We start from the raw sequence: 57,671 nt of genomic DNA, 5'->3' as shown, positions 1-57,671 counted from the left end.
CCAATCGCTTTAGCTGCTGCCATGACTTCCTCGTCAGTCGCTTGCGGCTTACCGAAACGTATATTATCCATAATGGTGCCAGCAAATATGAACGTATCTTGCAAGACATAACTAACATTCGTTCTTAATTCATCAAGCTTCAAATCTCGTAAATCAACGCCATCTAACGTGATCGAGCCTTTTGTTGGATCATAAAATCTGCTCATTAAATTGACAATGGTTGATTTACCTGACCCTGTGTGACCAACCAACGCAATGGTTTGGCCGGCTTTAAATGTTAAGTTGATTTCATTTAAAGCACGTCGTTTCTCATCATAGGCAAATTCCACTTGATCAAAAACAATTTCACCCTTTACACCCTTAAGGGTCTTTGGATGTTTGGCCTCAGGTACAGACGGCTTTTCATCTAGGAATTCAAAGATCCTCTCCGATGAGGCCATCCCTACTAACAGCTGGTTATACACTTGGCCGAGTCTTGAGATCGGCTCCCAGAACATGCCTAAGTAAAAAGCAAAGGAAACAAATACCCCGATGGTAACGGCACCCGTTTGATAAAGGTGGGCACCATACCAAATAAGAATAACAGCACCTACCAAGCTTGCCATTTCAACAAAAGGACGAAATAGTGCATTCATACGCGTAGCCGTCTTCCAGCTTTCATAATTATCCGTATTCACTTGATCAAAAAATTCCATATTCTGTTTTTCTTGAGAATAGGCTTGAGTTACGCGAATCCCTTGAATGCTCTCATTTAGATGAGAATTTAATTTTGATTGACGCACCCTCACAACCTGCCAAGACCTGCGGATTTTTCTACGCAATTTAGTTGAAATGATGAACATAATCGGCAACACAATGAGAATCAAAACCGCAAGCTCGGGACTAAGTGTAAATAAGATAATCACAATTCCAACGAGCATAATAATGTCCATCAATAAGTTAACAACACCATTCGTAAATAGATCCTGCATCGAGTTCACGTCATTGACCACTCGAACTAGAATAGATCCTCCTGAACGCTGGTCAAAAAAACGGTGAGACAAACGTTGAATATGTTTAAATAATGCCTGTCTAATATCATAAATAATATGCTGCCCTAGTTCATTCATCCATCTAATTCGAAAGACATTCGCTGCATAAGCAGTGATGTACAGAGCGAGAACAATTCCTGCGTACGTATAAACGAGAGTGAGATCGTTCGTTGCAATGGCTCGGTCTAAGGCATATACCCCAATAAAGATAGGAACGGCTAATCTCACTGCCGTTGCTAGTAGCATGACAAATATCGTTTTTGGTAAAAGGGTCCAAGCATAAGGCTTCATATACCCTAAAAGCCTTGCCATTTGTGACCAGTTGAATGGTTTTTCAATCACTTGTTCTGTTGAATAATGAAATCGGGCTTTCTTCTCTGTATGCTGCATAATTGCTACACCTCCTTATGCTTGTTGCAACACATATTCTTGGTCTTGGTTTTGGATATCGTAAATTCTTCGGTATAATCCCTCTTTGTGTTGAAGTAATTGTTTATGAGTGCCGCGCTCTACGATTTCACCTCGATCTAGCACCAAGATCTCATCTGCCTGTTTTACAGAAGAGATTCGGTGAGCGATGATAAACGTGGTACGCCCCTTCATCAGCTCGCGAAATGCTTGCTGAATTTTCACTTCTGTCTGCATATCAACCGCACTTGTTGCGTCATCTAAAATAAGAATGCTTGGATTCATAATAATCGCGCGAGCAATCGCAATACGCTGCTTTTGACCTCCAGATAATCCAAGACCACGTTCACCGAGCACGGTATCATATCCATCAGGCAGTTCCGTTATAAATTCGTGAGCATCAGCCCGGATACTTGCAGCAATAATTTCTTCCATTGAAGCATCAGGACGACCGTATGCTAAGTTATCACGAATGGTCGAGGAGAAAAGAAACGTTTCCTGCATCACAGTTCCAATATGATGTCTCAAGTGGCTTAGTGAATAATTTTCTATCGGTTTGCCATCTATCGTAATCTCACCTGAGCTTTTTTCATAAAACCTTGTAATCAATTGAGCGATACTAGATTTACCTGAACCGGTCGCACCGACTAAGCCAATCGTTTTCCCTTCTCCGGCATGAAAAGTCAAGCTGCTTAAAGCCGGACGATCACTCTCTCCGTAATGCAAGCTGACATCCTTAAAAGAGACTTCCCCTACTAAGCGTGGATTGCCGCTCTCTTTTTTTCTATCTGCAGCATCCAGCCTCTCCTCTTCATCAAGAATCTCTAACAAGCGCTCACCTGAAGCTTTAGATTGTGAAAACATATTAATAATAAAACCTAAGTTCATAATCGGCCCGATAATATACCAAACTAAACTAAAGAAAGCGACTAACTCACCTGGCTGGAGGCTTCCTTGAATGACCAGATATCCTCCAAAAGCAAGCAGAAAAACAGCCGATAGATTTCCAATGAACTCCATCAACGGAAAGTAATTTCCCCATATTTTAGAAATATCTAAGTGCTTTTGTTTATAATCATCATTGGTCTGATCAAACCTTGAAATTTCTTCATCTTCCTGTGAAAGAGCTTTAACCGTATGAACCCCGCTTACATTCTCTTGCACTTTTGTGTTAAGCCTTGCGAGAGATTTACGAATTCCCCGAAATCCAGGATGGACCCGCTTATCAAACTTCCAAACGACTACAGCTAGGAAGGGCAGCATCACCATCGTCACAAGTGTCAGTGGAACAGAGTAGTAAAACATAACCCCCATACTAAAGCCGACAAGGAGAACAAAGTTTACAAGCTGCGCACAACCGAATGATAAGAAGAAACGAAACGTCTCCACATCTCCTGTTAGACGTGACATTAAATCGCCTGTTTTAGCATTGTCATAATAACGGAATGGTAAGAATTGAAGTTTCTCATATAACGAATTCCGTAAACGATGAACCGCTGTAATACCAAACAAATCCCCCAAATATTGATGGATATAGACAGCAACCCCTTTAACAGCCATGACAGCGATCAAGCCTAAAACGAGATAAGGGATGACCTCATACTGACCGCCAAGTACAGCATGATCAATTGTATATTGCAAAATAATTGGATACATAACGGTCATTCCTGTTACACCTATTAAGGCAACAAGCGACCAAATAAAGTAATTTTTATAAGGCCAATAAAAGCTCTTTAAGCGCTTAAACGTATCCATATGTACACCCGCCTTTTATTATCCAGATTTCCCCTTATTCATTCGTAACTCGAATGATTTTTGGAGCAAATTTAATCATACTTCGAAGACAAGCACCTAGTCAACAGTCTATTTTAAATTTTCTGTCAGTTATAACCTATAAAAAACACACCACCGAAGTGATGTGTCTGTTTGTATTTATTGATTGCCTTGCGCTTTGTATTCCTTTTCTGTTCCATCTGCAAAATCAACTTCTAGTTCAAATTCAGTGTAAGATGGATCTAAATTAAAGACGGACATCACTTGGTCAATGACCTCTTCATCTGCTGCAGCTGAATCAAAATCTAACTGAGTGAAGTAGGCCTCAAGCTCCTGCATCGCTTCATCGCCTTCAAGGTCAATTCCTTCAAAGTCGTTGCGATACTTTGCTTCCATTCCGTCTTGTTCGCTTTCATAATCAACATCGACCTCTTGGTTATCTTGATACTCCACATCTAAATCGAAAGAAGTGAATGCATAACTGCCCTCTTCTCCATTTGTATCACCAGTTTCATCCGGTGCAGAAGCGTCATCGTTATCATCAAACATTGTATCGTCTTCTTCTACAGGCGCATCTGCTGGAGGCTCATCTACATTATTATTCCCTCCACAAGCAGCTAGAATCGTGATTAACCCAATGCTCATTAAAAACATTTTTAACATCTTCATTTATAAATTCCTCCAATTCAATTTTTAAAACTTATACCCGGTAATATGTACCATTAACCATGATACAAAGGTTAGTTTAAACAAAGAGCAGAGGAAATATACGTCTTCGCATGAGATTAGGCTTGTACAAAACGAAACACTAGATTAGCGCTATGTACATTGTACATTGGGTTAATGCTAATTGATGAACAGTACAAATTCTTCAGTGAGGAAAATGAAAACAATGTCTCCCCTTACATTAGTTGTTGATTTCCTCTGCAGGCACACGCTTTCCGCGGGCGGTCCGCAAGCCTCCTCGTCGCTACGCTCCTGTGGGGTCTTCCCTGGTCACGCACTTCCCGCAGGAGTCGGCGCCTTCCGCTCCTATCAACGGAGCTAATAGGTTGTTAAGTATCATCCTCCTTGAACGATTCAGTGACTTATCTTTATAGTGAAGCTAATATAAAAGCGAAGCATCTTTCAGGAGCGGCAACCTTAAACTAACCAGAATGTTTGACAGCTTTTCAACTCCTTCAAAAGCCATCCCCGAATTCGATTGCCTTTCGCCCTAATCAACGGAGTGAATACACAAATAATTAAGTTCAAAATCAAAAAACGCAAAAAGACGACCTTTTTTATTAGAGTCGCCTTTTATACACACCAGACTTCAGAATTTATAGACCTTACTTCAATCCCAACCTCTTACAAGCTTATAAATACTTACGGTGTACCTTCTTGCCATCATAGATAAATGTAATTTGTTTCTCATTGATAATTGATTCGATATGAACGGTTCTTCCCCATAGTTGATATAAATATGGAAGAACTTTTTCTAGGTAACTGACATCAAGCTCTGTTCCTTCAAATGCATGAGTAATGTAGAGTTCACCGTTCTTTAAATAGTCTCCATCGGTTACCGATAAATAAGGAAACCCTCCATTTACTCTTGAGGAGGCAAGCTGGTCTCTGACATGTTCCCACTCTTTATCTACTACCTTATATTCCGCACCTTGTTTTTGGAATAGATACATATCTTCACGCATCACAAGATCTTTGGTTAAATAGTTTCTTATAAAAGAAATATCCGATTCGATTTCTCTTACTTCATACATTTTTTCACGTCCGCTGCCAGGTTTTACACCTTGCCGCTCCTGCATTTCTTTTGTTGGATTATTATACCGCTCTTCAATATCCTCAAAGATTTTAAGCCCTAAATAATAAGGGTTAATTGACGTTTTTGAAGGCTGAACAACGCCTGCATTTAATTTTGCATATTCAATGGTCTCCTCACTTGTAAGGTCCGTTTCTCGTAAGATTCTAGCATGCCAAAATGATGCCCAGCCTTCATTCATGATTTTCGTTTCTAACTGCGGCCAGAAATAGAGCATTTCCTCTCGCATCATGGTTAATATATCACGCTGCCACGGTTCAAGTTCACGGCTGTATTCTTCAATAAACAGGAGAATATCTTTTTCCGGGCTAGGAGGAAACTTTCGTTTTTTTGGTTTTATCTCTTCTGTTTTTGCTTTCTGATCAAGAGACCAAAGATCATCATAATCGCCTCGTTTTTTTACGATCGTACTATCTTCATCGTCATCCTTGCTCCATGCCAGCTTCGGACGAACGAGGCTTGGGTCAATATGTTCTTGAATCGCAAGTACCGCATCTAAAAAATTCTCCACTTCTTCTTTTCCATACACATGCTCATAGTGCGCAATTCGGTCTGCGGTTGCACTCATACTCTCTACCATATCTCTTCTTGTATTTGAAAACCTTACATTATTTTTAAAGAAGTCACAATGTGCCAGGACGTGAGCAACAATTAATTTATTTTGAATTAACGAATTGCTGTCTAGTAAAAACGCATAACAAGGGTCTGAGTTAATAACGAGCTCATAGATTTTACTGAGGCCGAGGTCATATTGCAGCTTCATTTTATGAAATTGTTTTCCAAAGCTCCAATGTGAATAACGTGTCGGCATTCCATAGGCACCAAATGTATAGATAATTTCCGCAGGGCAAATCTCATATCTCATTTCATAAAAATCTAGTCCAAAGCCTTCAGCAATTTCTGTGATTTCAGCAATTGCATATTCGAGCTCCTTCCAGTTCTCATTCATTTTAAAATCCCCCTCCTAAATGCTGCTTCCTTCATTTTATGAGAGGGTAAGACAATTCATGAGAACAATTAATAGGAGAGTACTAAGATCATGCTCAAATAAAAGATTGTTCAACCATGCCACTGCCACGGTCCACTAACACTTTAGCATAAGCACCATTTATCAATGTGAGCTGCGGCGGCATATGACCGCAATCAATGTCATACACGACGGGAATTCCAAGCTCTGTTTGTAATTCGCTGTACACATCATGCACTGTATAATCTTGCACAGGCTGATTTGCACCGCTTCTGCCAAACATAATGCCAGTACACTGATCGAACCATCCAGCTAATTTCATATGCACAAGCGTTCTTTTTAAATCCGTTGTCGTTAATTCACAGTTTTCCAAATACCAAATAATCGGCTTTCCTTCACCAAACTGACTATAAAACTTCCTTACATCTCCATAAGGTGTTCCAATTAAATGTCTGATGACATCAATACAGCCGCCAAGTAATCTTCCCTCTAGAACAACTTTCTCATCATTGACTGCCCTCCAAGTTGTCGGTTCCGTTAAATGAAAGATGTGCGGACTAGGTTCTTCGAAATTCCACTCTTTTTGATAGAAATCAGATGATTGCTGAACAATACCCTCCCCTTTCTTTGTACATAAAACATGTTCCCACATGGCTGTTATTTCATCTGACTCTTCTCCCCGCAGGTCGACTAAATTCGTTCCATGAGCAGTAGCTATGCCTGTTTTCAGTGTGATTGCTAACAGCAATAGACTCACATCAGAATATCCAAGCACCCATTTAGGCTGTATCGCTTTAAAATCTACACCATCCAGCATTTCAATTAACAATTCTCCGCCCCATGGTGGAATGATCGCATCAATATCCGGATCAGCCATTATACTGTTAAACTCTTCTGCTCGTTTTTCAGCAGAAGCGGATCTTGCTTTTTGTTGAGTCCAGGCTGTTGTCCCTCTCCTAATTTGATACCCTTTTGCTTCAAGTCGTGTACAAGCTTGCTTTAAAAGAGGATGAAGATTGTCTGGGACCCCTGATGAAGGGGCAGTCACTCCAATTGTCGCGCTTTGTTTTAAGTAGGGATAGGTAATCATGGGATCTCTCCTCTGTAGTTTTACGCTATTTTAACAGGAAAACATTGGATCATACAGCTTTTAGTAAACTAAAAAAGCTACAAACCCTTATAAAGGATCTATAGCTTTCTTAAAGATTAACTTAAGGCATGTACACGGTTCATAACAGCTAGCTCTAACTCTTGTAAACTTAGCCGGCTTTCTTCTAATGAATTCTTTTGGACCCCAAAATAGAATTTCACTTTTGGCTCTGTACCGGATGGTCTTATGCAGAACCAAGAGCCATCCTCTAACTTGTATTTTAAAACATTTGATTTTGGAAGCTGAATCATACTTGGTTCAGCTATTGCGACATTCATTGATTGGCTCGATTGATAGTCTTCAATATAGGCCACTCGGTTACCAGCAATTTCAACTGGCGGCTCTGTTCTAAAGGAAGAAATAATCGACTGTATTTTCTCGATACCTGCTTTTCCTTTTAGCGTAAGTGACTGCAATGACTCTTGGTAGTATCCGTATTTCTCATACAACTCAAGTAATCCTTCATACACCGTCATTTGACGAGACTTGTAGTAAGCAGCTAATTCAGCCGCAGCTAAGCAGGCTTGAACTGCATCTTTATCGCGTACGAAATCACCAATTAAATAGCCATAGCTTTCTTCGTACCCAAATAAGAAGGTATGCTCACCTGTTTGTTCAAATTGAGCAATTTTCTCTCCTATAAATTTAAAGCCGGTTAGTGTATCCATTGCCGTCATACCGTAGTGTTCTGCAATGGCTCGGCCTAATTCTGAAGTAACGATTGTTTTCATTACAATTCCGTTAGCAGGGAGGGTCCCTTGCTTCTCTTTTTGACTCAAAATATAATCAAGCAAAAGGGCACCTGTTTGGTTACCTGTCAATACGACATATTCCCCGTCATTATTTTTCACTGCAAGACCAACGCGATCAGCATCAGGGTCGGTTGCAAGCAGCAGGTCTGCGCCCTCTTTTTCACCATACTGAATTGCCAGTTCAAAAGCAGCATGCTCCTCTGGATTAGGCGATTTCACCGTAGAAAATTGCGGATCTGGCAGCTCTTGCTCAGCTACGACAGTGACATCGGTAAAGCCTGTCTCCTCTAGTACACGTCTCACTGATACATTTGCTGTACCATGGAGCGGAGTAAAGATAATTTTCACATTTCCTCCAACTTCTTTAAGGAGATCAGGATTCACAACAATTGTTTTAAGCTCTTCGTTGTAGGCATTGTCTACATTTTCAGCAACGATTTGTAATAAGCGCTCTGCCTTAAGTTCTAATTCATCCGCCACTTCAATCGTCAGCTCATCTTCAATTCCATTTACATAACGGACAAGCTCATCTGCAGGACCCGGCGGAAGCTGACCGCCATCTGGGCCGTACACTTTAAATCCGTTGTACTCTGGAGGATTATGACTAGCTGTCACAACAATTCCGCCATATGCGTTTAACTTACGAACCGCATAGGACAGTTCTGGCGTCGGTCTAAGGTCAAGGAATAAATACGTCTTCACACCGTGTTTTCCAAGAGTCAGCGCCGCTTCCTTTGCAAATTCAGGTGATTTGTGTCTTGAATCATAAGCAATGACTACGCCTCTATTCTTTGCCTCCTCACCTTGTGCCTCAATGAAAAGAGCAAGGCCTTTAGCTGCTCTGCGTATTGTATATGTATTCATTCGGTTAGGACCTGGGCCAATTTCACCACGCATGCCGCCCGTGCCGAATTCTAGATCTTTATAAAAACAATCTTCTAAGGCTTCTTCATTACTTTCAATCTTAGTTAAAGTTTCTTTTAGTTCCTTTTCTAGCGCATGGAAGTTGATCCATCTCGCGTAGCGAGCTCTCCAATTCATATCATTTCCCCTCTCTACTCGATCATTTCTAAGTCGAACCTCTCCTAGTTCGAATCTCTCCTAGACATTATATACTATTCCACACCACACCGGAGAAACCTCTTAGCAATTAAATATCTATGTCTTACAAATTACTCTAAGGGCAAAAAAAAAAGATAAGACGTACTTCTTGTACGCCTTATACTGGCTTATTCTCGTCAGCTACCGGTGTTCGAGCATAGTAAATCTCTCTATTTAACTCTTCTTCATGCATCGCCGCTTCTTCTTCGCTCCACTCAAACACTGATTTCATATAGCGGAGAACAGCTTCTTTATGTTTAATCACCCAATGGATGTTAAAGAATAAAGCTCCCGTTCTGCGGTTAAAGAAATCAAGCGGCGTTGCGACCATTTCCTCTTCTATTCCATACCTTAATTGAGCTAGTAATTCTTTTGGTAAATGGAATGCTTCGGCATGTCTTTTGGTCTGTCTAAAACAGGCATATACTTTCGTCACATTCGAGCCATATAATTTTGAGAGGGAATAAGCTGTACTTTCTGAAAGCCCAAGACGGACTCCTTCTCTTGTTTGCTGCTCTAAAAATGCTTGAAATTGGTCAATCCCGCCTACATGGCCGCCAGACAAAGTAATCGAATCCGTTTGGCAGACTGCTTTTATACTAAGCTTTTTACAAACGTCATCCACGACACGCTCAGCCATTTTTCGGTATCCTGTCAACTTCCCGCCTGCAATAGACAAAAGGCCGGAATCAGAGGTAAATACTTCATCCTTACGTGACACTTCTGAAGCACTTTTTCCTTCTTCATAAATCAAAGGTCTGAGCCCAGTCCAGCTCGACTCAACATCTTCTGGAGTTAAATGCAGGGAAGGGAACATAAAATTCGCGGCCTCTAATATGTAATCGCGGTCAGCTATCGTCATTCTTGGGTGAGCGATGTCAGCCTCATAGTACGTATCGGTTGTTCCAACGTACGTTTTCCCGTCACGAGGAATAGCAAATATCATTCGGCCATCTTTTTCAGTATCAAAATAAACCGCTTGACTTAAAGGAAAACGAGCATGATCAATGACCAGATGAACCCCTTTAGATAGCTTAAGCTGCTTACCCGATTTGGACCTGTCCTGCTCACGCAGCGTATCTACCCAAGGTCCGGCTGCGTTGACAATCACTTTCGCAAACACTTTATGCGCCTCACCTGTAAATTGATCAACCATCACAACACCGACTGCCTTACCGTTTTCATAGAGAAAAGACTCGACTTTCATATAATTAACCGCAACAGTCCCTCGTCTCACTGCTTCTTTTAGAATTTCAAGTGTGAGACGTGCGTCATCTGTACGGTATTCTACATACAGTCCGCCGCCTTTCAATTTATCTTTTCTAAGCAGAGGCTCACGCTGTAACGTCGTTTTTTTGTTCAACATATGACGTCTTTCATCTTTTCTAACATCAGCCAGCCGGTCATATACATTTAAACCAAAGGAAGTCGAGAATTTGCCGAATGTGCCATTTTTAAAAATGGGTAGAAGCATCCATTCAGGTGAAGTTACATGGGGGGCATTTTCATATACAATGGCCCGTTCTTTTCCCACTTCCGCTACTAGCTTAACTTCAAGCTGCTTAAGATAACGCAGACCTCCGTGTACAAGCTTAGTGGAACGGCTTGAGGTCCCTGCCGCAAAATCCTGCATCTCAATTAAACCAATTTTCAACCCTCTTGATGCTCCATCGAGTGCGATCCCGGCACCAGTAATCCCTCCACCAATGACCAAAAGATCCAATTCTTTTGTTTTCAACTCATTAACATAAGCAGAACGCTTTTCACTTGAGAATGTATGGGCCATCTTCTTCACTCCTTTTTACTCTAAAAAAGACCACAACCATCTACAGAGCTGCCTTCACTCCGCATCATGTTGTGGTCCCTTTGTCTCCGACCTTTTATCATAGAGTCATTATAACGCTATTGGTATTATTTGAAAAGTCTAAGGATGCGATGCCGGAATCGCTTCCATTTCTTTTTGTAAATATGCAGGCAAGGGCTGATCTAGAGTGAATACATCTTCAGGGTCACGATTAGACTCTGCAATTATTCCGCCCTCTACCCGAAGCAAAAATTGATTGCGGTACACATCCTTCCCTCTAACTGCCTCTACCATTCCAATCCAAGTACCGGGCAAAGAGAAGATGGCTTCTGTCTCATATAAGCCCCCCTCGACCTTATGCATCACCTTATTCATATGATGCACCGTCTCAGGCCTGTCTAGGAGAACTGATACATTGGCATCTTCAATCGGGTGTCCTTCTGCGTCCTCTAAAAATAAATGAATATCGACCGCTTCTCCTGTCTGATAAAACTCATCAAGCCCTGCTACATTCATCGACCAATCGGTTACGACTTGATCTTTTGAGACCGCAGCTAAGAAAAGAACAGCTCCTGAACCTAAAATAAAGAGTACAATAATGGCTGGTATAACCCACTCTGGCCGTAATACCTTTTCAAGCTTCATAATTCATTCCTCCTATTTAATGTCTACAGCTTATCCATTTAGGGAGGATGATAAACGTTTTTGCCAGCCACAGGGGCGGATATGTGCTTGAGTATACTCGCCGTTCCTTAAATGTACTCGGCTTTTCATGGGAAAATAGTGACTTAACTTCAAATGCTTTAAACATGGGTTATAGCGGATTCGCCGCTACTGAACCATACTTCGCTTTTCACGGGGAGCTAGTGAGCTTCCTCGGGCTTTGCCCTGTGGGATCTCACTCCTGCTCTAGGCCCCGTAGAAGTCTCCGTATAGTTCATCCGCTAGGTTATCGCTTTTTCCAGAACTGTAGTGTAATGATGTAGCAAATGAGTTCAGTTCTGATTAAAATTGCTTTAATCTGCCGCACCGTCTTTTAGGTTTAGAAGCTACTTATAATGAGGGAGCACCATATTACCTCTTCGCTCCGTTGATCGCAGCGGAAATCAGCCACTACTGCAGGGGGGACTTTAATCAGCCCAACTAAATACTACCTCTTTCGTTTTATTCATACCAAAAAAGCACCTGGCAAAGGTGCTTTTTCAAGGTGCTGAGCTTTAGTAATGTCTTCAGCTTCTAGATTTAGTCTTGTTTATAAACAATCTTATAGACATCATGTCTTCTGTCACGAAGCTGGTTTACGCTTCCCGCTCGGCGATGACGGCGAAGGATTTCGAGGTCAACGTCCCCTACTACAACAGTTTCGATATTAGGGTTGCATTCCCCGACAATTCCATCCCGTGCAAACGTAAAGTCTGATGGACTGAAGATACCCGATTGAGCATATTGAATATCCATATTTTCCACCTGAGATAAGTTTCCGACTGTACCAGAAAGAACGGTATATACTTGATTTTCAATCGCACGAGCTTGTGAACAGTAACGTACTCGCAGATAGCCTTGGCGGTCATCGGTACAGAATGGAGTAAAGATAATATTCGCTCCTTTATCAACTGCAATACGACCAAGCTCAGGGAATTCAATATCATAACAAATTTGAATTGCAATCTTTCCGCAGTCTGTATCAAATACATTTACTTTGTCTCCACCATGAATACCCCAGAACTTACGTTCATTTGGAGTAATATGAAGTTTATATTGCTTCTCAATTGTTCCATCGCGACGGAAGAGATACGCAATATTGTAAATCTTCCCTTCCTCTTCAACGAAATGCGATCCTCCAATAATGTTTACATTGTATTTAACCGCTAAATTTGTAAATAATTCAATGTAATCCTCAGTAAATTCCGTCAGCCTGCGAATTGCACGACTTGGGCTTTTTTCCGGTAAGAAAGAAAGCAGCTGCAACGTAAAGATCTCCGGAAATACAGCAAAGTCCGATTGATAACTTGCCGCAACATCTGTATAGTACTCGCACTGAATCGCGAAATCTTCAAATGAAGAAATTTTCTTCATCTCATATTGGATGGTCGTAATGCGCACAGGGAAAGATGTTTTAAATTGACGTTTAGGAGTCGTCGGACGATAGTCAATATTATTCCACTCCATCAAAGTCGCATAACGCATGGAAGCACGGTCGTCTTCAAGATAGTTCTGATTAATTCGTTTCAAGCTGAATCCATTCATCACTTGGAAAGTAAGAACTGGATCATACAAGTTATGCATCGTTACTTCTTCAACATATTGACGCGGCGTAAGTTCCTTTGCATGGTTATGATAATTTGGGATTCTCCCGCCGATAATAATACTTTTTAGATTAAGTTCTCTCGCAAGATCTTTCCGTGCTTCATAAAGCCTTCTGCCGATTTTCATGCGGCGGTACTGCGGGTGAACCATTACTTCAATTCCGTATAAATTGTATCCTTCAGGATCATGATTCGTAATGTAGCCTTCATCAGTAATTTCATCCCATGTATGTTGATCATCGTACTCATCAAAGTTGATAATTAAACTAGAACATGAACCAATGATTTCCCCGTCATACTCAACACAGAACTGCCCTTCTGGGAAAATATCAATATGACTTTGCAAATGTTCTCTCTTCCATGGCTCCATGTTTGGAAAACAAACTTTTTGCATATTTATAATTGCATCAAAATCACGTTCTTCTATCGTTCTAATAATCATTTTTTTTTCAAATTTTGAAACATCTATTTCTGACATTCATATCATCTCCTTTACCGTAACACCCCTGAGTTTACCCGTTTTTTGTCGATTTGAACACTCTTTTGATTGGAACACTCTTATTTCTTTTTAGGAAGCAGCATTCTAGTGTATTCGGCTAACAAAAAAACGACCTGCCTATATAGCAGATCGTGTCTTAGCCCCATCTTCTGATACGGAAATATGCACTTGAATCTCACCTAATGTACTTCTTAGGGGAACCGTTATATATGGATAACTGGAGTGGAATTTTGAATCTCCTTCATTGATTACAGGCGGAGTTACATCAATCACACAGCCCTCTTTTGATAGTTCAGTCGCAGTCGTTCCAGCAACCCAGTTTCCGAACTCTTGAACGGCACTGAAGCCCATTTCATCTAGTACCTCTATTTTCATTCCGCCCATCATAGCTCCAACAATATTTAAGGCGGTTTCGGTTTGGAAAGTACATATAATCTGACCTTTTAAGTCGCCTTTAACCCCAAGAATGACGGAGATCCCGTGTGAAGGAACTGTCCCGCTGCCTGCACTTGGGCGCATATTCTCCACTTCTACTCCTAAATGACTCGTTAAAATCGATTTTGCAGCACGGCAAATCGCATTTATGTATTGCACATTCATAACGCCAGACCTCCTATGATCTTTCATACCCTTGCCTTTATTGACTTTCTACGTCCTTGATGTCTTGACGCATGATGTACCATTGTTCTCTTGCCATCTCTACAAGCTTTGCTTCAACTGCTCTATTTTTGTGATGAATCACTTCACTAAAATAACGAATGGCATCTGCTTGATTCCCTAATTGTCTCGATAACTCTCCAATCAAATAAAGAATTCTTATGTCACTCATCTGCGTACCAACATAATCCGCTTGTTCATAAGAAGCGATGTATCTTTCTAATGCCTGTTCTAAGAAACGTTTTTCTTCAGATTGGGATAATTCACTTGAAGATAATTTACTTGAACGTGATTCACGGTAAATCCAAGCTAACCTCAGGCAAAGCCCGGCAATGACAATATGTTTTTCCTTTTTAAGGACAGCAGACAGTAAGGCCAGCTTCAATGTGCGTATCGCATCGCTTCTTGTCCGCTTCTCTCCAAAATTCTGTTTCTTCCAGCTTTTCAACACTTCCCTTATCGCATCTGAGGAGCCTTGTGGAAAGCTTGGTTGGAACATATCAGTAAATGTAAACCCACATTCCGGACACACTGCGGCTTCATAATAAATAGGATTTAAATCAGTTTCTTTATATTCAGTAAAAAAATCATTGTGCAGCTTTTTTACTTTGACAAAGCGAGAACGAATTCTCTTTGTTGTAAATGAATGACTACAAACCATACACGTACAACTTTTATCATAGAGTGGCTCAATTGTCTCCTTCATAAGCCTCACCTTAGTTCTTTTGATACATATTATTTTAGTTCAAAAGACCAATATTAGCTATAGGTAATCTTTATTTCAATTAAAAAAATAGATAAAACAGAACTTATTACCCAAAAAAACCCCAGTGAAAAATTTATATTTTTTATTAGTCATGGTAAGCGTTTGCACAATCATAGAGTAAAGAGGAAATATATTCGTACTATCTTAGAAGCGGTTTGAGAACAATTTCTAATTTACAAGCAACCAACAAGCAAAGTGCCATCAATTGACGTTTAATGAAAGTGAGGCTTACTAAATGAACAGTTCTAAAAAAGAATGTGTCGCAATGCTTTTAGCTGGTGGGGAAGGAAAGCGATTAGGCTCGCTCACAAAAAAGCTGGCTAAACCAGCTGTGTATTTTGGAGGCAAATATCGCATTATTGATTTCCCGCTCAGCAATTGTACAAACTCTGGTATTGATACAGTAGGGGTTCTCACTCAGTATGAACCATTAGCACTTAACACCCACCTTGGAATTGGAACTCCTTGGGGGCTTGATCATCGTCAAGGGGGATTAACAGCATTGCCTCCATTTGTAGAAAAAGCAGGCGGGTCTTGGTATCTCGGAACAGCAGACGCTATCTATCAAAATACTTGCTTCATTGAACAATACGAGCCCGAATACGTACTCGTGTTATCAGGGGACCACATTTATAAAATGGATTACGACAAAATGCTTCAATACCATAAAGAAAAACAAGCAGATGTGACGATCTCAGTCATTGAGGTGCCTATGGATGAAGCGAGCCGTTTTGGCATCATGAACACTGATGAAGACTACACAATCACTGAATTTGAAGAAAAACCTAAACACCCGAAAAATAACTTAGCCTCTATGGGGGTTTATTTATTTACATGGTCTTATCTGAAATCATTTTTAACTAATGATGCGTTAAGTCCTCATTCAGAGCATGATTTCGGGAAAAACGTCATCCCTTCTATGCTCGAAAGTGATCTAAAGCTTGTTGCCTATCCTTTCTCCGGCTACTGGCGTGATGTTGGAACCGTTCAAAGTTATTGGGAAGCGAGTATGGACCTTTTAGCGACGGATTCTCTTCTTGATTTACATGAAGATGCGTGGAGAATTTATTCAACTAATCCTAATCAGCCTCCGCAATATATAGCCGCCGGAGCAAAAGTCAGCCGATCTTTTATTAATGAAGGGTGCCTAGTCTATGGAAAGCTTGTGAAATCGATACTATTCCATGGAGTTAAAGTCGGGCAGCACAGTGAAGTGACAAACACTATTTTGATGCCTAATGTACAGATCGGCTCAAATGTGACCTTAACAAATGTCATTGTGACAGAGGGTACTCAAATTCCTGATGGCACAAGAATTACTTCTTCTAAACATGACATTTTAGTTATCGATCAAGAAACAAAATTTGAAGCGTTAACGATGTTAGCGTAAGGAGGATGCTCGTTCATTGAAGCGATTAATGGGTGTAATTAACTTAGATGCTGAACAAGATCTGTTAGGAGAATTAACTTACTTTAGATGCGGAGCTGCTGTGCCGTTTGGCGGGCGCTACCGTTTGATTGATTTTGTTTTATCCAATATGGTTCATGCACAAATTTCAGAAATTGCGGTTTTCACAAGAAGAAAATATCGATCATTAATGGATCATTTAGGGAATGGCAAGGCGTGGGATCTCGATCATGTTAAAGGCGGGCTCTTCATCCTTCCTCCAGACTGGAATGACCCGACTGATATTTCTAAAGGGGAGCTGCAGCATTTTCATAATAATCGCGACTTCTTTGCCCGAGGCCAAGCAGACCATGTCCTTATTACGGGCAGCCAGCACGTCTCAACCGTTGATTTTGAAGAAGTCTTCACTCAGCACCTGAATACCAATGCAGATGTGACAGTCGTCTATCAACACAATGAAAAGATGGTAACAGATACACCATTTTCAAAGAAACTTACAATAGATAAAACAGGCCACGTACGTGATCTTACAAATGATCAAAAAAATCCTAACTATTATATGAATATGTATATCATTAAAAAAGATCTTTTACTCGAGTTAGTGGATTCATGTATTGCTCGGGGAAAATCATTTCTTTTTGAAGAGGGTATTATCCCCCGAGCTGACAAGCTTAAGATTGGAAGCTATGCATACAACGGCTACCTTGCCGTTATTGATTCACTATCTGCATACTACCAACAAAGCATGAAGCTTTTGTCCGATCAACATTTTGAGGAATTATTCTTATCAAAAAAGCCATTGATGACCAAAATTAAGAATGAACCCCCTACTGTGTATAAAAGAGGTTCAAACGCAACGAACTCATTAATAGCCAACGGCTGCGTTATTGAAGGGAAAGTATCTAACAGCATCTTGTTTCGCGGGGTTAAAGTAGAGCGTGGCGCTGTGATTGAAAACTCCGTGATCATGCAGCGGTGCGTCATCAAAAAAGGAACCGTCCTAAAGAATGTTGTTCTTGATAAAGACATTACTCTTACACCTAATAAAACCTTAATTGGAGCAGATAAACAGCCTTATGTTGTAGCTAAACGAAAAGTGATTTAACTATTAAAGGAGAGAAGCCAGTAATGAAAATCGCCATGGTCGCAACTGAATGCACCCCTTTTTTTAAAACAGGAGGCTTAGCTGATGTTATCGGCTCGCTTCCAAAAGCTTTGACTCACCTAGATCATGAACTAACTGTCTTTCTTCCAAAGACAGCTTCCCTCCCGTCTATTGTTTTAGAGCAGCTTGAATGGGTGGAAACATTTGATGTAGCTGTCAAATGGAGAAATCAACATTGTGCCGTGTTACGCTACAAAGAGCATCAGGTGACATACTACTTTATTGAAAATGACTATTATTTTGACCGTATACCTTTTTATGGTCAAGCAGATGACGGGGAACGCTTTGCTTTCTTTACTCACGCCGTCTTAGATACTATCAACAGGTTAAATTTTACTATTGATATTCTTCATTGTCATGACTGGCAGACCGGGCTTATTCCTGCATATATAAAAACCGGAGCATTAGAGAGTCAGCCTAAGATTATCTACACCATTCATAATCTTAGATACCAAGGGGTCTTCCCTCACTCGGTTTTCGATGACCTCCTGCATTTAAACGAACAGCATCGCTTGGGTCTTGAACATAACGAGAACATTAATTTTATGAAGGCGGCAATCTATCATGCTGATTGGATTACAACTGTAAGTCCAACTTATTCAGAAGAAATTCAAACCCCCGCTTTTGGAGAAGGGTTAGATAGGCTCTTGTGTGAAAGAAAGCATTCTTTGTCGGGCATCGTTAATGGGATTGATGAGGAATATTACAACCCTTCAAAAGACTTTCATATTCCTTATACGTACCATCGTCAGCCTGAGAAAAAGCAAGAGAATAAAAAGGCCCTTCAAGATAAATTAGGATTAACAATCAGTGAAAACACGCCAATGATCGCCCTAATATCAAGGCTTGTTGATGAAAAAGGAGTTTCTTTATTGGTCGATACCGCCGATGAGCTGCTTCGCGAAGAAGATGTTCAGCTTGTGTTGTTAGGCTCAGGTGATGCTCATCTTGAGGAACAATTAGAACGCCTGGCTCGTACTCACCCAGAACGCGTATCTTTTTATAAAGGCTTTAATGAAAAGCTCGCAGCTTTTATGTATGCAGCAGCTGATTTCCTGCTCATGCCATCAAAATTTGAACCATGCGGACTAAGCCAGCTAATCGCTCTTCGCTATGAGACGGTTCCGATTGTTCGGGAAACCGGCGGCTTAAAGGACACGATTTCTTCATTTAATGAGTTTAATGGAGAAGGAAATGGTCTGAGCTTCACGAATTACAATGAGAGAGACTTTCTTTATACCGTTCGACGCGGTTTATGGTTATACCGCGTTGAACATCTGTGGAACCAGCTGCTTCAAAATATATATCAAAGCAGCAGCAATTGGGTTCACTCAGCAAAAGCGTATGAGAACGTCTATAATCATGTGATGACAAAAGGAGCGTGGGATCAACGCGATGAATAAAGAGACATTTGCAGCACAATTTCAAGAAGAGCTATTAACCACATTCAGCAAACAGCCCGATGAAGCAACAAATAAAGAAGCATTTCAAGCAATTGCCCTTCTAGTCAATAAAGAAGTGAACAGTAATTGGCAGCAAACAAAGCAAGTCCACCTTAGCAATGATGAAAAACAAATGTATTATTTCTCAATGGAATTTTTGCTAGGTCGTCTGTCAGAGACGAACCTTTTGAATCACGGCTGGTATGATGTATGCTGTGAAACACTGAAGGAATATGATTTTAATCCAGCTGAGGTGTTTCAAGAAGAAGCTGATGCGGGCCTTGGCAATGGCGGACTCGGCAGATTAGCCGCTTGCTTTCTTGACTCTCTCGCTTCATTAAACCTCCCTGGACATGGCATTGGCATTCGATATAAATATGGCCTCTTCCAACAGAAGATGGTGAACGGTTACCAGGTTGAACTTCCGGACTACTGGCTTAAAGACGACTATATGTGGGAGACGAAACGGTCTGAAAAAGCGATTGAGGTTCACTTTGGAGGGCACGTCAAACCTGCTTATGTAGATAACAAGCTAGTTTTCGAACACTACGATTACGAAAAAGTACTAGCAGTCCCTTATGATGTTCCGATCGTTGGCTATGCAACAGATAATGTCAATACATTAAGGTTGTGGAGTGCAGAATCAACCAATAACCCTTTTCACTTTAATTCCGTACAAGGAAAAGACTATTATCATTATTTGGATTACAAGCGCTCTGTTGAAAAAATTTCAGAGTTTCTCTACCCTGATGACTCTTCCTATGAAGGAAAACTGCTACGTTTAAAACAGCAGTATTTCTTAGTTTCAGCTGGTGTTCAAAGTATTTTAAATCAATTTCTTAAGAGCAATCAGCCTTTGAATGAACTGCCAAATAAAATTTCCATTCAAATTAATGATACCCACCCTACCCTTGTGATTCCTGAATTGATGCGCTTATTAATGGATGTTCACGGACTCGGCTGGGATCTAGCTTGGGAGTTAACGACGAAAACCGTTGCCTACACGAATCATACGACATTAAGCGAAGCCTTAGAAAAATGGCCAGAAGAAATGGTAAGAAAGCTCCTGCCTAGACATTATTTAATTATTGAAGAAATTAATGAACGCTTCTGTCAGGATATTTGGTTTAATCACCCTGAATTGCGTGATCAAATTGCTGACATGGCCATCATTTCATACGGACAGATCCATATGGCACATCTTGCTATGGTAGGCAGCTTTAGTGTGAATGGTGTAGCTAAGCTTCACACAGATATTTTAAAAGATCGTGTGATGAAACCTTTTTATACGATGTATCCTGAACGCTTCTCAAATAAAACAAACGGGATCACCCACCGGCGCTGGCTGCTTCATGCGAACCCTGAACTTGCTTCCCTTTTAAATGAAACAATCGGAAAGAGCTGGATCCAAGAGCCTAAAGAATTAATCAATGTATTAAAATACGTAGGTGATTCCTCTTTCCAATCAGAGCTCGCACGTGTCAAAAAGAAAAATAAAAGCAGGCTAGCTTCCTATATTAATCATAAGCATGGCATTTTAGTCGATGAGAACTCAATTTTTGATGTTCACATTAAACGGCTGCATGGCTACAAGCGTCAATTATTAAATGTATTTCATATCCTTCACCTTTATCATTTGTATCGTGAGAATCCATCAATGAACTGTACTCCTAGAACCTTCATCTTCGGAGCGAAAGCTGCTCCTAGTTACCACTTCGCAAAGCATGTCATCAAGTTAATCACAACCGTTGCAGATAAAATTAATCATGACCCTGCTATCAAAGATAAGCTGAAAGTCGTCTTCCTTGAAAATTACAGTGTAAGTCTAGCTGAGAAAATCATTCCGGCATCCGATGTAAGCGAGCAGATCTCTACTGCGAGCAAAGAAGCATCCGGTACAGGAAATATGAAGTTAATGATGAACGGAGCTTTAACACTCGGAACACAGGACGGAGCAAATGTAGAAATAGGCGCTGCTGTCGGCTCTGATAATATCTTCACCTTTGGTCTTACTGCCGATGAAGTATTTGAGTATCAGCAAAGCGAAAAATATAAAGCACGTGATTATTATAATAGTGATTTCCGCCTCCGTAATGTAATTGATCAATTAATTAACCAATCGTTTACACAAGATGATGTAGAATTCAAAGATATCTATTATTCTCTTCTTTTTAATAACGATGAATATTTTGTTCTAAGAGATTTTGACAGCTACGTAGAAGCGCAGCAGTTGATTGAGCAGACCTACCGCGATCAATCCAGCTGGTTAAAGAAAAGTGCAACGAATATTGCGCATTCAGGTAAATTTTCAAGCGACCATACGATTATGGAGTATGCAAATGAAATATGGAATATCTCCTCCTCACAATATTCAAAAGCATAACGATCAAAAAGTGCTTAGGAATCCAACCCTAAGCACTTTTTCTATTGTAGTTGTGCATCATTATTTCGGTCATCTGACGCTGGCCCTTCCCCTTTTATTCGATCGATAACCATTTGAGTAATATACATCATCATTGATTTAGTAAAAAACAAGAGAAATAATTGGGTGCGATTTATACAAACTAAAGAAGAAATGCCAAATCGTTTTAAAAGTGTAATGATTGGACCGACAAATAATAAATGAATCACCGTATTTAATAAAAAATAACGTAAAAATTTTCCGTACGTTGCCTTTAATATGATCAAGGATCCAATAAAAAAAGGACCAAAAATAAGCGGAAGCTCCCCTTGAACCTTAGGGTGAAGCTTTTCATAAAACCACCACCACACTCGCTTTTTAGCTATGATGCTTTCTAATATGACGATGAGGGACATCACCAAAGTAGCTGGCAGATATCTCTTCAACTTTTTTTTGCCTAATGTAGTGACTGTAAAGAAAGAAAGGATTATGATCATGATTGAGAATATCCGGTAATTCTTCACCTTTTTCAACACCTTCTTAAGAAAACTAATCATACTCATTGATAAGGTTAGCTTTACCGACATATTCTAAAAGATACACATTTCTAATCAGCCGTTCTTAATGCCTCTGCTTTCCATAAGATCATTAAACATACAAGCACCAGCCCTGCTGCGCTGTAGAACATAATTTGTTCAATCGGCAAGCCAGCCGCTAAAAGCATAGAAGTGGACAAGTAAGAAATCGGCATCAATCCCATTGAAGCAAAAGATGTTAAACTCATCACTCTTCCGAGGTACTCTCCGTTTGTGTGGCTTTGAATAACAGTAATCAGAGGAATGTTCGTTATACTAACAGCTGCTCCGAGCAAAATAATAAACAACATGCTGCCTATAAAGGTTGTTGATAAACTAAGCCCTAAAAACATTAGCCCTATAAATGACATGGCTATGATTGAAACTAATCCTCTTTTTCGCTGTACATTGACGATCCCAATAATGATTCCGCCTGCTAACATGCCAGCTGCAATTCCTCCGTTTAACAAAGCATACGTCACTTCATCTCCCTGAAGTACATGTGAAGCAAATATCGGCATCCCTAACTGAAGCGGCCCGCTGAAAAAGAAGTTTAGAAAGATTGTTGAAGCCATTAAAGCAAGAAGGAACGGACTTTGCTTTACGTAGCGGAACCCTTCCTTCATTGCTTGTATGACCGTTTCCGTTTGATTAGAACCTGCATCATTCACTTTTTTCTCAGGTATTTTCTTTTTAAGGACCAAATCAATGACACCGGCCAAAAGCAGCAATAAGGCTGTTATCCCAAAGAGCAGGACATATCCACCTAGAGCCAGCATGCTTGCCGCTAGTAATGGACCTGCAATCATAGATCCTTGCCGGGTCATATCAATAATTGTATTTGCACGAGTCAGCTGTGATTGTTTTACACATTCAGGTAAAATCGAACCGCTTGCCGGCCAGAAAAAGGCATCAAGAACACCAAATATAAAAGCTAAGATAACAAGCGGCCAGATCGTAAATAAATCAAAAAGGAATAAAGCAATGACACCAAGTAATAAAAGCCCTTTCAAGAAATCTGATAGAAACATGACCCAAGCTTTACTCATTCGATCGGCGATGACCCCGCCAATCAGCATAAAGATCAGTCTCGGTACACTTGATGCAAAAAAGACGATACCAAGCATTACTTCTACACCTAAATAATCTACGACATACCAATTGGTGGCTACCATAAAAAAGGATACACTTAAACTTGAAACAAGCAGCGTGAAAAATAACAGCAAAAAACGGTACTCTTTCATTAAGGAACGTTCTCGAACGACTGCAGACTCTTCTCTCTCCACTGACAGCTCTGCCATTACAGCCAACCTCTTTTCAATTTAATTGTAAGTCTCTTACGACACAGATCGAATATTACTACAAAAAAATAGATGAATACTGGTCTCACCTATTTAATTAATAAACGCTCTAATGACCTAATCACTTGCTTAATTTCTTCTTGATTCACTTCATAATAAACTTTATTTTCTCTCCTAGTGGCCTGCACAAATTGTCTTGCTACTAAAGCAGATAAGTGATGAGAGATCGTAGAGTTCGACACGTCTAAATGCTGGGCCAATTCATAACCATACATGGGCTGCTTATTAAGAAGCTGAAGCATCTTAAATCGCTTTTCATCTGTCATGGTACGAATGGACTCTAGTGTTTCTTTCTCCCCTCTGCCGACATCCTGCACTTCAATATGCCTGATTCCCGGTACATAAGCTGTAAGGTTTATTTTTCTAATCGACATAAAAAGCATTGAAAAATCCATAAAATAAGATGGTGTTACAATAACCTTCTCCCACTCTTCTACATTGATCACAAATTGTTTATTCAATGTGTTAAAGTAGTTCGTCGTTCTCTCGTTGGTAAAGTCCGTCATCGTATCAATCCATTTTTGTTGATCTTTGATTACTTGAGCTTCAACCGATTCATAGTAATGGTAATAAAATCGTTCAATTAATTTAATTAACCGCTGCTTTGTTTTCGGTCCATCAAATATTAAATAACTTAATTTCCATTTTTCTGTTTCTGGAACATTTAATTTATTCAAAAAAGAGATCACAGCACTCGGATCAGAAAACGTTGTCAGCTCTTCGTCAGGACCAAATCCTGTATTTATGAAATAATAATACAGTTCTTCATCCTCTAGATTGTGCAATGCACTAAGAAACGAATGAACATCACTATACAATTCATACTTAATAATCAGGGGTATTAATGTGATTGCTAAGTAACTCTCATGGTGAAAGAACGTTTCGAGCTCTTTCATCATTTCTTCAGGTACTTTCTTTCGTGTTTCAAGCGCCCATGTTTCTATCTCTTTTGTCACCTGCCCGCCTAATCCCTCAGTTTCCTTTAGCTGCTCATGATTGACTACTCTCAGCATACTGGTTAATAAATCAATGACAGGTGAGGATACAAACGTCATTTTCTTCAATGGCTCCATATGGTACCTCCAAACACTATATAATCAAACATTCGATTTATATAAAATTATATATATGATCACGATCGAATGTCAATACAAATAAAATAAAATGGGAATCAAGTGTTTAAATACTAATATGCTCGTCCCCTGCAATAGTGGTTAATCTCCACTGCAGGCGAACACTTTCCGCGGGCGGTCTGGGAGACTTTCTCGTTGCTTGGCTAATGCAAGGTCTCCACACTTTTCAGGCAACTGAAGAAAACACCTCCCTGCAGCAGCTGTTGATTTCCACTGCAGGCACACGCTTTCCGCGGGCGGTCCGGGAGCTTCCTCGTCGCTACGCTCCTGTGGGATCTCCCCTGGTCACGCACATCCCGCTGGAGTCGGTGCCTTCCGCTCCAATCAACGGAGCGTGGATATTGCATGGTGCGCCCTTATTATAAGCAGCATCTAAACTTAAAGGACAGTGCCGCAGCAGATGAAAGCAATTATAATTAGAACTGAGCTTCCTACATCATTCCATTGCATTTCTGGAAAAAGCAAAAACTTAGCGGATGAACTATACGGAGACTCCTATGGTGCCTAGAGCAGAGCTGAGATCCCACAGGGCTAAAGCCCGAGGAAGCTCAGCAGCTCACCATGGAAAGCGAAGTATAGTTCAGGAGCGGCGAGTCCGCTATAACCCACGTTTAAGGCATTTTAAGTTTTGAAGCTATGTGCAGGAGTGAGATCGCGTAGGGCAATGCAAATTAAACAAAATGGTAAGTAACTGAAGTGTTTTACTACATTTACAATCAAAGCGCTAATCTAGGTGATGCTAAAAGAATCCCTATGGTGCCTAGAGCAGAGCTGAGATCCCACAGGGCTACAGCCCGAGGAAGCTCACCAGCTCCACACGGAAAGCGAAGTATATTTCAGGAGCGACGACGCCTATGCTATAACCCATGTTTGAGTCACTTTATGTCTTGAACTATAATTACATCATTCCACTGTATTATTTGTTATTCATTTGAACTGAACTGTGACTTTTATCCTTGCAGCATTTAACAATCCAGCTGCTCTCTTACCTCAATTGCAAGCTTAGGGTCATCTGTAAACACGCCTTGACAGCCCCACTTCATATATATAGCAAGCTGATCTCTTTCATTTACGGTATAAGGTCTAATGTTCACACCGCTCTTTATAAGTTCTCTCGCTTCCTCCTCTAATAATAAAGGCGACAAAAAATGATAGCCCTGAGTTTCAACAATATGCTTCACGTATTCTTCTGGCTTATGCAGCGCGGCAGTCACAATGACAGCTGTTTCAATCTCAGGTGTGTGCTGTATCGCTTGGTAAATGACTCGGTGATCAAATGAAGAGAGAATTACTTTATCTATGAGCTGATAGTCTTTAATTAAAGGAATAATCGTCTGAATCACATGAGTTCTTTGATGTATAGCCCCTTTTAGTTCAATGTTTAATTTCATTCCATTTTCGCTTGCCCAGATCAGTACCTCCTCGAGTGTTGGAATCGCCTCATCTTTAAAACGAGGACCAAACCACTCTCCTGCACTTAAACTCTTTAATTGTTCAACCGTATATGAACTAACATTGCCTAATCCATTGGTCGTTCTCTCTAACGTCGCATCATGAATAACCACCGGTACAAGGTCCTTACTTAACTGAACGTCAAACTCTATCCCGTCTGCTCCGTATAAATGTGCCGCTTCAAAGGCTGACATCGTATTCTCTGGAAAAAACTTCGAAGCACCACGATGAGCAAAAATAGCGGTATTGATCATTAATCAATCTCCTTTTCATCAAATTTATTTCATGTGAACTCTATTAAATGTATCTTCATTCACTATATGTTCGATACAAATAAAAAGATGCCTTCCTGCTTATAAAGAAAGGCACCCCCATTTATATTATTTCTTTTGTTGACTAGCTCTTGCGTCTGCTTCTTTCATGCGAGCCATTGCTTCTTGATCTTCTGAATCAGCAAATTCTTTTGAAAACTCTACCTCATCGTATGGACCTTGGTATTGCATGTTCTCTTGGCTGTTCTGTTGTTTTTGTTTTTGATTTGGGTTCTTATTCATCTTCATACCTCCTCGTATTAGATAAAGAGACCACTTAATCTTTATCAAGTGTTAGTATGTACGAAGGAATAAGTGAGTTATTCATTCACAACCAAGTCCCATTTCGCATCAACTAAAAAACAAGAATCCAAACACACCAAAGATTAATGTTGAAACAATCACAATGACTAGTCCAACAAGTGTTTCATAAGGCAATAACTTAAAGCGCTCTTTCATCGCCATACCAACACTTGCTCTTGTAATATGAAAAAACGTCCCATGAGGCATATGATCAAGAACAGTTGCTCCTGCATGGACCATAGCAGCACCTGCTAAGGCATGAATACCAAGTTCAAGAATGGTCGGAGCAAACACATTACCCGCTACGGCTGTCGCTGCAGCGGTAGATCCAGTGGCTGCTGACATGGTAATTCCTGCAATAGGCGCTAGGAAGTAAGCAGGTAAACTCAAAGCATCAATCCCATTTAAGATGGCTTCAATCAAAGCGGAATGCGCGATAATACCAGCTAATGTTCCTGTGCCTAATAATAAGATAGCCACCCCTGCCATTTTTTCAAGACCAGATGTAATATAAGCATTTAAATGTTTACCTTTCCCCATAATGAGTGCTCCAACAATCCCCCCAATAGGAAGGGCAAAAAGCGGATCAACATGGATGCCAAACAATGGCTGTAAAAGCAATAAAGCAATTGCTACACCTGGTGCAGTCAGGGCTTTTGCCAAGCTAGGAGAATCCCCTTTTACCTCACTTGAGAGTTCAGTATCATCAACGGGCGCTCCAACATTTCGTATTCTTTTTGCCAAAATATACGTAACACCTATCCCAAAAAGTGCTGGTACTACTCCAACAAACATCACAGAAGTCAGTGGTACTTGGAAAGCCTCTGCTGCTGCTATTGTATTTGGGTTAGGAGAAATAATATTCCCAGCCTTGCCCCCGCCAGAAATCGCCAAGAGTACAGCCATCTTTGACAAGTTTGCCCGCTTAGCAATAGAAAGCGCGATTGGTGCTACTGTTAAAACAGCAACCCCAATAAATACGCCGACTCCTGTTAAAACCATCGTTGCACCGGCCACAGCAAGTAACGCTTTCGTTTCTCCGAGCTTATATAATATAGACTCGGCAATCGTCTTTGCTGCGCCTGATTCAATCAGCACGCCAGCTAGAATACCGGCTGCTAATACACGTAAAACAACACCGACCATTCCTTCGGCTCCACCAATCATAAGTCCAACTGTTTCAACTAATGTAGCACCGCCAATCACACCGCCGATTAAAGCACCTGCCATCATCGCATAAGCTGGTGCTACTCGAATGAGGATTAAACCAATGGTAGCAATAAGAGCAAACATCGTTCCTAGTATCGTTAATTGTATATCCATGTTGTCATCACCTAACTATATGTAACTATTTCTATAAAAAATCAATCATTATGTCATTCTTATCCATACATCATACCCCTTTTCGCTTTAGAAAACTAGCATTGTGAGAATACCTTACAAACTAGTTGATAGATGACAAAATGCTTGCTAGTATGACAACTAGCTTGTCTCGCAGACAAAATTTTTTTAAGAGCTTGACAAACTCGGTATATTTTCGGAATATTAATACTATTAATGCAACTAAAAGGGGGTTTTATTATGGAAGAAAGCCGATTAATTCAGACAATTAATGAAATCAGTGGCTTTGTATGGGGTCCACCGCTGCTTATTTTATTAGTCGGTACGGGTATTTATCTTACATTTCGTCTCGCTTTTCTTCAATTTCGCACATTACCTTACGCTTTGAAGCTTGCTTTCAGCAGAAAACAAGATAAGAGTTCAGAAGGAGATATCTCCCATTTCCAATCATTAATGACTGCACTCGCCGCAACTGTCGGTACAGGTAACATTGCCGGGGTAGCAACCGCAGTCGTAATCGGGGGACCTGGTGCTGTTTTTTGGATGTGGCTTTCTGCGATTTTTGGGATGGCAACAAAATATGCAGAGGCTATTTTAGCTGTTAAGTATCGTGAAAAAGACAAAAACGGTCAAATGGCTGGCGGTCCGATGTATTATCTCGAAAAAGGACTGAAAATGAAATGGCTTGGTGTAACATTTGCTGTTCTGGCTGCCATTGCTGCGTTTGGAATTGGAAATACAGTTCAATCAAACTCAGTAGCCGCTGTTATTGAGAGCAACTGGGGTATTAATCCATGGATCACAGGTATTTTATTAGCAATTTTCACAGGACTTGTTTTACTTGGCGGTATTCGCAGTATCGGCCGTGCCGTTGCGTTTATCGTTCCATTGATGGCTTTATTCTATGTAGGAGCTGGACTTATTTTAATTTTAGGTAATGTAGCACTTGTTCCTAGTGCAGTAGCATTAATTTTCTCTGATGCCTTTACAGGTCAGGCTGTAGCCGGCGGTGCCATCGGTGTTGTTATTCAATACGGGGTAGCTCGTGGTGTATTCTCGAATGAAGCGGGTCTAGGTTCTGCTCCAATCGCTGCTGCTGCTGCTAAAACCGATTATCCAGGACGCCAAGCGCTTGTTTCAATGACTCAAGTGTTCATTGATACGATCATTATCTGTTCAATTACGGGTATTGCCCTTGTTATGGGTAACTTGTATACAGGCGGAGAAACGGGTGCGGCATTAACTTCCGCGACGTTTGAATATTTCTTAGGGCCGGCTGGCGCAGTAGTTGTTGCTGTAGGTCTTGTATTCTTTGCGTATTCAACCATTTTAGGTTGGTCTTATTACGGCGAGAAATGTTTCTACTATCTATTTAAATCTCAAACATCGATTATTGTTTATCGTGTTTTATTCGTTCTAGCTGTAGCAGTCGGTGCTGGTGCCAGCTTAGATGTTGTATGGGGTGTAGCTGATATTATGAATGGTTTAATGGCGATCCCGAACTTAATTGGTCTTCTTGGACTCTCAGGCGTTGTTGTCGCTGAGACACACCGCTTCTTAAAACAAATGCGAGAAGAGAAGGCCCAAAGTGCCGGTGCAAGGCAAGAAGGGTAAATAAACAAAAAATCCAGCCGCAAAATACGCGGCTGGATTTTTTTATTTAAATACCTCTCTTCCAACCATAAAAGATTATGATATTCTTTAAGTTATAAAAATCTTCTAATTACTAGCGAGATAATTTTCAAATTATGAGGTACATAATGGGAATTCCGTTACATGAGTTACAACTGTATAGAAATTTTGATGATCTAGCTAGAGAGTTGCTAGACTTAGCAAAACAAATTATGCCTGGCAAATTAATACTGCTTAAAGGCTGCAGGAAAAAACACTTATCACCTTTTTAATGAAAATGGTTAAACCGTGAGATTGACAAATTTAGTAGAGAAACTCCTTACATGTAATCAATTTTAAAAGGAGGCTTATGAAATGAAACAAACTGATATTATCCCTTTTTATGGCGGTACCCACCCTGAATTATTTGAGATTGAACGCCGGTGTATGGACCGGGAAGGGAAAGTAATAGATGAACTACAACAACTGCTGCCTAATGGATTGGTTCTTGATATAGGAGCAGGAAATGGGTTTACAGCAGAAAAACTGCAAACCACTCAACGTACGATTATTGGAATGGAGCCCGATGAGTTAATGATTGACTGCACAAAGCAAGTGATTTTTACAAAAGGGTGCGCTCAAGATATTCCTTTTCACACGCATACATTTGATGCCGCCTATTCCACTTGGGCCTTCTTCTTTGAAGGAATCACTGACCTTGATAAAGGGATAGCCGAAATGAAGCGGGTAGTTAAAAAAGGCGGGCCATTGATAATCGTTGACAATTACGGGGAAGATGAGTTTTGTGCGCTCTCAGACCGTCCGATTACGAGCAGCACAAATCACTGGATTAAGCGCGGTTTTGATTATCACATAATTGAGACAGCTTTTATCTTTGATGATGTGGAAGAAGCACGTAAGCTGTTAGGCTTTTATTTTGGAGACCCGGGAATGGCTGTGGAGAAAACTCGATTTGAATACAAAGTGGCCGTTTATACTGCTTTGAATGAATAACCTAATCAGCCTGAGCTTTTGGCGTAGATGTATGAGTGTTCATTGTATTCTTTGAAGGAATTTATGCGTTACTTGGCAAGCTGATTGTGCGTGTTGATCACGTTATTGCGTTCGTTGCCGGACTTATTGCGTCGTTCTCTTGTAATTGCGCGGATTCAACCAAGATATGCGTCGGTGTACAGCAGAATTAGATCGGTTCACCGCGGAATTGCGCCACTCTAACCACATAACTAAGGAGCTGATCCGCACATGGATCAGCTCCTCTTCAGTTATTTCATTGATACAATAAAGCTTCCGATACGTTCGCTTCCCCAGAAAAATTCGAATTGATCTCCATCTTTAATAGGACCAACTCCTTCTGGTGTACCAGTGTAGATTAAATCTCCTGCACCTAACCCAAACACTTCCTGGCATTCATCGATAATCGCTTGAAAATCAAACATCATCTCATTAATTGTTCCTTCTTGAGCCACATCTCCGTTTTTAAGAAGCGAAAAAGTTTCTTTGCGGCATGCTTCTATCCCTGGGAAAGGAAAGCGTTCTGTCGTGACCGCTGCATTAGGAAACCCTTTCGCTCTGTCCCATGGCTGACCTTTTTTCTTAAGCTCGCTTTGCACATCTCTTAATGTGAAATCAATCCCAAGTGAAATATCGCTTACTACATCTTCTAAGCGGTCACCTTTTTTTACAGGCTTATCGATATGTAGAATAATTTCTAGTTCATGGTGAATCTCCCCTTTATCAGCCGGAAACGTAATGTCTTCTCCTTTAGCATAAGTAAGGGCATGTGTCGGCTTTGTAAAAAGAATGGGAGCTTCTGGTACTTCATTTCCTAATTCGACTGCATGCTTGGCATAATTACGGCCGATACAAAAGATATTTTTTACTTCATTCATGACAATCGCTCCTCTTAAGTAAGTTGTTGAATTCGTGAGATGATTTCTTCGCTGACCTCTCCTGTTGTCGAACGGCCGCCCACATCAGGTGTTTTAATGCCGGCTTCTGTTACATCTTCAACAATTGTGAGCAGCTGATCAGCAAGCTCGCTCTCTCCAAAATGGTCAAGCATCATTTTCGCCGTCCAAATTTGACCAATTGGGTTAGCAATTCCACGTCCAACGATATCAGGGGCAGAGCCATGTACGGGCTCAAACATGGAAGGATGTGTACCATCTACATTTAAGTTGGCAGCAGGACCGATTCCAATGCTCCCCATGACTGCTGCACTAATATCCGTTAAGATATCGCCAAATAAGTTACTCGCCACAATCACATCAAATTCTGCTGGTTTAGACACAAGGAAAGCAGATAAAGCATCGATGTGAGCTGTACGTTTTTCAATGTCCGGATAGTCTTGTCCAACTTGCTCAAATACTTCATCCCAAAACGGCATAGAGAATACAATTCCATTTGACTTTGTGGCACTTGTGACATGACCTTTTCGAGTTTTAGCTAAATCAAAGGCATAACGCATCGCACGTTCTGTTGCTTTTCTCGTAAATACTGCATTTTGGACAACAACCTCATCTTCACCAGAATGGATACGGCCGCCTACTTCACTATATTCACCCTCACTATTTTCACGAACAACAATAAGATCAAACCCGCCAGGATTAGTGACCATCGGCTGAATGCCTCTTAATTGTTTAGCATGTCTAATATTTAATGTTTGTTTAAAGCCCCTGCGGATATTGATTAGGAGCCCCCATAAAGAGATATGGTCCGCAACAAGCTTTGGATTTCCTACTGCACCTAAAAAGACAGCATCATGCTGGCTAAGCTGGTCTAGTCCATCTTTTGGCATCATCTCGCCATGCTCTAGATAATACTCACAACTGTATGGATACCACTCATGCTCAAATTTCAGACCTCCGTGCAGGTCTGCTACTGCATCTAGTACCTTTGTTGCGTACGGCATAATTTCAACGCCAACCCCGTCTCCTGGGATAACTGCTAATTTTATCTGTTTCATTTTTCAACACTCCTCTCCAACTCATATTTTACTAAATAATTCTAAAAATTGAAAGCGCTTTGTTTCGCAAAACGAAAGAAGCGCACAATATATGTAAATACTGTGCGCTCCATTTATCATATACCAGCAGAACGTTGAAGACGTTTGACAATTTCATCGAAATCTTCCTTAGAGATCCCAGGTGCAAACTCCTCAGGAATTTCTTCTAAGTCAGGCATTGGTGCACCGGCTGGGGCCCCTACGATCACTTCGAGCTGGCCTCCCTGCAGTGGATGATTTCCTTTCCAGATCTTATCTATATCTCTGTAATCCGTGGCACTCCATGTATATAATTTACGGTGCACTCCTTCAGCTTCGAATTTCCTTGTTGTCTCAAACGCCGCATTATCCAAGTTTGGAATCGGAAGCATCTTCGTTACATCAACACCTGTTGCAATTTCAATTGCTTTGGCATAGGCCACAACATGAACACCGCCGCGCACAAGTAAATACCCAATCATCTCACGAGCTACTGGGTTGCTTGTCATTTCATATACACGCATCTTATGTGTTCTCGCTCCGCACTCTAAGAAGAAGTTGTGTAATAAATCAAGGATTAAGTTGCCGCTGTTAAAAACATAGTCTCCTCTCCACGAACCTCCCATTGAGTCCATTGGGTAAGACGTTTGTGCCGTTTGAATAAAATGAGCCGTATTCCGCTTGTCAGTAGCTGCCTGCATCGGTGCAATATTCGGGTCTCCTGGGAAAGTCGTCCCTTCAATCATTAAGTTAATCGTGTTTGAGACCAGTTCAACATGACCAAGCTCTTCAGCTGTAATACTCGCAACTAAATCAAAAAAAGGTTTTAACTTCTTTTTGTTCCGGAAGTTAAATGACTGAAATAAGTAGTTATTTAACGTCGACATCTCCCCAAATTTCCCGCCAAGAAGCTCCTGTACAGCAGCAGCGGCATTGGCATCGGGAGCTTTTGGCTTAGGGAGTTCAATAGCTAAGCGATTATAGCGTGTAAACAAAACAATCCCTCCTATTTCACATATAGTAACTCTATATGTTTTATGTGAGAGATTGTTTGTCTTATTACCTTTTATTTGTCAAAGAGCCGAAGAGCCCCGATACGCTCCATTGCCTCTCTTAATGTGTCTTCATCTGCAAGCAGCCCGATGCGAACATATCCTTCTCCGTATTTACCAAACCCGACCCCAGGAGCGACCACAACTCTTGCTTCTTCAAGAAGAACATCGGCAAATTCTTCTGATGTATAGTCTTTTGGAACAGGGAACCATGCAAAGAACGAACCGAGCGGCGCTTCTGCTTCCCACCCTGCTTTATGTGCTGCTTCAACTAGTACGTTACGGCGGGACTCATATGTGGCTACAAGATCATCTACACACTGTTGATCTGATAAAAGCGCATGAGCAGCCGCTTCCTGAATTCCTCCAAAAATACTGCAAAATAAGTGATCCTGAAGCTTTTCAATTGCACTCACCACGCTTTTGTTTCCAACAACAAACCCGACTCTCCAGCCTGCCATATTGTATGTTTTGGATAACGTCATCACTTCTACACCAACATCTTTTGCTCCTTTTAATTGCAAGAAGCTAAGAGGTTTCTTTCCTTCAAAACCAATCGCCCCATACGCAAAGTCATGAACAATACATAGATCATGCTTTTGGCCAAGTTCAATCGCATCTTGAAACAAAGCTGGTGTGGCAATCGCGCCAGTTGGGTTATTGGGGTAATTCAAGAACATTAATTTAGCTTGTTCAAGTGTTTCTTCTTTAAGTGTTGTAAAGTCGGGATGAAAATCCAATTCTTTTATAAGTGGCATCATGTGCATCTTTGCTCCGGCAAGCTCGACCCCTGACCAGTAGTCAGGGTATCCAGGGTCTGGTACGAGGGCAAGATCTTCAGGATTTAACAAGCACTGACTAAGCTCAATTAGACCTGTTTTAGCACCGCCCAGTACAGCCACTTCTGTTTGTGCATCTATTTCTACTCCGTATTCACGAAGGTAATATTGGGCGACAGCTTCCTTTAGAAACGTGTGGCCTGCAAAAGGAGCATATTTATGATGCATTGGATTCTCAGCTGCTTCTTTTAATTTATCAACGATATGCGCAGGTGTCGGCTGATCGGGATTGCCTTGCCCGAGATTAATCACATCGTCATGATGTTTCTTCACTCCATTCACTTTTTTAACTAGTTTTGCAAAAAATTGACTTGGGAGCCTCTCCATAGCTCTAGATGGTTCAAATGTTTTCATGTGTCTCACCTCTATATTTTCTACCTATTGATTAACTTAAAAATAAAAAAAGAGCCTTTCCATATTCTGAAAAGGCTCTTGTCTGAATAAGACAATTCGCTTATCTTTCAGAATACAATGATTCTGCAGGAAGGAGCACCTTTCCTTGCGGCGGTTGCTGGACGTCGTCGGGCCTGTTCCCTCGGTCTCTCTGGATAAGTGATGATTATTCATTTTGTCTAACACTCTATGAAAGCGCTACACATTATGTATTTACTCTTTATGAATGAGAGTTTACAGAATTGTTAACGATTTGTCAATCTTTTGTGTCAGAATGTAAAAATCCTTGATTTTTCAGAAACTGATCGAGATGTGCACGCTTTGGAGTAGAGTGGTGAGCTGCCATCATCTCAGTCCACGTAGTTTTCCTGGTTCCGTTTGTCCGCTCTGTATAATATTGCTTCATTTCTTTGTCATACTGCTCAAGAGATGCTGTGATTTGATCATGATGATATGTCTCATAATGAACAGCACCAGCCTTTGGCAGCCGTGGCTTTTGATCAGGGTTTTGAGCAGGATAACCGATACATAATCCCATGACCGGAAATGTATAATCAGGAAGATCGAGAAGCTCACTTACTTGGTCCGGAAGGTTTCGAATGCCGCCGATCATCACTCCGCCAAGACCATAGGACCTTGCAGCAATAAACATATTTTCAGCTACAAGGGCTGCATCAACTGCTCCTACAAGAACTTGTTCGATGCCTCCAACTTCAAGAGGAGCCCCATGTTTGTCGCTAGCCTTTTTTAGACGGTTATAATCTGCACAAATGACGAAAAATACCGGGCAATCAGCGACATACTTCTGGCTGCCGCACAGCTCACTTAATGTATCTTTTTTCTGCTGATCTGTGACGACAACAATACTGTAAGCTTGAACGTGATGGGAAGTAGGCGCCCACCTGCCGGACTCGATGATTTCCTTTATCATTCCTTTACTTACTTTTTCACTAGTAAAGGCACGAATTGAACGGTGGCTTTGCAAGAGCTCTGTCATTTCATTTTTCATAAGGATCACCCTTTTTTTCTGATTTATTAAATAGTTTACATGATCTATTTAGCCGGAGAAAGAATTGTGTCTTGTGAGAGTAATAGAAATATTTTACAATGAGTAAGTTACTATGATTCCAATTTTACACAGGAGGTTTGAGATGAACACACGAGCTACCTCAATCCAAGACAATGAACGGATTGCCTCCCTTGATATGATGCGCGGGGTCGCATTGCTTGGGATTCTACTTGCTAACAGCCTGCATTTTCAATACGGTCTTTTCTTGATTCCAGGGCTGCATGATTATTACCCATTAGGTACAATTGACCGAGTTGCTGAGAGTGCGATCTTATTCTTTGCCACAGCAAGCTTTTATACCTTATTTTCATTTTTATTCGGCTACGGGATGGCCCTTTTGAAAGAGAGGCTTGAACAACGCGAACTCCGATTTGGAACCGTATATTATAGAAGAATGTTCATTCTGCTTTTCGCTGGGTTAGCCCATTACCTTTTGATTTGGGATGGAGATATTCTGATAACATATGCGATCGGAGGATTTATCTTATTTTTATTTCTCCGCTTAAAGGAACGAGGTCTTCTTATCTGGTCTTTTATCATTTTGTTATTGATGGCTTCAAGTATTGCAATGCCAGAGGATGAATCCACCTTCACTTTTGAAGATTCACTAGCAGCCTACTCTGCAGAAGAAAAAGAAGTGCTCACGTCTGGGACATATGCAGAAGTTGTACAATTCAGGTTAACAACAGATCCATTTGGAATGGGCGGATGGGGCCAGCTTCTTGTTACGTTTAATGCTGTTGTAGCTGTTCTTGGCATGTTTTTACTCGGTGCATTTGTGGCGCGGAAAAAGTGGCTGTTAACCATTGAAGAAAACCGTCCATTCATAAAGAAAATATGGTGGATCACGATGCTCGTTGGGTTCCCTGCTAAAATTCCACATGCTTTTATGGGGGATTCCTACTCCTATGAAATGCTTCATATGACAATCGGCGGACCGCTTGTCGCGATGTTCTATGCAACAAGTATTGCTCTTTTAGCTACAAGCCCTAAGGCACAAAAGTGGTTGCAGCCTTTAGCAAAAGTCGGGAGGCTGTCACTGACAAACTATTTAATGCAGTCCATCGTCTTTACTACCTTATTCTTCGGGTATGGAATTGGCTTATTTAATAGTATTGGCTATTTTGCGGGTGCTCTTCTTGCCCTTGGATTTTTCTTGCTCCAAGTACTATTCAGCAGCTGGTGGCTCACTCGCTTTAAAATGGGACCGTTTGAATGGGTATGGCGAGCTGGAACCTATCTCGAGATTCCTAAGTTAAAATGATAAAGAAAGAGACTGAGACAAAAGTTTGCGGCCTCAGCATACCGCTCGTAAAATATACGAAGACTGCTGCGGGGATTAGAGCAGGTCATTGAAAAAGTACATTCCTACTCCTACAGTAGTTGTTGATCTCCGCTACAGGCACACGCTTTCCGCGGGCGGCCCGGGAGCCTCCTCGTCGTTGCACTCCTGCGGGGTCTCCCTGGTCACGCGCATCCCGCTGGAGTCGGTGCCTTCCGCTCCAATCAACCGAGGAAGGATGTTATTTAGTGCCCATTTTTATAAGCAATATCTAAACCTAAAAGCCCGTGCGGCAGTTGAAAGCAATATTTATTAGAACTGAGCTCATTTTTTACATCATTCCACGAAATTTCTGGAAAAGCACTATCTCAGCGGATGAAATATACGTAGACTCCTGTGTGGACTAGAGCAAGAGTGAGATCCCACAGGGCACAAGCCCGAGGAAGCTCACTAGCTCCCCACGGAAAGCGTAGTATATTTCAGGAGCGGCGAGCCTGCTATAACACATGTTTAAGGTACTCTTATTCAAAAGAACCTGAGCCATTATGGCCCAGGCTCTTTTCTATACACAAATGTCCTAAGGAGCAGTCCGTCTGTTGTGCGTTCATGCTTAAATTGAGTAAAGCCTTCACTTTCATATAACTTAACAGCAGGGGTATTATGACTTGCTGTTGTTACATAAAGCGGGACACTTGTCTCTTCCTTTACTTTCTGAATGAGCATCCTCCCGACTCCTCTTCTAAAAAAGCGAGGTGACACGATCACTTTGTTTAACAGCCAGTGGTCGGCTCTTGTCTCTATAGCAATTGCTCCAATAATGTGATTGTCAGAGCTTGCAGTAAGCCAGGTCTTCGGCTCCCGCAAAAGGTCCGCCACGGTTTCATTGAGAGGAGGGATATTCGGATAATTAATCAAATTGGCTTCTATGCGGTAGGATTGCTGCTGCAACTCAATCAGTTGTTTCGCAAGCTCTTCTTTCATTTCATGAATGTAATTGACCTCCATATCTACTCTCCTTCTCTTCATTCTTTATATGATTCTATTCACTACAAGTCATATCCTTCCAATGTTTTCACAAAAAAGACACCTAGTTTCCTAGATGCCTTCCCGGAAAGGTATTTATTTTTTGGGGCAAGAATTGCACATGATTTTATCAGAAGAACATTTGTAAGCAAAGCAGCAGGTCCTTCTCATCTCTTTATGCCTCTTTGCATCATGCCAAAAGGATTGAAATGGATTTTTTCTAGAAGCAAATAAGTTCCCATCCGCATTCCCAATCCATTCAAAATCATCCTCTACTCTCGGAGGGTCTGCTTTTTCAGGAAGCACTGTCTCATAAAACCACTTAATATATGAAAAGGCATTTTCCCATAAAGTAGGGACAGGAATACCTGAGAGCTTGTTTAGTTTACTCCATAACGGAGATAAATGATAAGCAAATAATTCTTTAAATAAGATTTCTTGCTGCTGCAGGCGGTGGTCATCATCTATTTCATAGGTAACGATGTGTTGATGAAAGATGCCAGGAAGCCACCACTCTTCCGATAGCGAGTCCGTGAGAACAAGATCTTCTGTTTTCCAGCTCATACGCTTATTGTATACCGTCATCATCATAAGCGCGGGCAGTGTGACCACTAGGCTGTATCGTTTAGAGAAGATTGAAGCTGCTACAAGCAAGTCTGGTGCTTGGACTTCTTTTTTCACTCTTTCTAAATAAGAAAGGAGAAAATGATCATCAAATAACTCTTCTGACTTGCATGAGAGAGGATATGTTTGATTCAATTGAAAATTCATACGGGTGGACTCTAGGGCACTAATTTCCTCAGCTGAGAGCTTTGTAAGGATCAATTCTCTCGACCTCCTCACGCACAACGCATCTCCCTTTCCCATGCGGGATACATAAAGGAGTACCAAATAGAGGATCGGCTGTCACTTGACACTCCATTTTAAATACGTCACGGACTAAATCACAGGTAATGACGTCCTCAGGCTTCCCTTCTGCATAAATCCCCTTATCTTGAACAGCTATTAAGTGATGCGCGTAACGACATGCTAAGTTAAGGTCATGCAGCACCATGACAATCGTCCGCCCTTCTTTTTCATTTAAATCAAATAACAAATCCAATATTTCAATCTGGTGGGTCATATCCAGATAAGTAGTCGGCTCATCAAGCAAAATAATATCAGTATCTTGAGCAAGAGTCATCGCAATCCATGCGCGCTGTCTTTGCCCCCCTGATAATGAATCAACAGGGCGGTCTTTTAGCTCCGTTAAATGAGTCGCTCTCAATGCCTCTTGCACTTTCTCCTCATCCATTGCCGTCCATTTGGAGAACAGTCCTTGATAAGGGAATCTTCCTTGTTTGACTAATTGAAGGACCGTCAACCCCTCTGGTGCTTCAGGCCCTTGAGGGAGTATGGCCAACTGGCGTGCAATTTCTTTAGTAGATTGCTTATGAATAGCTTCGCCGTCTAAGAGAATCGAACCGGACTGAGGCTTTAAAAGACGCGCCAGTGATCTAAGCAGCGTTGATTTTCCGCAGCCATTTCCCCCTATGAAAACCGTAATCTCACCTTCAGGGATATGCACATCTAATTGATCGATCACTACTTTTTCATCGTAACCTAATGTTAACTCGCTTGCACTGATGGCATGACGATTTGTTTGTATTGAAGTTACTTCACTCAGCCCTTTGTCAGCCTTTTTCATACTTGCCACACTCCCTCTTAAAAGCTTTATGTTTTTCTTAATAAATACAAAATATATGGTGTTCCAAGAACGGCCACGACAAGTCCCGCCGGTATCTCTTTTGGTGCTAAAATATATCGTCCGACAAAATCAGCAGCTACGAGTAAAATACCTCCAAGGAGTAGAGACAACGGAATAAGGCGGCGATGCTCCACTCCCACAAGCCTTCTTACCGCATGGGGTGCTAATAATCCGATAAATCCAATCGTTCCTACAATCGAGACACTAGCCGCACCCATTGCGACCCCTAACATAATGGCGAGAATTCTTGTTTGACCGACATTCATTCCAAGTCCAGTGGACACATCGTCACCAAATGATAGTAAATCTAGCTTTCTTGATAAAAACCATCCTAAAGGAATCGTAATCAGTGCAACGACAAGAACAATCTGTAAATGCGACCAGCTCTTTGCATACGTAGAACCTGCAAGCCAGGCAAGTGCAGGTGCGACACCCATCTTTGCTTTCACGACCATAATTTGAATAATGGCAGATCCTACTGCAGATACGGCAACTCCCATTAAAGCAAGGAGAATAGGCTCCCAATTAGACCTCCATGTCACTAGTAAAATAATTCCGATTGAAACGGCAGCACCGATCATTGCAGCAAAAGGCAGAAATTGAATAGATGCTGCAGGGAATAAAACAAGAAAAATCATTGCCCCCGCGCCTCCGCCTGATGTGATCCCTAATACCGTTGGATCAGCTAATGGATTTCGAAGCACTCCTTGAAGCAGCACGCCGCACATGGCAAGAAGCATCCCTACCGCAAAAGCTGTCAAGATCCTCGGCACCCTAAACTCCCATACAAAAGGAGATAAATAAGCTTGATTCAGCCAATCATTCCAGCTGAAAAATGAACCTGCCCCATAAGAAACGGATAGGGCTGTGACTATAACAGCCACCATGGCTCCTGCCATTAATAAAAGCGGGTACGGCATAGATACAGTATCTCCGCCTAGCTTCGTCTGTCTTCTCGAATGTTTCTTACCTGTTTTGTACGCTAAATACATCAGCCACGGACCGCCTATCAAAGCTGTCATGGCACCAACAGGTATTTCTTGACCGGGCTGAATCCAGCGCGCTAATACATCAGCTGTAATAAGGAGAATAGCTCCCCATAAAAACGAATGTATAATCAGCGGTTGATGTCCTTTTATACCCATCATTCTTACGAGGTGAGGGGCTATTAACCCGACAAACCCTATAGGGCCGACCACACTTACCGTCGTTGCAGCAAGCAAGATCGCACTAATCCAAGCAAACGCCTTCACTCTTTGCACGGGCTGACCTAATGAGGTGGCAATATCTTCCCCAAGTGTAAGTACATCTAAACTTTTAGCATTTAACAACGCGATACCTACACCTGCTAAAATAAAGCCTACCGCAAATTGAACACCTGACCAATCAAGCTGAACAAGCGTCCCTGATCCCCAAAGGAACAAACCGTTTGTTTCATTTTCAAAGATTAATTGAAGACTTCCCGTAACAGATGAAAATAATAGGGCAACCACCATTCCAGTTAATGCTACCCGGACTGGCTCCATCGCCTTTCCTACAAGCATCATCACGAGCAATGAAGCGCATGCTGCTCCGAAAAAAGCGACCAGAAACGGAAATTGTCCAAGTGTTCCAGGCATAAAGATTAGGGCACTTATTACAAATAAATGAGCTCCCGCATTCATTCCGAGTGTACTCGCTGATGCAAGCGGGTTTTTCGTGATTGTTTGTAGTAACACACCTGCAACAGCCAATGCACCCCCAGCAAGTATTCCAATCACTACTCTAGGCAGTCGCAGTCCAAGCACAACATCTTGAACCCTTCCATTCGTCCATACTTCTGTTAACAGCGTCGTGACACTATAGCCAGCTTGGCCTTGGCTGATATGAACAAGACTTGTGATAAATAGGAGAAAGAAGCCCACCCCAAAAAGGAAAATGGACTTCCATCTAGTTGTAGACTCGCTCATACTACTCTTCTTCCACTACTTCAACAATGCGATCAACAAGCGTCATTGCTGAAAGCGGACCTCCAAATAACCAAGCATCTCCGCCGAGCGGGTAAAGCTGATCATTTTGAACAAAGTTTAGGTTCTGCCAAACGCTGTTAGACTGAAGCTGATTTTCAAAGACATTGTCATCATCTTGCACAACATAGAAAAAATTAGCATCTTCAACTGCCGGCAATGCTTCTACGTTTACTTCTGAGTAACCGTACATTTCAAATTGGCCAGAATCATATACATTTTCAAGACCCACTTTTTCAAAAATCTGTGTAGCCATTGCATTTGGTGTAAATAGGCGAAGAGTAGGTGCTTGGTTGGCGCTGAACGCTTGCGTTAACACAAACTCATTCGTTTTTAGATCTGCTGCTGCAATTTGTTCTTTAGCTTCTTCATATTTGGCATCTAGCTCTTCTAGAACACTCTCTGCCTCATCTTCTTTTTGAACGACTTTAGCAATCGTACGGAATGTTTCCTCCATCTCATCGTATTGACTTACCGTCTCATCCGTTGGGTAAGGATCAAAGAATAATGTTGGTGCAATGAATTCAAGCTCTTGTTGAATCGCTTCATGACGGAAACCTGCTGTAATAATTAAATCAGGCTCCAGTTCAGCAATCATTTCTAGATTAGGCTCTTGACGTGTCCCTACATCAACTACGTCTTGGTCTAGCTCGGCATCAATATCGACCCATGAGTTATAGCCTTCAATATCAGCTACACCAACAGGCTGCACACCTAAGGCAAGTAGATCTTCTACATACGTCCATTCAAGTGCTACAACTTTTAATGGGGTTTCCTCAAATGTTTTTTCTCCAAAGGCATCCCGAACTGTCACCGCCTCTGTACTTTCTGTATCTTCCATTTGTTCTGTGTTTCCCTCTGTGTTTTCCTCTGTATTTTCAGCTGACTCCTGTTCATCCGTATTCCCGCCGCAAGCAGCAAGCAGAGAGATAAATAAAACAAGGATTGCTAAACGTAACCATGTCTTCATCATTTGTTCCTCCAGTATGTAAGCTAATTTGATAATGATTATCATTGACACTCACAGTATACTACCCTATTTACATAGGATCAAGGTTTAATTGATACCGATTATCATTATTATATAAATTAAGACCATTCAGAAGAGGATCTGAATGGTCTTTGCATCTATCTTTTATTTAGGTAGTGGTGCTTTTGCAGAAATTAATTTACGATCAAGCAAGTCCTCCCAAAAGGCTCGAGAGATTTGGTCGTCCATAGAAGCCAAATCCTCTTTTATTCGACCTGGTCTTGTAGATCCAGGTATGACTGCTTTTACTGCAGGATGAGCAGTTGAAAATTGCAAGGCTGCTGCTTTAAGAGAAACATTGTGCTCTTCTGCCACTTTCCTTAATTTCTGGACCTGCTCTCTTTTATCGTCCGTAATTTCTGCATAATCAAAGTGCTCGCCTCCTAAGAGCGCCCCAGAGTTATAAGGACTGCCGATTACAAATTCCATGTTTTTTCTTTGAGCTAAGGGCATCATTTTCTCTAATGCACCTTCATGCTGCATAAGCGTGTATTGAGTCGCTGATAAACATAGGTCCGGCCGGACATCATCTAATTGCATAGCGAGCTCAATTGGAGTCGTCGTATTCACTCCAAGCCCCCATGACTTAATCACTCCTTCATCACGCAAACGGCTGAGAGTTTGAAAGGCGCCTTTGCGGGCTTCATCAAACTTTGTAATCCATTCATCTCCATGAAAATCAGGCGAAATATCATGCACGAATACAAAATCTAAGTAATCTGTTTTTAGACGTGTAAGACTATCTTCGATTGACTTTAAGGTACCGTCTTCGGTGTAATCATGAATGATTTTATTTTTACGAGCATGTTCGAAAAGGCCTTCTTTGTCTTCTTTCTCCTCTGAGACGATCCGCCCTACCTTCGAGCTGAGTACGTATTCCTCTCTTGGATATGCTGAAAGCACCTTTGCTAAGCGCATTTCTGCTAAACCGAAGCCATAGAAAGGGGCTGTATCGAAATAGCGGATACCATGATCCCAAGCTGATTGTATTGTGTTAATGGCTTCTTCCTCAGGTACATCTCGGAACATATTGCCGAGAGGAGCTGTACCGAACCCGATTTTCTTCTTCAATGCCTCTTGTAAATTCATACTATCACTCCTTTATCATTGCTCTACCCCCTCTATATCCGGCCAAAACAATCCTTAAACAAAGAAAAAAAGCACCTCTTCGCAGCCGAAGAAATGCTTGCTATAATGTCTACTACGCCATCGCACCTTCTTCTTCTTTTTTAAAGAAGGTCTTCATCGCATGATATACATCGCCTTTTTCTTTTAAAATATGATGTCTAAAGCGAGGGTCATCAATATTTTTATAGGCACTCATCAAGGTAGAGTGACGGCTGTATTGATTGACTTCCCCGTATCCAAACATACTGCTCTTCTCCATCAGCTCCTGCACAAGCTTTAAGCACCTTGCATTATCACTCGTTAAATTATCCCCATCTGAAAAATGGAATGGGTAAATATTAAAACGCTTAGGATCATATTTTTGATTGATTAATTCTAATGCTTTGCGGTAAGCCGATGAACAAATCGTTCCTCCACTCTCCCCTTTTGAGAAGAAGTCTTCCTCAGATACAACTTTAGCTTCTGTATGGTGAGCAATAAATTCAATATCAACGGTTTCATATTTCGTACGCAGGAATCGAGTCATCCAGAAAAAGAAGCTGCGTGCCATATACTTTTCCCAGCGCCCCATCGAGCCACTTGTATCCATCATCGCAAGTACAACGGCTTTTGATTCTGGTCTGGTGGTTTCTGTCCATGTTTTAAAACGTAGATCATCATTATAAATCGGAATAAGACCTGGTCTGCCTTCTAGGGCATTTCGTTTAATGGCTGATAAAATCGTACGTCGTTTATCGACATTACCCATTAATCCTTTTTTTCGAATATCATTGAATGAAATATCTTCTACAATAATTTCAGCTTCTTCTTTTTTCTGCAAGTTAGGAAGTTCTAGCTCTTTAAACAGCATTTCCTGCAGTTCCATAATTGACACTTCGGCCTCAAAATAGTCTTCTCCTGCATCTTCTCCTGCACCCTGGCCTTTTCCTGGTCCTTGCTGCTGCTGCGCATTCGGATCTCTTGCTACTACATCGCCTACTTTACTGTCACCTTTTCCCTGCCCAACATGCTTATTCTTATCATAATTATAGCGAATTTTGTACTCATCTAAAGAGCGAATAGGGATACGTATGACTTCACGTCCATTTGACATAACAATATTTTCTTCACTTACTAAATCAGGAAGGTTCTTTTTAATCGCTTCCTGAACCTTCTCTTGATGACGTCTTTGATCTTGATGTCCCTTGCGATGGAGGGACCAATTCTCTTGCGACACGACAAAGTTATGATTGTTTGGATTTTTCACACCTTTTCCCCTCCTATATCTCCATCCTCTGTATACAATGAATCAAACCTGATAATCAGCAACTTCCTTCAACATATCCAAGCACACTTCTCAAATAATGACATATACTAATCTCGAACCGCCCTTTGTTTTACTGTCGTTTAGATAGGGGCTTATAATATCCTATGCAGACAGGGATAAGAGTTGCTAATAAATTCTGACAAATTCGTATTGTACAAGCAAAAATACATCAATATCCCTTACCATACATACGCTTCCTCTAAATAAAAAAGTGTCATCATCTCTTCTTTGAGATGATGACACCCTTTATTAGCGATTTAGCAAGCTTCCTACGTAACGAAGCAGCTCATTGGCTGAAGTAGAGTTATAGCCATGCTCATCAATTAATCTAGCAATAACTTCATTTACCTTCTTCAGCTGCGACTCATCTGGCGTCTTAACAGATGTCGTAATTTTCACGATATCTTTAAGATCAGCAAAGAGTTTCTTTTGAATAGCCTCACGCAGACGTTCATGTGAATTATAATCAAATTTCTTACCCTTACGTGCGTAGGCAGAAATACGAATGAGAATCTCTTCACGGAACGCTTTTTTAGCATTCTCTGAAATGCCGATCTGTTCTTCAATCGAGCGCATTAACTTCTCGTCTGGAGTCATTTCCTCGCCTGTTAATGGATCACGCAGCTTATTTTTATTACAATAGGCCTCAACATTATCCAAGTAATTGTCCATTAACGTTTTAGCAGACTCATCATACGAATACACAAACGCTTTTTGAACTTCTTTCTTAGCGATTTTATCGTACTCTTTCCTAGCAACTGCAATAAAGTCCATGTAGCGCTCGCGGTCTTCTTGTGAGATCGAGGCGTGCTGATTTAATCCCTCTTTAATCGACCTTAACACATCAAGCGCATTAATCGATGTTAATTGCTTTCTAATAATCGCAGATGAGATCCGGTTAATGACATAACGTGGATCAATCCCGCTCATCCCTTCATCTGGATGCTCTGCTTTTAACTCTTCAAGATCTTGAGAGTTAAAGCCTTCCACACTTTCTCCGTCGTATAGACGCATTTTCTTTACCAGGTCGACCCCTTGTTTCTTAGGATCTTTTAATCTCGTTAAAATGGTAAATATAGCTGCCACCTTAAGCGCATGCGGAGCAATATGAACATGAGACAAGTCACTGTCTTGAATCATTTTCTTATAAATTCGTTCCTCTTCACTCACTTTTAAGTTATAAGGAATCTTCATCACAATAATCCGCGAGTGCAAGGCTTCGTTTTTCTTATTTGAAATAAACGATTTATACTCTGATTCATTCGTGTGAGCGACAATCAGCTCATCAGCAGAAATCAGCGCGAACCTGCCAGCTTTAAAGTTTCCTTCTTGAGTTAGTGATAATAAGTGCCATAAGAATTTCTCATCACACTTCAACATCTCCTGAAATTCCATCATCCCGCGATTGGCCTTATTTAATTCTCCGTCGAAACGGTAAGCTCGCGGGTCAGACTCAGAGCCATATTCGGCAATCGTTGAAAAATCGATACTCCCTGTCAGGTCGGCAATATCTTGGGATTTAGGATCAGACGGACTAAATGTACCGATACCTGTTCGCTTATCCTCTGAGAAGAAGATACGCTCAACCATCACATCTTCAATTCTTCCGCCATATTCCTGCTCAAGCCTCATCATATTAAGCGGAGAAAGATTCCCCTCAATTTTCACTCCGTATTCTTCAAAGAAATCTCCTCGTAAATGCTGCGGGATCAAATGAAGCGGATCTTCATGCATCGGACAACCTTTAATCGCATATACAGCACCTTGATCTGAGCGTGAATACTGCTCAAGACCTCTTTTCAGCATCGTAACAAGTGTTGATTTACCACCACTGACAGGTCCCATTAATAAAAGGATACGTTTGCGTACATCTAATCGCTTCGCTGCCGAGTGAAAATACTCTTCTACCAGCTTTTCAATTGATTCTTCTAAGCCATAGATTTGATCACTGAAAAATGAGTATTTCTTTCCTCCATTTTCTTCTTCCACCCCAGCATCTTTAATCATATGATAAACGCGGGAGTGTGCTGTTTGGGCTACGTACGGTTTTTCTCTTAATAACTCTAAGTAGTCAGCGAATGTTCCTTCCCATTTCAACCGCTCTTCTTCTTCTCTGAAATTCTCAATCTTTTTTAAGATATCCATTATTTTACCCCCATCCTCATCGTCAAGAGAGATTAATATACTTTATGCACAGGCCCAAGTGAACATGCATCCCATTTCAGATAATGACTTCATTCGGCAAATACAAAGATTAATATTTTCCATGACAGCTGTAATTCTTTAACCCAAAAACAACAAAAGTCGTGGTACAATCATCATTGATTAATAGGAAAAGAGTGTAAACAGATGAAAACATTGATAGGCTGGTTTCTGATTATCCTGCTGCTTTTCGGCTTCTCCTTTTTGTTTATGGAAGCAGCAGCAGAAATAAAGGATATTCAGACTTTAAGTGAAGTATTCGAAGAACATGTAGCCATAGATACGATCGAACTGTCCTCGAATAGTTATATGTATGATAAGGAAGGGCAAGTTATTTCAGAGATTTATAATGAAGGCAACCGTGAGTATATAGAATATCAAGACATTCCAAAGAAAGTCATTGATGCCTTTATTCAAACAGAGGATCGCAGGTTCTTTGATCATAAAGGATACGACGGGACAGCCATTATTCGTGCGCTTGTTATAAATGCAAAAAGCAGTTCCATTGAAGAAGGGGCAAGTACGATGACTCAGCAGCTTGCTCGCAACGTGTTCCTTTCTCATGAACAAAGCTATAACCGTAAGTTAAGTGAACTGTTATATGCTCATGAAATTGAAAAGCAGTACTCAAAAGAAGAAATTATTGAACTCTATTTAAATACGATCTATTTTCAAAATGGTGTGTACGGCTTTGAAGCGGCCAGTCAATTTTATTTCGGGCGTACGAGTTCAGAGCTCACGCTAGCAGAGGTCGCGTTCTTGAGTGCTGTTCCTAATAACCCAACCCACTATGACCCAATAAAGAACAGTCAAAATACGAACCTCAGAAAAGACTGGATCATTGAGAAAATGCGAGAAGCCGAGGTCATTACAATAGAGGAAGCTGATCAAGCAAAGAAACAGCAAATAACCGTTACTCCGAAGAAAAGGATTGATCTTTTCCCTGATTACGTAACGTATATTCATTATGAATTGAAAGAATTAATTGCTGAAGAGGATGGCTTTAACAGAAGACTTTCGTCTGCTGAATCTCCTCGTCAGATTGAAGCGATTGAACGAGAGCTGAATCAGAAAGTGGAAAAGGTGCTTCAATCAGGTGTACATATCGAGACGGCACTCGATCCTGCCATGCAAAAAAGAGCCAATGATGTGATCGCAAACACACTGCCACAAACAGACATCCAATCAACTGCAGTTATGATTGATCATCTGCGTAATGAACTTGTTGGGATAACTGCCGGCAAAGCGTATCAAAAGTTTGATTTCCACCGTGGATATCAAATGTACAGGCAGCCTGGGTCAGCGATTAAGCCGATTCTCGTCTATGCACCGTATATGGAAGAATCAGCCGTCCCTCTTCAAAGCTCTATTAATGCGAATAACTTTTGTTCAAACGGATATTGTCCAAAAAATTACGGCGGCGGCCAATATGGGAATGTCAGCTTAATGACTGCTTTCATACACTCGTATAATACGCCCGCAGTAAGAATTCTTGACCGTGTAGGGATTGAGACAGCCTTTACTTATCTAGACACATTCGGATTTAAAGAAGTAACTAAAGAGGATCATTTTCTCCCTGCGGCATTAGGAGGTTTTACTTACGGGATGTCGCCGCTTGAACTTACCCGCTCCTATACTCCGTTTGGCCGCAATGGCCAGTATGCTCCCGCTTACGGCATTCGTTCTGTAAAAACGGATGAGGGGGATATTTTATACAGCTGGGAAGCCGTGGATGAAGAGCTTTGGAGTCCTGAGACAAATGATAAAATGCGAACTCTTTTAAGAGAGGTTGTAAGAAGCGGAACCGGCAGGCGCGCCTCGATTTCCTCGAATTATGTTGGAGGAAAAACGGGAACAACGAATGATTATCATGACATGTGGTTTATCGGCTTAAATGACCAATATACAACAGGCATCTGGATCGGAAAGGATCGACGTGAATCACTGTCAGCTATTTACGGCAGCTCCCCGCATTTAACAATCTGGAGAGAGATTATGAAATAAGAAAAGGCTCGTTACATTCGTTGTAACGGGCCTTCTATATTGGCAGACTTGCCATAAAGCTGTTATATAGTTTTACTAACGCATAGATCACAGCAATTAAAAATGTACTCCAAAAGATAATATGAAAAAAGATAAGTCCAATCAATCCTAGAATGGAAAGCGAATCACTTACTTTATAAACGAAGTAGACAAAATAAATAAAACAAGCAGCTGCAAAAGCCGCAGTTAAATAAATGATATCCTGTGTAAGAGCAAGCGAAATAATACTCAATGCCATAAAAATAGACGATCCGGCACGTATTTTATTCAGCTCTACCCCTTCAATATCTTTTGAGAAAAACAGCATGGAGAGCTCAACCGTAGTATCTGCAATAAGCTTTAACGCAGAAAAAATCATAAAAAAGAACAACATTAATAAAAATAACAGCGTTAACTTAATCCCATTTTCAGAGAAAAACTCGCGCATCCCCTCATACACTCCAAGGTCAACAAGCTGCGTTAAAATGAGGGTTTGAGTATAAAGGGCAAACGTTAAACTAAATAGCAAAATAGAAATTAAGGGGAAATGACTCGTAATATATCGATTCGACATTCCTATATATCTCCTATTCTCATATCATACCAGCTTGGCTTCATAGTATCGTTTCTAGTCATCGTTTCCAGGCATCGTTCATAGTCACTAAAAAAACAGCAGGACGGGCCTGCTGCTTAGGATTGATGAATAACCGTATAGGCGTTTAATTCATTTCCTGTTGTTGGTCCTTTTTCTTTTGACTCGCGCTTTTCTTTATGTGCGCGCTTAAACGCATCACTATGTAACCACTCTTCGTAATGCTCTTTTGTTTCCCATTTTGTGAAAACGACTTGCTTGCCATCTTCGTCTTCGTTTCCTAAAAACATAAATTCCAGGCAGCCAGGTACCTTCTTCATATTCTCAGCAGCATTGCCAAAACGATTAGAAAGCTCTTCTTTAGCTTGCTTTGGCACGTGAAGTTCATTCATTACAACATACATTGATCTTCCTCCTTTGTCATAAGCTCCCTTTAAGTATAACGTTTTCACTCATTGTTGCAAAGCATTCTGGCAAAGCGTCATGAGCTTGACAAAGATTTTCGACAGCTTTTATTTCATTTGCAAGAGACTTGCTTTATAATAGAAACTATGTTGACTCACAAGGAGGAATAATCATGGGTACAATCCTAATCCTTGGTGTCTGTGTAGCATTTTTAGCTGCGATTTTCACAGCGGGCTACGAAGACAATCCACATAAGAACTAACAAAAATCGACCTTACCATGATGTAAGGTCGATTTTTCGTATTTATGATAATCCTTTAAATCCTTGCTGGCGGATGGCTTCATAAATCACAATCGCCGCAGTATTAGACACATTTAGTGAACGCACTTTATCTGTTTGAGGGATCCTAAAACAGCGGTCCAGATTACGGTCAATAATATCTTGTGGAATCCCTGTTGTTTCACGTCCAAATACAAAGAAATGATCTTTATTATCATCTGAGTAATCAAACTCACTGAAATTTTTTGTTCCAACCGTTTCAATAAAGTAAAATTCGCCCTCTTTGTACGTATCAAACAGCTCTTCTAACGAGTCATAATAATGAATATCAACGCTTGGCCAATAATCACAGCCAGCACGTTTTAACATTTTATCATCTGTTGAAAACCCAAGCGGTCTGATTAAATGCAGCGATGTATTCGTTCCAGCACATGTTCTAGCAATATTTCCAGTGTTTGCAGGAATTTCAGGTTGATAAAGGACAATATGTAAGCCCAAGTGGCACACCTCTATTTCTTCATGTTCTTCAATGATCATGTTTCATTTCGATCATGTTTTATCTCATTTCACATAACAACTAGTATACCACTTCAAAAGGTTAGATCAAAGAAGAAACCGCTTGTCACCATCAAGCGGCTTTGACCATTATACATTGATGTGGAAAAACTTATATTTTATATTCGGCGTCCAGGCCGTTGAATCTTCATAGGCCCAATACCTCATCCGGCTGTTCGTTGTCTGTGCATTAACTAACGGCTCCCCGTTTCCATCTTTTGCGACCACAATCGTAGAGTGCTGCCACCTTCCGTCTCCGTTGAAATCATAGCAAATTACATCACCTAAAGTCAGATCACGTGCCTTTTCTCTCTCAACACCCCGCAGTCCTGTCTTTGCCCCACTCAAATACCACCTAAAGGAATGAGCAACAGACCAGCTGTAGCTCCAGTTGCCTTTTTGCATCCACCAGCCTTTAGAACGATTACCGGCACATGTCATTGGAGCTCCCCCAGCCTGAAGACATTGAGAAATGTAATTCGTGCAGTTATCCTTAAACTTTTTATAGGCGGGGTTATAATCATTCCACCATCGCTCTGCATATTTTACTGCCTCAAGACGATTATAGGCATTACGGCTGCTCCTTGTTTCAGCTGCATTTAAAAATGTTAACGGTTGAGAACTCTCTTTGTCCTCTCTTCTTTGAATAAGAGGCCTCTTCTCACTGTCTTTTGTTAGGAGACCATCCTCAAATACAGCTCTTCTTTCCTCCACGATTTCTGTTAAATGAATGTTCTTTTTGATGCGGATAAACTGCTCATATTTAACAACATAATCCACAAGTTCCTTTCTGCCAATCTGCTGTTTACGAAGGATTGTGCCTGATGCTTTAGAGCGGATACATTCTCCTCCCCTCCGTACTAACGACTCCTTAGCTCGCATAAAACAATTCAACTCTGATTGGTTTTCAATTGCCTCGGTGTATTCAAGAGAACCAGGTGAATCACGCTCGGCAGTCTGTACCCATCGTGTATTTCTCTTTTGAATTAATGCATGAATAGGCTCAACAATTCGTTTTTCCATCCACCGCACCTGCCTTTTATAACCGAATATGCTTTTATTTAATTTATGAGCGAGGTATTGTCCATCATGCCTCTCATATAAAAATAAGCCCCTTTCAAATGAAAGAGGCTATATATTGAGAAATTGTTTATGAAATTTTTTCAATTGCACCTTCGAGATTAAGTAAGATCTCTTTTTTGTCTAATCCTCCGCCATACCCTACCATTGCTCCATTACTGCCAATCACGCGGTGGCAAGGAACAATAATCGGGAGGGGATTTTGATTATTAGCCCCGCCGATTGCACGCACAGCTTTAGGTGCCCCAATGGATTCAGCAATTTGTTTATAAGACCTGGTCTCACCATATTGAATCTCTCGCAAGGCTTCCCACACCTTTCGTTGAAACGGTGTGCCTGAGAGATCAAGCGGAACATCGAATTGAATTCTTTCACCTTTAAAATAATCACCCAGCTGCTCACATACAGAATGCAACGTATCGTTTGCAGAATGTTCTTCGCACCTGATAAATTCACCTGTCAAACCTTGCTTTCTTAATTTAGCCCGAAGAGCTGCTGTACATGTTTCTAAATCTCCAAAATGTATATGACAAACGCCTCGTTCTGTTGCAACGATTGTTAGCGTACCAAGTGGACTATCCATTTCATTAACAAAAAGCGTTGATTCTACTGCCATGTTAGCCCTTCCTTCCGATTGTCCATTTTCCATCATCTTACCTTACTGTTAGGTAAGTTGACCAATTACTCATTGTGCATTTTCGAGCATTTCAAGCGCTCTATCAATCTCTCGGAGTACCTCATCGTCTTTTTCACGCTCTTTCGCTGATATAAGCTTAATTTTCTCTTCATTTCGACGATTCTCGTTCATTCGACTTATTTTGCCGATCGCCCATGCAGCCGTTCCCCGAATAACGGGCCTTGGGTCAGATTTCATCAACTCAGCTAAAATAGGCAGTGCTGATTCATCCTTAAAATGAGCTAAGGCTATGATTGCATTTCGCTGAATCGGCTTTTTCCCTCTCCAAGAGCCCGATACGTGACCAAATGTTTCTTTGAACTCACGGTTTGAAATCGTTAATAAAGGCTTCAGAAGCGGCTTAGCGATTTCTGGGTCTGGCTCCATTTCAGGATGATGATGAACATCTTTTCCTTTATTTTCAGGACACACCTGCTGACATGTGTCACACCCGTATAATCGATTACCAAGCTTTTCTCTATATGGTTCAGGAAGAAATCCTTTTGTTTGCGTTAAATAGGCAATACAAGCTTGAGAGTTTAACTGCCCCCCTTGAACAAGGGCATCTGTCGGACACGCATCCACACATTTATTGCATGTGCCGCATTGATCAGTCATCGGTGTATCTGGCTCAAACGGGATAGTGGTTATGATTTCTCCTAAGTACACATAGCTGCCAAACTCAGGAGTAATAATCGCACAATTTTTCCCGCTCCAGCCGATTCCAGCTCTTCTTGCGACTTCACGGTCAGATAGAGCTCCTGTATCAACCATTGATACCTTTTTTGCTTGAGGCACCTTCTCTTCTAAGAACTTCTCAATTTTGCTTAACCGGTCACGAAGCACGTCATGGTAGTCCTGCCCCCATGATGCCCGGCAAAAAATCCCGCGGCGTGCATCCTTCGTGTTTTTCGGTGCATCTTTCATTTTAGAAGGATAGGCTAACGCTATGGAAATAATGCTTCTAGCTTCTTCTAAATTCTGATTAGGATGCACTCTTTTATTAATATCCGGCTCTTCAAAACCTGATTGATAGCCTAGATTCTGCTGGGTCACCAAGCGGTCTTTCAAATCTAGAAATGGATCAGCTGTAGTAAAGCCGATTTTATCAACTCCGATAGTTTTACTATATGCAATAAGCTCTTCTTTTAATTGGGCGAGTATCATGCCCCATCACCTTTCTTCTACCAAATCCACCTTTATGCTACAATACGTACACAACGAATGGAGGAGGCAGTCTTATGTCAGCCATACAAATAGATAAAAGCATCTCATCTCTTATCCCTCAATTTAAGCTTGGCTATATATCATACCATTCTATCGTGATTAGCGACTCACCACAAATGTTAAAAGGCCGTTTGCAATTTTTTCAAGAAACTCTGCAGATGGACCTTGAGGAAAAACCTTTAACAGCCTTTAGCGGTGTGTCTGAATGGAGAGACGTATTTAAAATTTGTAAAATAGATCCGTCTAAATACCGTCCCTCACATGAAGCTTTGATGAGAAGAATTAAAAAAGGAAACTTTCTACCTACTGTTCAATCTGCGGTTGACCTGAACACGTTTTTTTCTCTACAGTACATGATCCCTTTTGGAATTTACGATGCTTCTGCTTTAAAAGGAGATCTCTCTGTTCGCTTAGGTGAGGCGGGTGAAGGCTATGACGGGGTGAATGGCCGCTTTAATGATATGTCTGGAAAGATTATTACCGCAGATGAACACGGTCCCTTCGGCAGCCCTATCGTCGACTCCAGACGTACAAGCGTATCAACATCGACAACTGATGCGATCCAGCTTATTTATTTAAAGCCTTCCATGGAAGTAGAAGAAGCTGAAAAACTTGTATCTGCAGCGGCATCCATGTTCACCCAAATACATGGAGGAGAACTCCTGCAAACATCTGTGATCAATTTATGAAATTCCTAAACATTGGAAGTTCTTGTTGTTAACACGTTTAATGTAAGGGTATTATGGGAATGTATAAAGAGACTATTACTTACAAAGAGAGGACGATGTTATTATGAGTCAAGATAAAGTTTCCGTTATTCTAAACAAGCAAATTGCTAACTGGAGTGTTCTTTTTGTAAAACTACATAACTATCACTGGTATGTTAAAGGGCCACAATTCTTCACGCTTCACACAAAGTTTGAAGAACTTTACAATGAAGCACAAACGTATATTGATGAGCTTGCTGAGAGACTTTTAGCACTTAAAGGCCATCCAGTCGCTACAATGAAAGATTACCTTGAAACTTCTTCAATCGAAGAGGCGAAACCAGGCCAATCAGCAGAAGAAATGGTAAGTGAGTTATCAGATGATTTCACAAAACTAATTGATGAACTAAAAGAAGGTATGGATGCTGCAGATTCTCTTGGAGATGAAACGACAGCTGATATGCTACTCTCTATCCACCAATCTCTTGAGAAACACAACTGGATGCTCCGTTCATTCTTGAAATAATGAAGCAAAACGAGTTTGAGGCAACCCCTTCAGACTCGTTTTTTTATTTCTGTAGGTGCCTTATCAATCGGTTCTCTGGAATTGTATGATTTCAAGTGGTTTATGCGTCAGTGTTAAGATGAATTGTTTTTCTTCACCACATAATTGCGCCCCTGTGCCTCTCTTAACTATGCAAAGAGCTGCCCACTAGGACAGCTCTTTTACCACTATTATTATTAATTATTAAAAAGCAAGTGAAATATACTTTACTTCAAGAAATTCATCCATGCCGTGATGTCCGCCTTCACGTCCTAATCCGCTCTCTTTAAATCCGCCGAATGGCGCCTGTGGAACAGAAGGTAATCCATCATTGATCCCTACAATGCCAAATTCCAGCTCTTCACTTAAGCGCACAGCCTTGCCTATATCACGAGTGAATAGATAGGCAGCAAGACCAAATGGGGTTCCATTGGCACGTTCGATGACTTCTTCCTCTGTTTTAAACGTCGAGATAGGAGCGAGTGGGCCAAACGTCTCTTCCCGCATACACTTCATTTCTTCGGTGACCCCGCGTAGTACAGTCGGGCCGATAAATTGACCATCTGCTTCTGCTCCACCATATACGACCTCTGCCCCTTTATCTTTTGCATCTTCAATATGTTCTTGAACCTTTTTAACCGCATCTTCATCAATTAATGGCCCAAGGTCAACGCCCTCTTCAAGCCCGTTGCCTACTTTCAGCTCAGAGACGGCAGCTTTTGCTTTTTCAGAAAAAGCATCGACTACATCTTCATGCACATAGATTCGGTTAGCACATACACATGTCTGCCCCGCATTCCGATATTTAGAAGCGATAAAGTGAGAAACGGCTGCATCAAGATCTGCATCATCCATTACGATAAACGGTGCTTGTCCGCCAAGTTCTAAAGAGATTTTCTTCATCGTTTTAGAAGCGCCTTCCATTAAGATTTTTCCCACTTCCGTTGAGCCGGTAAACGTCAGCTTACGCACACGAGAATCTTCCTGCCACACCTCTGCAATCGTTTTTGCATCTCCTGTAACAATATTGATCACTCCGCTTGGAATGCCGGCTTCAATTGCTAGCTCTCCTAAGCGTAAGGCTGTCAGCGGTGTTTGCTCAGCAGGCTTAACTACAACCGTACAACCTGCAGCAAGAGCCGGCGCTACCTTTCTTGTTATCATCGCTGCCGGGAAGTTCCACGGAGTAATAGCCGCAACGACTCCAACGGCTTGTCTTTGGACGAAAATTCGTTTATTCGCTGCTGATGCAGGAATTGTTTCACCGTAGATCCGTTTACCTTCTTCTGCATACCATTCAATAAAAGAATTCGCATAGCCAATCTCACCTTTGGCTTCTTTTAGCGGCTTCCCTTGCTCTTTAGTCATTAATTCAGCCAGCTCTTCGGTTGCTTCTTCAATTTTTCTAAACCAGCTCATTAAAGCTTTGCTTCGTTCATTCGCTGTCTTTTTAGACCACGTTTTAAATGCTGAATAAGCTTCATCAATCGCAGCCTTCGCTTCGTTTTCTCCGCCATCCGGGGCCGTCCCAACCTTTTCTCCAGTTGCCGGATTGAACACATTAATCGTACTGAGCCCTTCTCCTACAAAAGAGCCGCCAATCAGCATTTTCATTTACTCATCTCCTCCATTTTAGTCACCTGATATGTATTCGACATTTATTGTATAGGTTCCTTTATCTAGGAGAGCTAAACGAGATACTGGATGAGAATTCGCTGTAAAAAAGAAAGAAGAATGCTAATACAGCATCCTCCCTAACGGCCCCTCTTGATCGACTATATCTTCTATTTCATACACAGAGATGACAAAGAACGGGAATCCAAATGCATAAGGAGCGAGATCATATAATTGAAAGTAAATGATGAGGGCCCGGTCAGCTTGATAAAAATATTGATTTGGAGCAATTCCCTTAAATGGAGATAGCAATGGAAGGTCTCGGTCTTTTATTTGTGCTTCAATGATCTTG

48 protein-coding genes and 1 riboswitch (2 of these 49 only partly in view) are annotated in these 57,671 nt (G+C 41.1%); of the genes, 10 read left to right on the top strand and 38 right to left on the bottom strand.

Features of this window, described 5'->3' with window-relative positions:
- From BPOF4_RS03425 to BPOF4_RS03375, 11 genes are all read right to left on the bottom strand, one after another.
- A protein-coding gene (locus BPOF4_RS03425; protein ID WP_012957665.1) for an ABC transporter ATP-binding protein crosses the window boundary here: on the bottom strand, positions 1-1,421 show its 5' portion. Its footprint begins 388 nt before the window's first position; 1,421 of the gene's 1,809 nt are visible here — the first part of the coding sequence; the start codon lies at positions 1,419-1,421; the stop codon falls past the left edge of the window.
- Positions 1,422-1,436: 15 nt separating this feature from the next.
- Positions 1,437-3,194: an ABC transporter ATP-binding protein gene (locus BPOF4_RS03420; RefSeq protein WP_012957664.1), complete on the bottom strand. Its 1,758-nt coding sequence runs from the start codon at positions 3,192-3,194 to the stop codon at positions 1,437-1,439.
- A gap of 177 nt (positions 3,195-3,371) precedes the next feature.
- A complete protein-coding gene (locus tag BPOF4_RS21085; protein WP_012957663.1) occupies positions 3,372-3,881 on the bottom strand; it encodes a YusW family protein in 510 nt (169 codons plus the stop codon).
- Positions 3,882-4,570: 689 nt separating this feature from the next.
- Positions 4,571-5,980, bottom strand: coding sequence for a SpoVR family protein (locus BPOF4_RS03410; protein WP_012957662.1), 1,410 nt, complete (start codon positions 5,978-5,980; stop codon positions 4,571-4,573).
- Positions 5,981-6,074: 94 nt separating this feature from the next.
- Positions 6,075-7,088, bottom strand: coding sequence for a S66 family peptidase (locus BPOF4_RS03405; RefSeq protein WP_012957661.1), 1,014 nt, complete (start codon positions 7,086-7,088; stop codon positions 6,075-6,077).
- A gap of 116 nt (positions 7,089-7,204) precedes the next feature.
- Complete coding sequence (locus BPOF4_RS03400) at positions 7,205-8,941, bottom strand: phospho-sugar mutase (protein ID WP_012957660.1); 1,737 nt, start codon at positions 8,939-8,941, stop codon at positions 7,205-7,207.
- Positions 8,942-9,119: 178 nt separating this feature from the next.
- Positions 9,120-10,787: a glycerol-3-phosphate dehydrogenase/oxidase gene (locus tag BPOF4_RS03395; protein WP_012957659.1), complete on the bottom strand. Its 1,668-nt coding sequence runs from the start codon at positions 10,785-10,787 to the stop codon at positions 9,120-9,122.
- A 138-nt stretch (positions 10,788-10,925) separates the two neighbouring features.
- Positions 10,926-11,450 (bottom strand): FixH family protein, encoded by a 525-nt coding sequence (locus BPOF4_RS03390; RefSeq protein ID WP_012957658.1) that lies wholly within the window; start codon positions 11,448-11,450, stop codon positions 10,926-10,928.
- Positions 11,451-12,047: 597 nt separating this feature from the next.
- The gene (locus tag BPOF4_RS03385; RefSeq protein ID WP_012957657.1) at positions 12,048-13,589 is read right to left on the bottom strand and encodes a bifunctional GNAT family N-acetyltransferase/carbon-nitrogen hydrolase family protein; all 1,542 of its coding nucleotides are present in this window, start codon (positions 13,587-13,589) and stop codon (positions 12,048-12,050) included.
- 138 nt (positions 13,590-13,727) lie between these two features.
- Positions 13,728-14,210, bottom strand: a complete 483-nt coding sequence (locus tag BPOF4_RS03380) for a chemotaxis protein CheX (protein WP_012957656.1) — start codon at positions 14,208-14,210, stop codon at positions 13,728-13,730.
- Positions 14,211-14,247: 37 nt separating this feature from the next.
- A complete protein-coding gene (locus tag BPOF4_RS03375; RefSeq protein ID WP_012957655.1) occupies positions 14,248-14,973 on the bottom strand; it encodes a DUF2225 domain-containing protein in 726 nt (241 codons plus the stop codon).
- Between the two features lie 295 nt (positions 14,974-15,268).
- Here BPOF4_RS03375 and BPOF4_RS03370 point away from each other — a divergent pair, with 295 nt between their 5' ends.
- From BPOF4_RS03370 to BPOF4_RS03355, 4 genes are read left to right on the top strand one after another with little or no spacing between them, the layout of a single operon-like run.
- Complete coding sequence (locus BPOF4_RS03370) at positions 15,269-16,423, top strand: glucose-1-phosphate adenylyltransferase (protein WP_012957654.1); 1,155 nt, start codon at positions 15,269-15,271, stop codon at positions 16,421-16,423.
- A 16-nt stretch (positions 16,424-16,439) separates the two neighbouring features.
- Positions 16,440-17,546, top strand: coding sequence for a glucose-1-phosphate adenylyltransferase subunit GlgD (glgD, locus tag BPOF4_RS03365; RefSeq protein ID WP_012957653.1), 1,107 nt, complete (start codon positions 16,440-16,442; stop codon positions 17,544-17,546).
- A 23-nt stretch (positions 17,547-17,569) separates the two neighbouring features.
- Positions 17,570-19,009: a glycogen synthase gene (locus tag BPOF4_RS03360; protein ID WP_012957652.1), complete on the top strand. Its 1,440-nt coding sequence runs from the start codon at positions 17,570-17,572 to the stop codon at positions 19,007-19,009.
- Positions 19,002-21,431: a glycogen/starch/alpha-glucan phosphorylase gene (locus tag BPOF4_RS03355; protein ID WP_012957651.1), complete on the top strand. Its 2,430-nt coding sequence runs from the start codon at positions 19,002-19,004 to the stop codon at positions 21,429-21,431. Before BPOF4_RS03360 ends, BPOF4_RS03355 begins: the two co-directional genes overlap by 8 nt.
- A 41-nt stretch (positions 21,432-21,472) precedes the next feature.
- Here the strand turns inward: BPOF4_RS03355 and BPOF4_RS03350 are convergent, their stop codons facing one another.
- The 6 genes from BPOF4_RS03350 to BPOF4_RS03330 all read right to left on the bottom strand — a co-directional run bounded on the left by BPOF4_RS03350 (position 21,473) and on the right by BPOF4_RS03330 (position 27,907).
- Positions 21,473-22,012 (bottom strand): hypothetical protein, encoded by a 540-nt coding sequence (locus tag BPOF4_RS03350; RefSeq protein WP_158305548.1) that lies wholly within the window; start codon positions 22,010-22,012, stop codon positions 21,473-21,475.
- Between the two features lie 44 nt (positions 22,013-22,056).
- The gene (locus BPOF4_RS03345) at positions 22,057-23,325 is read right to left on the bottom strand and encodes an MFS transporter (RefSeq protein WP_012957649.1); all 1,269 of its coding nucleotides are present in this window, start codon (positions 23,323-23,325) and stop codon (positions 22,057-22,059) included.
- An 89-nt stretch (positions 23,326-23,414) separates the two neighbouring features.
- Positions 23,415-24,458 (bottom strand): ArsR/SmtB family transcription factor, encoded by a 1,044-nt coding sequence (locus BPOF4_RS03340; RefSeq protein ID WP_012957648.1) that lies wholly within the window; start codon positions 24,456-24,458, stop codon positions 23,415-23,417.
- Between the two features lie 1,025 nt (positions 24,459-25,483).
- The gene (locus BPOF4_RS03335; protein ID WP_012957647.1) at positions 25,484-26,224 is read right to left on the bottom strand and encodes a glycerophosphodiester phosphodiesterase; all 741 of its coding nucleotides are present in this window, start codon (positions 26,222-26,224) and stop codon (positions 25,484-25,486) included.
- Between the two features lie 126 nt (positions 26,225-26,350).
- Positions 26,351-26,524 (bottom strand): YfhD family protein, encoded by a 174-nt coding sequence (locus tag BPOF4_RS21515; RefSeq protein WP_012957646.1) that lies wholly within the window; start codon positions 26,522-26,524, stop codon positions 26,351-26,353.
- Positions 26,525-26,632: 108 nt separating this feature from the next.
- Positions 26,633-27,907 carry a GntP family permease gene (locus tag BPOF4_RS03330; protein WP_012957645.1) on the bottom strand — a complete coding sequence of 425 codons (1,275 nt, stop codon included), beginning with the start codon at positions 27,905-27,907 and terminating at the stop codon, positions 26,633-26,635.
- Positions 27,908-28,165: 258 nt separating this feature from the next.
- Between BPOF4_RS03330 and BPOF4_RS03325 the strand changes: the two genes are divergently transcribed.
- Both BPOF4_RS03325 and BPOF4_RS03320 read left to right on the top strand, forming a co-directional pair.
- Positions 28,166-29,539 carry an alanine/glycine:cation symporter family protein gene (locus BPOF4_RS03325; RefSeq protein WP_012957644.1) on the top strand — a complete coding sequence of 458 codons (1,374 nt, stop codon included), beginning with the start codon at positions 28,166-28,168 and terminating at the stop codon, positions 29,537-29,539.
- A gap of 372 nt (positions 29,540-29,911) precedes the next feature.
- Positions 29,912-30,550 carry a class I SAM-dependent methyltransferase gene (locus BPOF4_RS03320; RefSeq protein WP_012957642.1) on the top strand — a complete coding sequence of 213 codons (639 nt, stop codon included), beginning with the start codon at positions 29,912-29,914 and terminating at the stop codon, positions 30,548-30,550.
- Between the two features lie 269 nt (positions 30,551-30,819).
- Here the strand turns inward: BPOF4_RS03320 and BPOF4_RS03315 are convergent, their stop codons facing one another.
- From BPOF4_RS03315 to nfsA, 5 genes are all read right to left on the bottom strand, one after another.
- A complete protein-coding gene (locus BPOF4_RS03315; protein WP_012957641.1) occupies positions 30,820-31,446 on the bottom strand; it encodes a fumarylacetoacetate hydrolase family protein in 627 nt (208 codons plus the stop codon).
- 14 nt (positions 31,447-31,460) lie between these two features.
- Positions 31,461-32,522, bottom strand: a complete 1,062-nt coding sequence (locus tag BPOF4_RS03310) for a tartrate dehydrogenase (RefSeq protein ID WP_012957640.1) — start codon at positions 32,520-32,522, stop codon at positions 31,461-31,463.
- Positions 32,523-32,638: 116 nt separating this feature from the next.
- On the bottom strand, positions 32,639-33,535 hold the full coding sequence (locus BPOF4_RS03305; RefSeq protein WP_012957639.1) for a manganese catalase family protein: 897 nt from the start codon (positions 33,533-33,535) through the stop codon (positions 32,639-32,641).
- A 71-nt stretch (positions 33,536-33,606) separates the two neighbouring features.
- Positions 33,607-34,785 (bottom strand): pyridoxal phosphate-dependent aminotransferase, encoded by a 1,179-nt coding sequence (locus BPOF4_RS03300; protein ID WP_012957638.1) that lies wholly within the window; start codon positions 34,783-34,785, stop codon positions 33,607-33,609.
- 97 nt (positions 34,786-34,882) lie between these two features.
- A riboswitch (SAM riboswitch) is annotated at positions 34,883-34,986 on the bottom strand.
- Between the two features lie 94 nt (positions 34,987-35,080).
- The gene (gene nfsA, locus BPOF4_RS03295) at positions 35,081-35,833 is read right to left on the bottom strand and encodes an oxygen-insensitive NADPH nitroreductase (protein WP_012957637.1); all 753 of its coding nucleotides are present in this window, start codon (positions 35,831-35,833) and stop codon (positions 35,081-35,083) included.
- A gap of 142 nt (positions 35,834-35,975) precedes the next feature.
- Between nfsA and BPOF4_RS03290 the strand changes: the two genes are divergently transcribed.
- Complete coding sequence (locus BPOF4_RS03290) at positions 35,976-37,157, top strand: DUF418 domain-containing protein (RefSeq protein ID WP_012957636.1); 1,182 nt, start codon at positions 35,976-35,978, stop codon at positions 37,155-37,157.
- Positions 37,158-37,718: 561 nt separating this feature from the next.
- Here BPOF4_RS03290 and BPOF4_RS03285 read toward each other — a convergent pair.
- From BPOF4_RS03285 to BPOF4_RS03250, 8 genes are all read right to left on the bottom strand, one after another.
- The gene (locus BPOF4_RS03285) at positions 37,719-38,180 is read right to left on the bottom strand and encodes a GNAT family N-acetyltransferase (RefSeq protein WP_012957635.1); all 462 of its coding nucleotides are present in this window, start codon (positions 38,178-38,180) and stop codon (positions 37,719-37,721) included.
- A gap of 114 nt (positions 38,181-38,294) precedes the next feature.
- Positions 38,295-39,023: an IucA/IucC family C-terminal-domain containing protein gene (locus BPOF4_RS03280; protein ID WP_012957634.1), complete on the bottom strand. Its 729-nt coding sequence runs from the start codon at positions 39,021-39,023 to the stop codon at positions 38,295-38,297.
- Positions 38,998-39,885, bottom strand: coding sequence for an ABC transporter ATP-binding protein (locus tag BPOF4_RS03275; RefSeq protein ID WP_012957633.1), 888 nt, complete (start codon positions 39,883-39,885; stop codon positions 38,998-39,000). The genes BPOF4_RS03280 and BPOF4_RS03275 overlap by 26 nt, the downstream gene beginning before the upstream one ends.
- Positions 39,886-39,911: 26 nt before the next feature.
- Positions 39,912-41,894: a Fe(3+)-hydroxamate ABC transporter permease FhuB gene (fhuB, locus tag BPOF4_RS03270; RefSeq protein ID WP_012957632.1), complete on the bottom strand. Its 1,983-nt coding sequence runs from the start codon at positions 41,892-41,894 to the stop codon at positions 39,912-39,914.
- A gap of 1 nt (position 41,895) precedes the next feature.
- Positions 41,896-42,924 (bottom strand): ABC transporter substrate-binding protein, encoded by a 1,029-nt coding sequence (locus tag BPOF4_RS03265; RefSeq protein ID WP_148229489.1) that lies wholly within the window; start codon positions 42,922-42,924, stop codon positions 41,896-41,898.
- A 162-nt stretch (positions 42,925-43,086) separates the two neighbouring features.
- The gene (locus tag BPOF4_RS03260; RefSeq protein WP_012957630.1) at positions 43,087-44,070 is read right to left on the bottom strand and encodes an aldo/keto reductase; all 984 of its coding nucleotides are present in this window, start codon (positions 44,068-44,070) and stop codon (positions 43,087-43,089) included.
- 112 nt (positions 44,071-44,182) lie between these two features.
- Positions 44,183-45,355, bottom strand: a complete 1,173-nt coding sequence (gene yhbH, locus BPOF4_RS03255) for a sporulation protein YhbH (protein ID WP_012957629.1) — start codon at positions 45,353-45,355, stop codon at positions 44,183-44,185.
- Positions 45,356-45,664: 309 nt separating this feature from the next.
- Positions 45,665-47,560 carry a PrkA family serine protein kinase gene (locus BPOF4_RS03250; RefSeq protein WP_012957628.1) on the bottom strand — a complete coding sequence of 632 codons (1,896 nt, stop codon included), beginning with the start codon at positions 47,558-47,560 and terminating at the stop codon, positions 45,665-45,667.
- A 204-nt stretch (positions 47,561-47,764) separates the two neighbouring features.
- Here BPOF4_RS03250 and BPOF4_RS03245 point away from each other — a divergent pair, with 204 nt between their 5' ends.
- Complete coding sequence (locus BPOF4_RS03245; protein WP_012957627.1) at positions 47,765-49,621, top strand: transglycosylase domain-containing protein; 1,857 nt, start codon at positions 47,765-47,767, stop codon at positions 49,619-49,621.
- A gap of 34 nt (positions 49,622-49,655) precedes the next feature.
- Here the strand turns inward: BPOF4_RS03245 and BPOF4_RS03240 are convergent, their stop codons facing one another.
- The 6 genes from BPOF4_RS03240 to queG form a co-directional block, all read right to left on the bottom strand.
- The gene (locus tag BPOF4_RS03240; protein WP_012957626.1) at positions 49,656-50,213 is read right to left on the bottom strand and encodes a YufK family protein; all 558 of its coding nucleotides are present in this window, start codon (positions 50,211-50,213) and stop codon (positions 49,656-49,658) included.
- A 116-nt stretch (positions 50,214-50,329) separates the two neighbouring features.
- The gene (locus BPOF4_RS03235; RefSeq protein WP_012957625.1) at positions 50,330-50,635 is read right to left on the bottom strand and encodes an antibiotic biosynthesis monooxygenase family protein; all 306 of its coding nucleotides are present in this window, start codon (positions 50,633-50,635) and stop codon (positions 50,330-50,332) included.
- Positions 50,636-50,940: 305 nt separating this feature from the next.
- Positions 50,941-51,414, bottom strand: a complete 474-nt coding sequence (gene trmL, locus BPOF4_RS03230; RefSeq protein WP_012957623.1) for a tRNA (uridine(34)/cytosine(34)/5-carboxymethylaminomethyluridine(34)-2'-O)-methyltransferase TrmL — start codon at positions 51,412-51,414, stop codon at positions 50,941-50,943.
- 147 nt (positions 51,415-51,561) lie between these two features.
- Positions 51,562-52,494: an amidase domain-containing protein gene (locus BPOF4_RS03225; RefSeq protein ID WP_012957622.1), complete on the bottom strand. Its 933-nt coding sequence runs from the start codon at positions 52,492-52,494 to the stop codon at positions 51,562-51,564.
- Positions 52,495-52,621: 127 nt separating this feature from the next.
- Entirely contained in the window at positions 52,622-53,167 is a 546-nt protein-coding gene (locus BPOF4_RS03220; protein WP_012957621.1) for a methylated-DNA--[protein]-cysteine S-methyltransferase, read from the bottom strand.
- Between the two features lie 69 nt (positions 53,168-53,236).
- Positions 53,237-54,394, bottom strand: a complete 1,158-nt coding sequence (gene queG, locus BPOF4_RS03215; RefSeq protein ID WP_012957620.1) for a tRNA epoxyqueuosine(34) reductase QueG — start codon at positions 54,392-54,394, stop codon at positions 53,237-53,239.
- 74 nt (positions 54,395-54,468) lie between these two features.
- Between queG and BPOF4_RS03210 the strand changes: the two genes are divergently transcribed.
- On the top strand, positions 54,469-55,143 hold the full coding sequence (locus BPOF4_RS03210; protein WP_012957619.1) for a B3/B4 domain-containing protein: 675 nt from the start codon (positions 54,469-54,471) through the stop codon (positions 55,141-55,143).
- A 103-nt stretch (positions 55,144-55,246) separates the two neighbouring features.
- The gene (locus tag BPOF4_RS03205) at positions 55,247-55,687 is read left to right on the top strand and encodes a Dps family protein (protein WP_012957618.1); all 441 of its coding nucleotides are present in this window, start codon (positions 55,247-55,249) and stop codon (positions 55,685-55,687) included.
- A gap of 222 nt (positions 55,688-55,909) precedes the next feature.
- Here BPOF4_RS03205 and BPOF4_RS03200 read toward each other — a convergent pair whose 3' ends face one another.
- The gene (locus tag BPOF4_RS03200) at positions 55,910-57,319 is read right to left on the bottom strand and encodes an NAD-dependent succinate-semialdehyde dehydrogenase (protein WP_012957617.1); all 1,410 of its coding nucleotides are present in this window, start codon (positions 57,317-57,319) and stop codon (positions 55,910-55,912) included.
- Between the two features lie 123 nt (positions 57,320-57,442).
- On the bottom strand, positions 57,443-57,671 hold the 3' portion of the coding sequence (locus BPOF4_RS03195; RefSeq protein ID WP_041822578.1) for a DUF3298 and DUF4163 domain-containing protein. It continues 374 nt past the right edge of the window; the window shows 229 of its 603 coding nt (coding positions 375-603); the start codon falls outside the window, past its right edge; its stop codon occupies positions 57,443-57,445.

It is taken from the genome of Alkalihalophilus pseudofirmus OF4, assembly GCF_000005825.2.
Taxonomy (GTDB): domain Bacteria; phylum Bacillota; class Bacilli; order Bacillales; family Bacillaceae_D; genus Alkalihalophilus; species Alkalihalophilus pseudofirmus.
This window is presented reverse-complemented; position numbering and strand designations above follow the sequence as displayed.

Excerpts from the sequence above, each read along its gene's own strand:
- BPOF4_RS03335 (WP_012957647.1), bottom strand. The coding sequence starts at position 26,224 with ATGATCAATACCGCTATTTTTGCTCATCGTGGTGCTTCGAAGTTTTTT.
- BPOF4_RS03220 (WP_012957621.1), bottom strand. The coding sequence starts at position 53,167 with ATGGCAGTAGAATCAACGCTTTTTGTTAATGAAATGGATAGTCCACTT.
- BPOF4_RS03350 (WP_158305548.1), bottom strand. The coding sequence starts at position 22,012 with ATGAGTATGATTAGTTTTCTTAAGAAGGTGTTGAAAAAGGTGAAGAAT.
- BPOF4_RS03370 (WP_012957654.1), top strand. The coding sequence starts at position 15,269 with ATGAACAGTTCTAAAAAAGAATGTGTCGCAATGCTTTTAGCTGGTGGG.
- BPOF4_RS03320 (WP_012957642.1), top strand. The coding sequence starts at position 29,912 with ATGAAACAAACTGATATTATCCCTTTTTATGGCGGTACCCACCCTGAA.
- BPOF4_RS03315 (WP_012957641.1), bottom strand. The coding sequence starts at position 31,446 with ATGAATGAAGTAAAAAATATCTTTTGTATCGGCCGTAATTATGCCAAG.
- BPOF4_RS03225 (WP_012957622.1), bottom strand. The coding sequence starts at position 52,494 with ATGGAAAAACGAATTGTTGAGCCTATTCATGCATTAATTCAAAAGAGA.
- BPOF4_RS21085 (WP_012957663.1), bottom strand. The coding sequence starts at position 3,881 with ATGAAGATGTTAAAAATGTTTTTAATGAGCATTGGGTTAATCACGATT.
- BPOF4_RS03285 (WP_012957635.1), bottom strand. The coding sequence starts at position 38,180 with ATGGAGGTCAATTACATTCATGAAATGAAAGAAGAGCTTGCGAAACAA.
- BPOF4_RS21515 (WP_012957646.1), bottom strand. The coding sequence starts at position 26,524 with ATGAATAAGAACCCAAATCAAAAACAAAAACAACAGAACAGCCAAGAG.
- fhuB (WP_012957632.1), bottom strand. The coding sequence starts at position 41,894 with ATGAGCGAGTCTACAACTAGATGGAAGTCCATTTTCCTTTTTGGGGTG.
- BPOF4_RS03275 (WP_012957633.1), bottom strand. The coding sequence starts at position 39,885 with ATGAAAAAGGCTGACAAAGGGCTGAGTGAAGTAACTTCAATACAAACA.
- BPOF4_RS03400 (WP_012957660.1), bottom strand. The coding sequence starts at position 8,941 with ATGAATTGGAGAGCTCGCTACGCGAGATGGATCAACTTCCATGCGCTA.
- BPOF4_RS03290 (WP_012957636.1), top strand. The coding sequence starts at position 35,976 with ATGAACACACGAGCTACCTCAATCCAAGACAATGAACGGATTGCCTCC.
- nfsA (WP_012957637.1), bottom strand. The coding sequence starts at position 35,833 with ATGAAAAATGAAATGACAGAGCTCTTGCAAAGCCACCGTTCAATTCGT.
- BPOF4_RS03250 (WP_012957628.1), bottom strand. The coding sequence starts at position 47,560 with ATGGATATCTTAAAAAAGATTGAGAATTTCAGAGAAGAAGAAGAGCGG.
- BPOF4_RS03260 (WP_012957630.1), bottom strand. The coding sequence starts at position 44,070 with ATGAATTTACAAGAGGCATTGAAGAAGAAAATCGGGTTCGGTACAGCT.
- BPOF4_RS03205 (WP_012957618.1), top strand. The coding sequence starts at position 55,247 with ATGAGTCAAGATAAAGTTTCCGTTATTCTAAACAAGCAAATTGCTAAC.
- BPOF4_RS03240 (WP_012957626.1), bottom strand. The coding sequence starts at position 50,213 with ATGTCGAATCGATATATTACGAGTCATTTCCCCTTAATTTCTATTTTG.
- BPOF4_RS03245 (WP_012957627.1), top strand. The coding sequence starts at position 47,765 with ATGAAAACATTGATAGGCTGGTTTCTGATTATCCTGCTGCTTTTCGGC.
- BPOF4_RS03420 (WP_012957664.1), bottom strand. The coding sequence starts at position 3,194 with ATGGATACGTTTAAGCGCTTAAAGAGCTTTTATTGGCCTTATAAAAAT.
- BPOF4_RS03265 (WP_148229489.1), bottom strand. The coding sequence starts at position 42,924 with ATGATGAAGACATGGTTACGTTTAGCAATCCTTGTTTTATTTATCTCT.
- BPOF4_RS03345 (WP_012957649.1), bottom strand. The coding sequence starts at position 23,325 with ATGGCAGAGCTGTCAGTGGAGAGAGAAGAGTCTGCAGTCGTTCGAGAA.
- BPOF4_RS03375 (WP_012957655.1), bottom strand. The coding sequence starts at position 14,973 with ATGAAGGAGACAATTGAGCCACTCTATGATAAAAGTTGTACGTGTATG.
- BPOF4_RS03385 (WP_012957657.1), bottom strand. The coding sequence starts at position 13,589 with ATGTCAGAAATAGATGTTTCAAAATTTGAAAAAAAAATGATTATTAGA.
- BPOF4_RS03410 (WP_012957662.1), bottom strand. The coding sequence starts at position 5,980 with ATGAATGAGAACTGGAAGGAGCTCGAATATGCAATTGCTGAAATCACA.
- BPOF4_RS03395 (WP_012957659.1), bottom strand. The coding sequence starts at position 10,787 with ATGGCCCATACATTCTCAAGTGAAAAGCGTTCTGCTTATGTTAATGAG.
- BPOF4_RS03390 (WP_012957658.1), bottom strand. The coding sequence starts at position 11,450 with ATGAAGCTTGAAAAGGTATTACGGCCAGAGTGGGTTATACCAGCCATT.
- BPOF4_RS03310 (WP_012957640.1), bottom strand. The coding sequence starts at position 32,522 with ATGAAACAGATAAAATTAGCAGTTATCCCAGGAGACGGGGTTGGCGTT.
- BPOF4_RS03380 (WP_012957656.1), bottom strand. The coding sequence starts at position 14,210 with ATGAATGTGCAATACATAAATGCGATTTGCCGTGCTGCAAAATCGATT.
- BPOF4_RS03210 (WP_012957619.1), top strand. The coding sequence starts at position 54,469 with ATGTCAGCCATACAAATAGATAAAAGCATCTCATCTCTTATCCCTCAA.
- BPOF4_RS03340 (WP_012957648.1), bottom strand. The coding sequence starts at position 24,458 with ATGGAGCCATTGAAGAAAATGACGTTTGTATCCTCACCTGTCATTGAT.
- BPOF4_RS03330 (WP_012957645.1), bottom strand. The coding sequence starts at position 27,907 with ATGGATATACAATTAACGATACTAGGAACGATGTTTGCTCTTATTGCT.
- BPOF4_RS03235 (WP_012957625.1), bottom strand. The coding sequence starts at position 50,635 with ATGTATGTTGTAATGAATGAACTTCACGTGCCAAAGCAAGCTAAAGAA.
- BPOF4_RS03360 (WP_012957652.1), top strand. The coding sequence starts at position 17,570 with ATGAAAATCGCCATGGTCGCAACTGAATGCACCCCTTTTTTTAAAACA.
- queG (WP_012957620.1), bottom strand. The coding sequence starts at position 54,394 with ATGATACTCGCCCAATTAAAAGAAGAGCTTATTGCATATAGTAAAACT.
- BPOF4_RS03200 (WP_012957617.1), bottom strand. The coding sequence starts at position 57,319 with ATGAAAATGCTGATTGGCGGCTCTTTTGTAGGAGAAGGGCTCAGTACG.
- BPOF4_RS03325 (WP_012957644.1), top strand. The coding sequence starts at position 28,166 with ATGGAAGAAAGCCGATTAATTCAGACAATTAATGAAATCAGTGGCTTT.
- BPOF4_RS03405 (WP_012957661.1), bottom strand. The coding sequence starts at position 7,088 with ATGATTACCTATCCCTACTTAAAACAAAGCGCGACAATTGGAGTGACT.
- BPOF4_RS03355 (WP_012957651.1), top strand. The coding sequence starts at position 19,002 with ATGAATAAAGAGACATTTGCAGCACAATTTCAAGAAGAGCTATTAACC.
- BPOF4_RS03300 (WP_012957638.1), bottom strand. The coding sequence starts at position 34,785 with ATGAAAACATTTGAACCATCTAGAGCTATGGAGAGGCTCCCAAGTCAA.